This window comes from Nostoc sp. 'Lobaria pulmonaria (5183) cyanobiont', from assembly GCF_002949795.1.
GTDB lineage: Bacteria > Cyanobacteriota > Cyanobacteriia > Cyanobacteriales > Nostocaceae > Nostoc.
In genome coordinates this window covers 4,132,949-4,190,619 of the sequence record NZ_CP026692.1, presented here as the reverse complement: position 1 = coordinate 4,190,619, position 57,671 = coordinate 4,132,949, and the positions used below count along the sequence as shown (strand labels likewise).

The following is a 57,671-nucleotide window of genomic DNA, read 5'->3' as shown; positions in this document are numbered from 1 at the left end:
TGGCTCTCTGTAAATGGGGAACTATTTAACGTGTCTGCTTGATAGGAATCTCAATCACAAACTCTGTACCCTTACCAGGTGCAGAAATACACTTAATTTTTCCTTGATGTTTTTCCACTATAATCTCGTAACTAATAGATAATCCTAAGCCAGTACCTTTACCTATAGGTTTAGTAGTAAAGAAAGGGTCAAATAATCTAGTTTGATCTTCTTCAGTTATTCCTAAACCGTTATCTTTTATACTAATAATTACGTACTCTTCATTTTTAAATTGAGTATGGATAATAATAGAATTAAGCTGTCTTTCAATATTTCCTTTTAAACGCTCTACTTCTCGTTGATGTAAAGCATCAATCGCGTTACTAAGGATATTCATAAATACCTGATTTAATCCTCCTGCATAACATTCAACAAGAGGCAAATTACCATAATCTTTGATAATTGCAATTTCCTGCTGTTTATGATTTTCTTTGAAACGATACTGTAAAATTAATAGAGTACTATTAATTCCTTCATGAATATCAACAAATTTCATTTCTGCTTCATCAAGACGTGAGAAGTTACGCAAAGTTAGCACAATTTCGCGAATACGTTCGGTACCAATTGCCATTGATGATAAAATTTTCGGCATATCATCAACAATAAACTCTAAATCTATCTCATTAATTAGAAGAGTTATTTCTGGGTTTTCACTATAACATTGTTGCTGATATAGTTTAATTAAAGTTAGTAATTGCTGACTATATTCTCTAATATACATCAGATTACCATAAATAAAATTAACTGGATTATTGATTTCATGAGCAACACCAGCAACTAGTTGACCTAATGAAGACATTTTTTCAGTTTGAATAAGTTGTACTTGAGTGTATTGCAATTCTTGCAGTGTATTTTGTAGCTGAATATTTTTATGTTTTAATTTTGCCGTTCTCTCCGTAACTTGCATTTCCAATCGACAGTTCGTTTCTTCTAAAGCGGCTTGAGCAATTTTTTTAGCTTTTAAGTATTGCTGTAATAAATGCAATACTAAAAGCCATGCCGGAATCAGCATTCCTAAACTTATAATAGACTCCGAAATTGCCCATAATATTTTTTGATAATATTGATCAACTTTTTGCTGCAATTCAAGTGAAATATTATACTTTCTTTTCATCACCCCATCAGCATAAATTTGCTTCTGAGTTTCATATTGGCGGTTAAAAAGTAATTGTTGTGCTGTCTCTTCTTGATTTTTATTAACTAAATCAAAAGATTGATATTCCATTGCTACTAGGCGTTGATTAGCAGCATCAATTTTCTTGGCATCCTCATTTTTATATGCTTTAGGAGCTAGTTTAATAGATTCTTTAATAGCAATGTCAAGCTTAGGTTCGAATTGGCGATATCGTTGTTCCCAAATAGTGTTTCCTGTAGCAGCATTCATGCGGGCTGACATAGTTAGTACTTCATCATAATAAGTAATTTTGTCGCTTAATATTTGGAGTTCAAATTCATTTTTAGTAATACTATTGAAGTCATAATATGCTTGCAAGTTGAGCCAAACTTGAGGAATGAATAAGAGCAGAGTAAGGAGTACTGTTATAGTTATTAGTTGAGAGGAAGCAAATCTCAGTTTATAAGGTAGGTGCATTTTAATACTATTATTTTAGATATATTTTAATTCTGTGTTGTCGCTATTAATACTCTTGTAAAAGTTTAGACTCATCAGTATTGATACCAAAAAAATCTCTTAAAAATCCTACATTTTCACTTTGGTAAAGCTCAAAATTAATTTCATTAATTTGTTTGATTTTAATTTTCCTGCCATAAAAAAATCCTAATTTAAAACTTATTAAGTCTAAACTTGAAAATTTATAAGGAACTGGATATATAAATTTAGCAAAGACTTGATAGATGAATAAATGTAGTTGATTAGTCTTTAAGTCATTACCCATTGTAAATCCTATTACAAAGGCTTCATCTTGAGAAGAAATCCCTCTACCTAAAAGTATGTGAATATAATCATGATGGAGCAGACTAATTTTTCCAGGTAATGCCACTATGCTATTAGGGTTCTCTAATAACCAAATGATAAAAGGAAATTTCGGCTCGCCATGTAACTTAAATACTAATGAATGTGCTTTTTTCAAATTCATTTGAGCTATATCTAGTTGAAAAGCTTTATCTAAATCAAAAGCCATATTCTGTATATTTATAATCAAACAACTAACTTATTAGTATTTGTTTTTCTTCTAATTTGTCTATATTTCTCAACAAAATTATTTTTATTTTTATAATTAAGTACAGTAAAAACAATTTTATATAAAATCACAGTATTATTACGGATGTTTGTGCTAAAGGCAAAGGCGTCTCAATGAAGAATCATCGATTGATATAAATTGCTGCAATAGATTGAGCGCGCTTTCGTTGATAGTCTGTTTCTCACAGTCCTGAATTCGATGAATGCGTTGCTCGATATCAGTAACGAATTAGATACCGGAAAGTGTCAAACTAAATATGAAGTTTATAGAAAAACTGCAAACTAAAACCATGACTCAGCAACCAACTGATTTAGACAATAAAGCTGTATTTGAGCAGTTGTGGGAGATTACAAAGGAACTCCGCCAAAAATTAGAGACTCGTTTTCAGTTACATCCAGATCCTTCTGTAGAAAATTTACAGCAATATAGCAGTCTTGATGGCAACATGAAAGGTTCGCTGACCGCTTTTTCTGGGGAAGAAATTGACTGGCTAGTGCATTCGTGGTTGGGAAACCCTGGAAAATCAAACTTTAGCACTATGCGCCTCACCACTTGGTTGAAGTCCCATATTCAGGTTCCTCATTTGGCCTTCGAGTTTGGCACACTTCCAAATATTTTCTTTTATATAGATTACATTCCTCGGACTGACCTTTTAACCGATTTGGCATCTCTCGATCGCTACTATGAACCAGTTAATGAAACATTCTTAAAGTTACAGTCAGATTCGCGGCTTAAGGTATTTACTAGCAAAAGTGCCTATATTCGCCTATTTCAATCGCCTGTTAGTCTTTGCTATACAGGCGCATCTACTTTTGAAACCTTGGAACTAACTCGCACACTTGCACACGAAACACTCGATCGCTGGTTAACTTGGGTAGATGCAGCTGAACCTGTGCCAGAAGATGCACGCAAAGCTTTAGCTATTCGTGATTTCGCGCTCCGCCGTATCAGTGCTGAACGCGATCCAGGTAATAAATTTGCGGCACAGATGTTTGGATCGGAATTGACAGATAGACTTGTGCGATCGCTCTGGGGTGGCGATCGCATTCTCTAAATTTGTCATTGGTCATTTGTTATGACTCTCAATTTTCCATGTCCACTAATTTAGAATCGGACTGCGCTTTCGCATCGCAAGTTACCTGTTATGCAATCAACCTTGACTCGCGATCGCCAATCACACTTTTACCCCGCTAATACTATGCTGGAAAGAGAAGTAGACCGCAAATACTTCCTGTAAACACAGCAAACCACCATTGAGTGCTTAACCAACCTGGGGATGATTTGAATTTGGGAATGGGAATTTGGGGATTAGGAAGTAATAACAAATGACAAATGACAAATGACAAATGACAAAACCAATAGAAGTCCGCAATCCCCGAACTGGCAAATTTGACTACGTAATTATCCCGCCGCCTCCAAGGCTGCTGGTACAGCAATGTAAGCGCACGCGCAGGGCACAAGTTCGCTGGCAGCAGTTGGGCTTAGAGGGGAGAATTGAAGCCTTACAACAGTGGAAGAATGCGATATTATCTGGACGCGATCGCCTCACGGAAGCTTTGGTAAATGATACAGGAAGATTGTCAACCTCGGTATTAGAAATAGATTCTTTCCTCTCCAGTATCGATCGCTGGTGTCGGTTAGCACCGGACTTGCTGCAAGAATCTGCAAAAAATACAGCCATTCCCTTTATTGCCTTGCAACAAACATCCGTTCCTTATCCCCTGGTTGGGGTAATTAGCCCGTGGAATTTTCCCCTGTCACTGTCTACTGTTGATACTATTCCGGCATTGTTGGCAGGTTGTGCTGTCATTGTCAAACCCAGTGAAATCACTCCCCGCTTCGTAGCACCACTGATTACAGCACTCAATACCGTTCCCAAACTGCACGAGGTATTAACTTTTGTGGAAGGAGCAGGCGCAACCGGATCTGTTTTGATTGAAAATGTAGATTTGGTATGCTTTACAGGCAGTGTAGCGACGGGGAGAAAAGTTGCACAGGCGGCTGCAAAACAGTTTATTCCAGCTTTTTTGGAATTAGGAGGAAAAGATCCTGCGATCGTTTTAGAATCAGCCAACTTAGAATTAGCAACCTCAGCAATATTGTGGGCTTCGGTCGCCAACACCGGACAGTCATACTTCTCAATTGAGCGAATTTACGTTGCAAACTCCATATTTGAAAAGTTTTACCATCAACTAGTAGCCAAAGCACATCGCCTTGAGCTAGCCTACCCCACAGTCGAAAGTGGAGAAATTGGCCCGATCATCGCCGAAAAACAGGCAGCCATTATTAGCGATCATCTCCTAGATGCAGTTGAAAAAGGAGCAGTAATTCATTGCGGCGGTGTAATAGAAGATTTTGGAGGGGGTTGGTGGTGTCGTCCGACAGTGCTTACCCAAGTTAATCATTCCATGAAAGTCATGACCGAAGCGACTTTTGGCCCGATTATGCCAGTCATGCCTTTTTCTACAGTAGGTGAAGCAGTCTCTTTAGCCAATGAATCAATCTATGGATTAAGTGCTGCTGTATTTGCCTCGGAAACAGAAGCTTTAGAAGTTGCTTACCAGATAGATGCAGGTGCTATTAGTATCAATGATGCTGGACTCACCGCCATCATGCATGAGGGAGAGAAAAACCCTTTCAAATTCTCCGGTTTGGGAGGATCGCGCATGGGTGCGGCGGCGCTGAAACGGTTCATGCGAAAAAAAGCTATTTTGATCAAAACTAACGCTACTAATGACCCTTGGTGGTTTGAGAATGGGGAGTGACCAATGCCATCATCACTATGCAACTCATTACCATAACCAATGGCGATCGCATTCTCATCCTGTTCAAAATATCTGTTTTACCAGAGGCGATCGCCTGTGCCACAGTTTCGTCCACGATAATCAAAGCACCTGGAAGAATTTTGATAGTTTTGGTTCAGAACACAAGTCTATTCGTTCACAACACAAGTCCATTCGTTCAGAAAACAAGTCTGTTCGTTCAGAAAACAAGTCCATTCGTTCAGAAAACAAGTCTGTTCGTTCAGAAAACAAGTCTGTTCGTTCAGAAAACAAGTCTGTTCGTTCAGAAAACAAGTCTGTTCGTTCAGAAAACAAGTCTATTCGTTCAGAACACAAGTCTATTCGTTCAGAACACAAGTTTTTGAGACACCCTAGAAAGATAAGTTTAGTCAAAGGTGTGCATTGATGTCACGCAAAAAAAATTCAAAGTATTAAGAAAACCTATAGGTCATCGTGTTGCCCCAAGGACGGTTTAACAATTCATTTCATATTGGGAAAACCCTACGTTACTATTGGAGCTAGAAGCCATTATTTTAAGAGCCACCGAACCTCCTTACAACGTCCAAATTCCAACCGAAGGGTAGTAAAGCGATGCAAGCAAAACTCCAAGAGCAACTTTCCCCCAATGACGCCGAAGTTATTTTAGGATGCTTACCTGAACGAATTCGCGCCGCTCTAATTGCTCGTGCTACTGAAATTGAATATCCAATCGAAGCAGTTATTGAGATGGCAATCGCAAGTTTTCTCGACACAGAGGCCTTGGGTTTTGCAGATTGCAAGCCAGGGCGTGGACAATAAAAGCGTAAACTGGCGAGCATAGCGGTCTAACAACCTAATTGGAGCGGACTGGCGAAAGATATTGGTGTAGATCGAGAGGTTACTTGCAGCAGATCAACGGAAGATTAGAAGCCGACGAGAAACGCGATCGCTTGGAAGAAAAACGGAATTTATTATGCTTCACATCAAGTTATAATTTCTGCTCTCACGACTGAAGTCTCAGCAGTGGGATGAATATAGAAGCCCAATTTTTCGCAGACTCTGCAGGCGGACTTTGTTTGTGTAGCCACAACTTCAGTCGTTAGGCTTTGATCTTAAATTTCAACTTAGTAAGGTACACGCATGGCCAAAGGTGACAAAATAAACTTTTCTACTCCTAGCGGTTTTCCAGAGTTTCTTCCTAGCGAAAAGCGTTTAGAATTATATTTATTAGATATCATCCGTAGAGTTTTTGAAAGCTATGGATTTACGCCCATCGAAACACCTGCCGTAGAACGTTTAGAAGTGCTGCAAGCTAAAGGAAATCAAGGCGACAATATCATTTATGGAATTGATCCCATCTTGCCACCAAATCGACAAGCCGAGAGAGATAAATCGGGCGAAACTGGTTCGGAAGCAAGAGCTTTAAAGTTCGATCAAACAGTTCCTTTAGCGGCGTATATTGCCCGTCACCTGAATGAATTAACCTTTCCCTTTGCTCGTTATCAAACGGATGTAGTTTTTCGGGGAGAACGGGCGAAAGATGGGCGTTTTCGTCAGTTTCGTCAGTGCGATATTGATGTAGTTGCTCGTCGTGAACTCAGCTTGCTCTATGATGCTCAGATGCCTGCAATTATCACTGAAATATTTGAAGCAATTAATATTGGTGATTTTCTGATTCGCATCAATAACCGAAAAGTTCTCACTGGTTTCTTTAAATCATTGGGTATTGCCGAAAATCAAATAAAATCGTGTATTGGTATTGTTGATACTCTAGAAAAGATTGGTGAAAGTAAAGTAAAACAAGATTTAGAGAAAGAAGGAATTTCAGCCGAACAGGCACAAGAAATTATTGAATTTATCAAAATAGACGGTTCGGTTGATGAAGTCTTAGATAAGCTCAAGCATCTTGCTCAAAATCTGCCAGAAACCGAACAATTGAGCTTAGGAGTTACCGAATTAGAAACGGTAATTGCTGGGGTGCGTAATCTCGGAGTTGCCGAAAACCGTTTCTGTATTGATTTATCCATTGCCCGTGGTCTTGATTACTATACCGGCACAGTTTACGAAACAACTCTATTAGGACATGAAGCTTTAGGTAGTATTTGTTCTGGCGGTAGATATGAAGAATTAGTCGGGGTATTTTTAGGTGAAAAAATGCCTGGTGTCGGCATTTCTATTGGCTTAACTCGTTTAATTAGTCGTTTATTAAAAGCTGGAATTCTAAGTACCTTAGCTCCTACACCAGCCCAAGTGATGGTAGTGAATATGCAAGAAGATTTAATGCCCACTTATTTAAAAGTTTCTCAACATCTGCGTCAGGCGGGAATTAATGTGATAACTAACTTTGATAAGCGTCCTTTGGGTAAACAATTTCAATTAGCAGACAAGCAAGGAATTCAATTTTGCGTAATTATTGGTTCTGAAGAAGCAGCAGCGCAAAAGTCATCACTCAAAGATTTGAAAACAGGTGAGCAAGTAGAAGTACTACTAGAAAATTTGGCTGAGGAAGTTAAAAAAAGGCTTACTTAATAGTTGACTGATAAAGTAGCAACTGTCTATTGCAATCTGCCTCATACACTCTACTTATTTGGAAGTCCTTTATGAGTTTGTCGGATGTCCCTGATCTCTGGGTTCCTCTAGCACTTTTAGGTTTAATTGTTATAGCTGCTGTATTTTTCAGCCGCAGCAGTTAATATTTAAAGTATTGAAGTTTGGTTGTTCAAGAAGAACCAGCTTGTGATTTACAGATTGCAAGGCAATGTCTACGACAAGCCGCTTCGCATCTACGCTACACTGTTGAAACCAGTAGCCGTTATTTCCCCAACATCAACGTGTCAGAAGTAGTCACGGAATCTCTAAAAATTGCCTACGAGCGTAATACTAGCGCCGCTATTCGGGAATTACGGCGGAAATTGGCGAGTGATAATTAAATATTTTGCGTTGGCGTAGCCCGCCGAAAATCTTCATCAATGGCGACTACTTGGTAGGATAAAGTACAGAATGTCATAACTTACTTTCAAGTAAATAGAAAAGGAATGCGTACATGGGAAAAGGGAGATTAGAAGCATTCAGCGATGGGGTGATTGCCATCATCATCACCATTATGGTGCTGGAAATCAAAGTACCGCATGGATTCGATTTAGCTGCCCTACGTCCACTAATCCCGGTATTTCTAAGCTATGTGTTGAGTTTTATTTATATCGGCATCTACTGGAACAATCACCATCACCTACTACAAGCAGTCCGACACGTTAATGGCCGTATCCTTTGGGCTAATCTGCATCTGCTGTTTTGGTTATCGCTAATTCCCTTCGTCACTGGCTGGATGGGCGAGAATCACTTTGCCGCCATGCCAGTTGCTTTTTATGGTGCGGTGTTGTTGTTGGCTGCGATCGCTTACTTTATCCTTACCCGCACCCTGATTTCTTCCCACGGCAAGGATTCGACTCTAGCGATCGCAGTCACTGGAAACTTTAAGGAAAAAATATCGCTGGTATTCTATGCTCTGGCAATTCCACTTGCCTTTGTGAACTCATGGTTTGCCTGTGCATTATACGCTTTAGTCGCGGTCATCTGGCTGATTCCTGACCGTCGAATTGAGAAGACTCTCACTTCCTAAACGAATAACGAATCACCTACAAGTGCAATACCTAAACACAAAAAATATCAAAACTGCAAAACCAGTTGCGGCATAAAACACACTACTAATTCCGCCAAAACCAAAGGCATAACCCATCAATAAGGGCCCTAATGTTTGTCCTAATCCATAGAATGTCCCATTTACCGATATAATCGTCGCTAAATATTCTCTTGGTGCTAAATTTGCTAAAAGTGTTTGGATGCTAGGAAAATTAATACCAAGTCCAATCCCAAAAATTGTACTCGGAATTAATAGTAACCAGATATTTGACACAAAGGGAACTATTAACATCGCTAAAGCATAAAAAACATAAGATGCACTAATTAAACTTGTGGCGGGAAATCTTCTCGCTAATCTACCTAACTGGGAGGCTGTGATGGTAATTGCTACGGAAACACTAGAAAGTAGCAATCCAATAATGGTGGGCGGCGCTTTGAAGGTATCGTTAATTAGCTGTGGTAAATATGTGACATAAGCGCCATAAAGGAAAACAAAGTTAGCAGCACTGGCAACAAAAAGTCCAAATAGCTGACGATTTTTCAGAACTCTTACGGCATTGCTCAAATACTCTTTGAGATTGCGATCGCCTTTTGGTTCGGGATTCTTAAGTGCAAACAATACCAACAACCCAAGAGGAATCGCTAATATGGGCAACATGAAGGGATAATACCAGCCCATTGTTGCTAATGCGCCACCGATTATTGGATAACTTGATGTGCCGATGCTGCTAATACTGGCATTGTAACCCATTGCCGTAGTCCGTCTGTCTCCGGTGTATAAATCGCCGATTAAGGTGATACTCAGAGAAAGCAAAGAAGCAGCACCAATTCCTTGCAACAAACGCAACCATAGCAATAAATTAAAATCGCGGGCGAAGGCGCAAGCAGTCCCAGCTATGCCAAATATAAACAGTGAAGGAATAATAATTTTTTTTCTGCCCAATCTATCGGCAACAATACCAATAATCGGCCCTAAAATCAGAGATGGTAATGTAAATGCTGTAATCAATAAACCTAAATTTTTCGGATTAATATTTAAATCTTTAACTAACTTGGGAAAAGCCGGAGTCACACTAGAAACTCCAATAACAGCAATTAGTACAACTGCACAAATAATCTGAAAATTTAGCTCTAGATAAACTGGTTTCTGTCGTGAAAATTGACTATTATCTTCTGGTAAATGCATGATAAGACCCTGTATATAAATAATTATGAAGGCGAAGCACCTCTTAAGACGCTTCGCGTTTATGTACTACAAAAGTGCCTAATTGATTGTCATAAGCTGCTACTTTTTCCTTAGGTGTAAGGGCCAAGCTGAACTGGTGTGAAAAGATTGATATTGGAATTCATGGCTTAAATTTCTATGGTAGATTAACGGCATTGGAGATTTAAAAGATAATTTTGTCGTGCAGCATTGCTTCCAGCAAAAAGCTCGAATGAATGGAAATAACAGTCTAATTTTTACCTACCTTAACAAGGGCTAGCAATACCCACTTACTGGCTGAGATTTGGAAACGGAATCACGTTCATGAGGACAGTTTCGATCGCCTCACGCGATTCCACCGTTGACACGGATGTTTTGCCCTGTGATCCACCTGGCTTCATCGCTAGCGAGAAATGCTACTACATCAGCGATTTCTTGCACTTCTCCCAGTTTGCCAAAAGCAGCCATTTGGGCTAAATGGTCTATCTGTTCTTGTGTTTTGCCTTCTCGAAACAATTCTGTATCGGTGGGACCAGGAGAAATAACATTAACTGCGATCGCTTTTGCACCCAATTCTTTAGCTAGTACCCGCGTGATTTGTTCAACAGCACCCTTGGTTCCTACATAGGCACTATAAGTTGGCAGCATCATCACCGTAGTTGATGAGGAAAAGTTAATAATCCGTCCCCCTTCTGCCATGTGTTGCGCGGCTTGTTGGCAAGTAAAATAAGTGCCTTTGACATTAATGGCAAAAATCGCGTCGAAATCTTCTTCACTCACCTCAGTAATTGGTTTATAGAAAGCGATTCCGGCATTGTTGACCAAAATATCGATTTTACCGAAGCGTTCAAGAGTTTGCTCAAATAACCTTTGGATGTCGGGCACTTTGCTAATATCAGCTTGGATAGCAACTGCCTCTACTCCCAACTTTTCAATTTCTGCAACAACTTCTTGTGCTTTGCCTGCATTACCCGCATAGTTAACGACAATAGATGCGCCGTTACCAGCTAATTTTAGTGCGATCGCTCGTCCAATTCCCCGCGATGCACCAGTGATAATTGCAACTTTCCCTGCTATTGATGCCATAGATTAATCTAGTTTTTTGGTTCACCAAAGTGATTATCTGCTGTTAAAGTACTATACCAAAGTTAAATTTAGCGATCGCTGCTAAAATTGTCGACTTGATTCCAGCCTAAATCCCGCCAGCGAATTTACAGCAATTTTCAGGCGGGAGAAATGAAAATACTTTGCAAAAGGTGAAGATACGTGCCCTCTTAGCGGTATCTTCACAGCAGATTAAGATTTGCTACGGCTTGGCGAATATTGTTGAATATGTTGAGCTAAATTCACTTTCTGAGTGTTCTTTGAGCTAAACACGATGCCTACGACAGTAAACTACACCTTACCGAACTTGACAGAATTTAAGTGCTGATGACACAGGTATTGTCTTGACCATAGTCTACAAACATCTTTTATAAATTGTCTGTCTTCGTTAACCAAAAGCTCATCTGGTCAATCAAATCTGCGTAGATGAAATTATTTTAAGAAGGGATTTTCTGAACCTATCTCGGATTGAATCTCAATCGGACATGTTGGGTCAGATAAGAGTGTTCCATTAAATAGACTTCTCCCTTGCTCCTTCTCTCTACTCCCCTTAATTAAAATTCTGGAACGATCGCAACACCATCCCTAAGATTGAGCAACCCTGAAATAATAACTTTATCTTCTGGCTGTAATCCTTCAATAACTTGGTAATTATTACCTTTAATCTCGCCTAGCTTCACTCGCCTTTGCCGAGCGACTTGTTGGGATACACCTTGGGGAGGTGTTTCTGTTTCAACTACATAAACAAAAGTGTCCCCGCCTACACGAGTCATTGCTGTTGTGGGAATTAAAACTCCGGGGCGCTGATTCCAGAACACTCTAGTCCTGACCAATTGATCTGCACGTAGCTGACCGTTAGTGTTATCAAAAAGTGCTTTAATCAGTATCGTTTGTGTTTCATTGCTGGCATTAGGTGCAATAAAAAATATCCTACTTCTACCAAGCTTTTGACCTTGTGTGTTCATCAGCTCTACTGGCATTCCCTTACGCAATTGGGACCCTTGCTGTAGTGGTACAGAGATATTCACTTCTAAAGGTCGATTTTGCTTGATATTAACTAATGGTGTCGAAGTATCAACTAAATTACCGACTTTCACAGGGATGTTGCCAACTATGCCACTAAAAGGAGCGGTAATTTTGTCAGACTGCGGCTGTTGTGTTTGAATATTTACATTAGATTGCTGCAAGGATTTTTCAGCCTGCAAAATGGTGGCTCGTTGTGCTTGAATCCTGGAATCGATTGCATCCAGACTAGTCTTAGCATTGGCAAGCCGATTAGCAAACTGATTGCTAGTCTGTCGAGACACGGCTCCTTGTTCAGCTAGGCTAATAAACTTTTCGTAGTTCTGCTGGTACAATTGCACATTCGCAACGTAGGATGGTCGTTCTGTTTCTAAAGATTTGAGTGTGGCGCGGGCATTTGCCAGTTGCACTAAAAATGCTTGAGGTACAGTATTATTCCTCGCGATCGCTGCCTGTGATGTAGAATCTACTTGGAGAATTGCAGCTCCTTCGACGATTGGATCTCCCGATTTGACAAGTATCTGGGTAACTTGACCTTGAATTCTCGGCTGGAGCGTGACTGAGCGCAGGGATTTTAGACTAGCAATAAAATCTGAACTTTCCTCAATGATGCCGCTTTGTACTGTTGATATTTTGACTCTTACCCCTTGAGGTTGAGCGTTAGCAGTTGAAGGTGCTGAATTTTGCGGAGTGAGTAAACGCCAAACTAGAGTTGCTCCGCCCCCTAAAAATAGGAGTGCGGCTAAACTCAACCAAAGCCACCGCCGTTTTCCAGAAGGTGGCTCAAATGACGTTTGTGGAGTTTTTTCTCCAAAATCAGTTTGAGGCTCAGGGGATGTCATGGCTTTTGAGGAACTTAAGGAACAAATTAACTAGAATTCAATCAAAATTTCATCTGTTGATCTGGAAATTACTGATTTAGCATGAGGTTTTGTGGCAAATCATGTGTTACCTCATTCAAATATACAGTTTTGATTATTCTGTCTAAATCTACCGAAAGGTGAATCCGCTCCTTAAATTTCTGACTTCAACTGTATCCTTCAAAAAGTCGGGGATTATTTTGTTCATAACTCCTGTACAGATTTCTATAGATACATTGACATAATTTTATCGGAATCACTTTTATCTACAGCAGATTTAAAGTTGGTGAGATACACAAGCTAAGTCTGTTACCCAGGTATAAAGCGTATTTTACTCCTGAGTTCTATTGTAAGTATAAAAATATACTAGTAATTTATTTGTTTCAGACATTGAAATTCAAACTAGCTACCACAATCAGCTCACCACGTTAAACTCATATTGTATTAAGTAGTAAGAATAACTGTTAAATATTGATGCAAAATCGGGTAATTTCTTGAATTTGCTTCGGAAAGTTTCAGATTATGTTTTCAACCATTAATAAATTTCAGGAGCAAACCAGGTGTTGACCTCAACCTTACTCGCTGCTGCAACCACACCTCTGCAATGGAGTCCTACAGTTGGACTGATTATGATTATTGCTAATATCATTGCCATTGCCTTTGGCAAATCTACCATCAAGTATCCCAACGCTGAACCAAAACTACCCTCAGCCAATTTCCTTGGTAATTTTGGTGTACCAGCCCTTTTAGCAACTACCGCCTTTGGTCATATCTTGGGAGTAGGTACTATTTTAGGGCTGCATAACCTGGGAAGAATTTAGGTTCTTACCCAAGTTAGCCTTTATTAGATAATTCTTTTGTCTCCAGCTTTGAGCCAGAGAACTAACTCTCTGGCTCTTTTTTCGCTAAATTTTCCTGAGAGATTGCCAGGATATTCTAGATATTTTTTGTTCGAGAGTGATTAAACAAGAAGTATTGGATTTAATTGATGAACCCGAAACGTGTTGAAGTGTGGCTAAAATAGAAATCACTACACAAGCAAAAACCTAACGAATTTAAATAAATTGAGATTTTCGCCATAACTTTATGAATATACTAAATAATCTGGCGCAACACATTGAGATGCTCTTACCCTGGATGCCTACGCACTACTAGAAGTAGCTATAGAAGCCAATTAAAAAGGCAAACCTATCTGGGTTGCAGATGATAACCAAAATCCTGAAACTGAAATTATTGGTATCTAAACAACATGACAGATATAACAGATTTATCAAAAATAATTGCCAGCAAAGGCGACAATCCGCTAGTTTTATCACCTGTAAACTTGCAGTCACAAGAAGACTTAGAACTTGAGCGAAAACTGCGAGAACTCAAGTTTAAACAAGAATTAAGAAAAGATTGGATTTTATTTATTGTCAGGGATGTAGTAATTTTTCCTGCCGCTATCCTTTTTATTCTTGCTGTCAGTGGTTATTCCCTATTTATTCAGATTCATGGGTGAGATACAGCAGAATTCGGAATTCTCAATTAAAACACGCTTTATATCTGGGTAACAGACTTAGCTTGTCTACCTCACCAACTTTAAATCTGCTGTATCTGGCTACAATTTTTAATCTACCGCAGAGGCGCAGAGTACATAGAAAAAAGAGAGATGATAAAGTTCAGAAATAGTTTGGAATTGTTGTAAATTATTTCTCTTGTCTTTGTATTTCTTTCCCTTTGCGCTTCTACGGTTATTTAAAAAATCCTACATCAGTAAACTTGCGTAACTAATTTTACAGACGACGAAGCCAACTTGCTACAAGTAGACTCATCTTTATATCCACACAAATTTTGCTGGATATAAGGATTACCGTGATTGGTAAATCTGCAAAAAAGTAAGTATCTGATGGAAATAATCTAAAAATATGGGGCTTTTAATATTTTCTGTTGCTTTAGTTGCCATTGTTGCTGTAATTATCATTAATGCCTACAACGATTTAATTAAGTATCGCAACCGTTACAAAAATGCTTATTCTCAAATCGATGTTCAATTACAGCGCCGCTATGATTTAATTCCCAACTTGGTGGAAACTGCTAAAGGGTATATGAAACATGAGCGAGAAACCTTAGAAGCAGTTATTGCCGCCCGAAATTTTGCAATTAATGCTAGCAGTCGTGCCGCCCAAAATCCTGGAGATCCCCAAGCGATGCAACAGTTGGGCAATACTGAAGGGATGCTGACGGGTGCGTTAAGTCGGTTGATGGTACTTTCAGAATCTTATCCAGAATTGAAAGCCGATCGCGCCATGACTCAGGTAATGGAAGAACTATCTTCCACCGAAAACCGGATTGCTTTTGCCCGTCAGGCTTTTAATGACGCAGTGACACTTTACAACACCAAAAGCGAATCTTTTCCTAGCAATCTTGTGGCAAATACATTTAACTTTACTATTGCAGAATTGCTCCCTGAAGCTACTCCAGAAATAAGAAATGCTCCACGCGTGTCTTTTTAGGTGTCTATGAATTTCTTTGAACATCAGGATCGGGCACGCCAAAATACGCAACAATTAATCGGGCTATTTTCCCTGTCGATCGCAGTCATGATTATGGCAATTTATATTGCCAGTTTATTTTTGTTTCGCATCGCTCCTCGTGTTTGGTGGCATCCAGGGTTATTTCTCTACGTGGCTGGGATTACAATAATTGCGATCGCAGTGGGAAGTTTGTACAAAATTGCCTGTCTCCGTCAAGGCGGAAGCGTAATTGCCCAAGAGTTAGGAGGAAGACTCCTGCTACCAGAGATGGCCGATGAACAAGGGCGACAACTATTAAATATTGTCGAAGAAATGGCGATCGCTTCTGGTATTTCTGTCCCACAAGTTTATCTCCTCGACAGAGAAACCAGCATTAATGCCTTTGCTGCCGGATTTTCGCCCAATGATGCTGTAATTGGAGTTACCCGTGGAACTTTGGAACACTTGAGCCGGGATGAGTTACAAGGAGTCATCGGCCACGAATTCAGTCATATTCTCAATGGAGATATGCGGCTAAATTTGCGTTTGGTGGGACTACTGCATGGGATTTTGTTCATTTATTTAACCGGGGAATTGCTGTTGCGTCTTCGCGGTAGCTTCCGCTTCGGAAAGGAAGACAAGGGTTTACCTATCTGGGCTTTTGGCTTGGCACTAATGGCAATTGGCGGTATCGGATTACTTTGTGGACGCTTGATTAAAGCCGCCGTCTCTCGCCAACGCGAATTTCTCGCTGATGCTTCAGCCGTACAGTTCACTCGCAACCCCAATGGACTTACCGGAGTCTTTCAAAAACTCCAACAGATGGATTCACGCTTGATTTCGCCCGGAGCAGAAGCCGCTAGCCACATGTTTTTTGGCAATGCCCTCAACCCCTCTTTCTGGGAAAATATGTTTTCTACTCACCCACCTCTAGCAGAACGTATCCGTCGTGTTAGAGGTTTGAACGTCAGCAATTTGCCAGCAATGCCATCTCGCAATCAAATGCGTTCCCCTTCCCAGGAATCGCTCACAATGGGCTTTGCTGGTGGTGACAGCGCCACACCAGGACACGTTGTAAACCAAGTTGGAAGCGTTACACCGGAGCATTTTGCCCATGCTCAAGCGCTGTTATCGCAGTTACCAGAATCCCTGCGTTTGGGTGCGCGGGAGCAGCAAAGTGCAATGGCGCTAGCTTTGGCGCTAGCGTTAGATACGGAAAGTCTCCAAATTCAAGAACGTCAAATTGCTTGGTTACGCGAGGTGCAGCCTGCTGATTTGGTAGACAAAACCCTACAATTAAGTAGCGAAATTAGCCAATTAGATTCCAGAATTCGCTTGCCACTCGTGGATTTGGCAGTACCCGTATTACGCCAAAATTCTGCCACAGAATGCCAAAGGCTGTGCAAATGCGTTCATGGTTTAGTTGTAGCCACCGGAAGTTTATCACTGTGGCATTTTGTGTTGCAGTTAATACTGTGGCATCGTCTTCAACCTAGTATAAATCCCACATCTACTACAACGGTAGAATTCACCTCCATCGAACAGATTTGGCCAGATAGTCTATTAGTACTGTCCGTAATTGCCCGTGTCGGACACTCCCAACCTGATGCGTCTACTGAAGACATCGCCTATGCTTTTCGTTCTGGAGTTTTTCGACTTCCCAAAGCTGGAGAGCAAGAAAAACCAGAAATACCATTAAGCTGTAATTTCACTGAACTGAAGAAAAGTATTGAGCGCCTGCGTCTTGCCACTCCTAAACTCAAACAGGCTATTGTTGATGCTTGTGCCCACACGGTACTATTAGATAATAAAGTTACTCCTTCAGAAGCAGATTTACTCAGAGCGATCGCCATGACGCTAGAGTGTCCCATACCCCCATTTTTAAACTCTCAGCCTAGTGTTTCAAAACAGAAACAACCTTCTCCAAAGCGAAGTTAATGTAATGACTGAGACACGATTATTTATAACTCAACAAATAAAGTCCGTTTTTGCGGACTTTTCCATTATTAAATGACCTTTTGCCAAAACAATAACCTGTTGCCTTGTGATTCTATTTACAGGCAATTAATTTGTTTTTTTATCCTAACTATTACATAGCAATCCGATTTGATTTGTGAGAATTGCAACCCGCAGATCCCCAATTTCTTAAATAAGTCGGGATCTTGTTTCTTACGAATAACTTTGGATTGCTATAGTATACAGCAGATTTCAAGTTTATGAGGTACACAAGCTAAGTCTGTTACCCAGGTATAAAGCGTGTTTTACTCCTCAATTCTGAATTCTGAATTCTGCTGTAAATAGTTATCCTGGCAAAAGAGTATCATATTGTACAAATATTTTTGACATCGCCTATAAGTATTAACTTACCAGAAAAAGTTTAGACAAAATGCCAGCATTCTAGAAATTTGATTGCTATATTAGATTAAATAACTATTCTGGCAAGGGTTTAAAAGCTGTGCGGGATGATTTACAGGACTTGGAAATTAGTCACAACGATCTGCAAAAGCTGACTAATTTACCTGTCAATGGGGAACTTTTAATCATTACAAATCCTCTCAAGAGATTAGCATATATATATATACAAAAACTTAAAAGCTCTGAAGGAGCGACAGTAGTTTTTATTGGATTTTCTACATTTATTTTTGTCTATATTTTATTTGATATACTTATTAAAATTTTTGTTACGTGGATAACAATTCCTTCATGGATATTATTAATTTTCTTAGGTTTTGGGGTTGGTGGTCTGACGCAAAGCATCTTATATTTTATCTGGAGAATTAGAAGTAAGATTGTAAAAGCTAATATGACAAAATCTCTGCAAATTCTCTTAAATGAGGTTAAGAGATATAATACTGTTATTAGAGTTATAGATATCAATGACCAAATAGAAGAAGCTGGGAATCCAGAAGTAATTATAAAGGAAAGAGAGCGTGCGATCGAAGCACTTAAACTCACCAAAGCTGATTTAGTTCGCGCTTTAAAGACAGAAAGGATTTTGAGAGAGAATAAGAATTTTATCTTGAGTAATACAGAACTATTTGTCAACAATTTAGCAACCTTAACAGCTATGCAAGTAACAGAGGAGGCTACTGAGCATGGAAGGTTACTTAATGAAGCATTACAAATTGCATTAGATGTACAATACGAGATGAAAAGATTACAGACTCAACGTTAAGATAATTCCTAACTCGTAATTCGTAATTCATAATTAAGTTTTGTAATGGTAATTTAGAAAGCACTCCTGAATTCACTCAGAATTCAGTAAGGAGTTGGAGAAAGCGTAGGTGCTGCCGATAAGTCCATAGACACTACTGGGTGAGTTGGCTTCCAATCTACTAGTAGGATATTTTTAATGGCTTTTTCCATAATCCTTTCCACGGTTGCGATCTCCGGTCTAACATAAAGAATATTCGTAAAGTGATCGCTTATCCGTATGGACTGGAAAGAAATTAGAGGAAACTGGGTAATCATTCCCCAAAATCCCATAGGTATCGTTCATTTTTTAGGCGGTGCATTTGTCGCCACTGCACCGCACATCACTTATCGCTGGTTACTCGAACAACTGGCAAGTAAAGGCTATGTTGTAATTGCTACGCCTTTTGTCAACACATTAGATCATACTGCGATCGCCAAATCCGTGCTGTTAAACTTTGACCGCACCCTCGAACGATTACATGATTCTGGGGCATTACGCAAGCTTTACTTCCCTATCTATGGCGTTGGACACAGTATGGGCTGTAAACTCCACTTGCTGATTGGTAGCCTTTTTAAAGTAGAACGTGCAGGCAATATTTTAATATCCTTCAACAACTACGCCGCTAAAGAAGCTATCCCTCTAGTAGAGCAGTTCAATTCTACTTTGAAAATCGAATTTACCCCCTCGCCCTTGGAAACTAACAAACTTGTCCAAGAACGTTACAATATCCGGCGCAATTTATTAATAAAATTTAGTAATGACACCATCGATCAATCGGCAGCTTTAACCAAAATATTACAAGAACGTTTTGATGAGATGGTGACAGCGCAAACGTTACCAGGAAATCATACAACACCTTTAGGCCAAGATATTAAATGGCAAACGGGAACATCTTTTACCCCCTTTGACGCTTTAGGGCAATGGTTCAAGCAAGAAGCATATCGCGATTTAAACCAGTTAAAAAGCAACATTCTTTTATGGCTAAATCCTTTGGGAGCGCCATAATATTTTATGACTGTTAAACAGTTGTAAATTCGATGAGTAAATAGAAATGAGTTATAGTGCTTCTGATTTGAGTCTAATAAAGACCAAACCCTCAACTCTTTACGCCTGTTGCTATAACGCAATGTACTCTCTCTTTTTAAGAGAGAGGAGTCAAAGTATATTGCATACATAGACGCGTGCGTAGCGGCTACTCTACGAGTTCTCCGTTCGCGCTAGCGTCTCCCCCGCCAAGGGAGAAGCACTACCCGCAGGGTACGATCAGCGCTATAGCAGCATCTCTGTATTGATACTACTAGCTTATTAGCTCATATCATATTTTTATTTTCTATTTTGACAAAAAATTATTAATGAGTGTTTTCAATAAATTTATATGTTTCAAATACTAATAATTGATGACGATTATTCAATAAAAATACTCCTGAAAAGGATGTTGGAAAAACAGGGTTATGAAGTAGTTACTGCCAGTAGCGGCGAGGAAGGAATAGAAAAAGCACTAGCTTATCGTCCAGCACTAATTATTTGTGATTGGATCATGCCGGGATTAAATGGTCTGGAAGTTTGCCACCGCATTAAAGCAGACACCAAATTTTCTACCACATTTTTTATTTTATTAACATCCTTAGATTCCGTTGCCGATTGCGTCAAAGGTCTAGATGCTGGTGCTGATGATTTTATTTCTAAACCTATTGAGCATAACGAATTACAAGCGAGGGTAAGAGCGGGATTACGCCTGCATCAATTAAGTAGAGATTTGCAGGCTCAAAAGTTGCTTTTAGAATCAGAAATGTCAGAAGCAGCAGAATATGTGCGATCGCTGCTACCTTTTTCTATGACTGAACCCTTCAATATAAATTTCCGATTCATTCCCTCACGACAACTTGGCGGTGACTGTTTTGATTACTATTGGCTCGATGATGACTATCTGGCAATTTACTTACTCGATACTGCTGGACATGGACTCAAAGCTACTCTTCCTTCTGTTTCAGTGCTGAATCTGCTGCGTTCTCGTGCGCTCAAAGGTCTCGATTACTATCAACCTAGTGATGTATTGAAGGCTTTAAATGACACTTTTCAGATGAATTATCAAAATGATAAATACTTTACGATTTGGTATGGAGTTTACAACCGAATCAATCGCCAGTTAATTTATGCTAGTGCAGGTCATCCACCAGCAGTTTTAGTAACTGGCACATCTCCAAGAAAGTCTGAAGTTAAACTATTGAAAACCCCTGGTATGCCAGTTGGCATGTTTCCAGAGGCAAAATATGTTGATGGGTTTTGCAATATCGAAAAATTCAGTACCCTTTATATTTTTAGTGATGGCGCTTATGAAATAACTAAATCAGACGGCACACTTTGGAGTTTGGATGCTTTTATTCAGCTACTAGTTAGCTTACAAGATACTGTTGATAGCCAACTCGAACGCGTACTCAGTTATTTAATCGCCCTGAACTCCAAAGATGCTTTTGATGATGATTTATCTATTTTGCAAATGAAGTTTGATTAATTACGTATTAGACACTAAAACCTGATTAAATGCATCTTGACTAGGAAAAATTTCAAATACTTTATCCATATTAGTCAGTTCAAATAATATCCTGACTTGCTCATTAATTGAGCAGAGAGCAAGCTTAGTATCTGCGGCTCGCAAGGTTTTAAAAGCTAATACTAAAGCTCCCAAACCTGAACTATCCATAAACGTTACATCTTTAAAATCAACTAACACAATTTTCGCACCACTTTCTATAATATCAGTGATTTTTTGTCGAAAGTCTTGTGAAGTTGTGGCGTTCAAATTACCACTGAGCTTAATAACTTTTACTTGTTCTATCATAATTATGATACTCTGACTCGTGTAAATAATGTTCTGATTTCGCTATTATAGAGCATTTAAAAATACTTGTAAAATAAAATTTAAGATTAAAGATTGAGTAATCATTGATAATTAATCAGGATATATAAAAATTATTTATAAAATTTTGAATCTAGTTTTTTATAATTTTTAAAAATCATTAGCTTAATTAAGTATAGTTTTCCAACTAGAAATAAATCAATTATAAATAAACCAGCTAAGTAAGTCGGTATGATAAACAACTGGTATATTTAGTTTTGTAAAAATGTTAGAATGACCAATTTATAAGCCGTTCGTTAATTTGATGTTTTATCATCTATATTGATTTTTTAACGCCGACTTACTTACATTTTATGGATTTAGATATATACTTACTTACATACAAGCTGAAGTTACTGCTTTTCAGATTATTTACCAAAGATTTTTGCAAAACTGAGATTCTCCAATAAATCTCATGAAAATAGCTGTCATTAAGCAATTCCAAATTTAACCAGTCGCAGCGCTCGTGTAGCTAAACTGAGTCTAGCAATAGCTTTTCCTACCTGAGTACTTATGATCGTAACTAGGATCTACATTTATTTATGTCCAATTACTTACATAATTGAAATAATTGACCTCTGGACTACCGCTCTAGAGCCAAAAATTTAGGTTTCAACAACGCCAAGCAAGCTAGAACCGACACCAAAGCTTTAAAAGAAGTTTTCTGAAGGCGATCGCCTCTGCTATTTTAGTATTCCCAATATCTGCCATTTCTCCACAGACAATACAAAAAGTAAAGAGTTATGAGATTTGTAACTCTAACTCCTCATTCCCTCAAACAGGACTCACTTTGGCTCTGTAAAGCAGCTTTCCACCTTGAAGATAGCCAGTGTAGCGGACTTTGACTGTTTCTGCAGGTTGTGCAGTTCCCTCCAGCAATTGGTGCAGTTGGGGATCGTAAGGTAATTCTGCTCCCACAGGTGCGATCGCTTCCACTCCCCACGCCTGTAAAAGCTTTTCCAGGGGTTTCTGCACCAACGGTACTATTTTGACTGCTGCTAGCTGGGGATTCTCCTGCGCTTTCTGTGCTGCTGTTGGCCATTGTAATAATAAAGACTCCAGCAGTTGCAAACTCGACTGCTGAAGTTCTTGTAGTAATATCTCTCGTTGCTGTTCTAATTGAAGTTGCGAGCGATCGTACTCTCTTCTTAAATCTGTAATTTCTTGTAACAATTCCTGAGTAGGCGCTGTTTTCTCTGGTAACAACTCTACGCTTGAAAAAGTTGCAATTAATTCATTCAATGGCATCTGTAGCACTGGCGAAATCTTAAGCAGCACATCTACCCGCATCTGCTTTAACTTTCCTTGGCGTAAGCGCAAAAGTTGACGCTCTGAGACACCAGCAGTGCGACTCAGCGCCTTAAAACTAGAAATACCTACCTGTTGCATTAAATTTTGCAACTTTTGGGTATGGGGCATAGGGCATTGGGCATTTGGCATGGGGCATTTGGCATGGGGAATAGGGAATTGGGCATTGACGATTAAGTTTTTTCTCTGTTCCCTATTCCCTATTCTTTATTCTTCCAGTAAACTTCTCAACATCCAAGCTGTCTTTTCGTGTACTTGCATCCGCTGAGTCAATAAATCGGCGGTAGGTTCGTCGTTAACTTCCTCTATCACGGGGAAAATAGACCGTGCAGTTCTGACTACGGCTTCTTGTCCTTCTACAAGTTCGCGAATCATCTCCACAGCTTTAGGAACTCCGAGAGTTTCTGGAATCGAACTCAGTTTTGCATATTCGCTGTAGGTTCCTGGTGCGGGATAGCCAAGCGCTCTAATTCTCTCGGCTATTAGATCAACTGCTAAGGCTAATTCTGTATACTGGGTCTCAAACATCAAATGCAATGTTTGAAACATCGGCCCCGTTACATTCCAATGAAAGTTATGAGTTTTCAGATACAGTGTATAAGTGTCAGCCAACAGGTGAGATAAACCATCGGCAATTTTAGCCCTACTCGCCTCGTCAATGCCGATATTTACATTTTTGACTGTTGCTTTCGATGACATAATTTTCTCCTAATTAGGTTATATGTAATGGGGGATTGGAAATTGGGCATTGGCCAAATAGGGCATTAGGAATACTCTAAGTCCCCATTTCCCATGCCCCATTCCCATTCTCTATGCCAAGTGCATCTTCAAAACGCTACGGGGTGCTTTACGGACTCTGGCTAAAACGGTTTCTTTGCCTAAACGCTGGCAAGCTTCATACCGATGGCAACCAGAAAAGCCATAATATTGTCCATCTACTTCTAGGACATCAATAGGTTCTTGCTGCCCAATCTCCGCAATCGATTCCATTAAGGCTTGTACTTTATTTGGATCGTTTGTACGCGGCAATGGCCGTTTTATCTGATTTAATGGAATTTCTTGGACTTTAACCATAAAGAGTTTATCCAACTAGTTCTGTTTTTTGTCTCTAATTAAATCATAGTCATTATGACTTCGTTTTGCAACTAGCATTTAGGGCAAAATTGGTAATGGTATCATTGGAGCATTCATGCGACAAAAAAACCGCACTACAAAGCAATTGGAAAATCAGCTCCAACGACGCATTAAGGGGCAGAAGACGCTTGAGTACTCGCTATCGCTTCCCTATCAGGTAGCCATGAAATTTTCGTTTTGGCGTTTTCCCCACACTGTGCTTACAATATTTTGTCTATTGGGACTGACTGCTGCATCAGGGCCTGAGAGCAACATCCAGGATATAGAACTGAAAATTGGGATTGTGCAGCGATTTGGCGATCAGCCTACAGCCAAGCTGCAACTGGAACCCATAAAAGGCGATCGCTTAAAGCTAAAATTTCAAGCGGGCAATAAGCAGCAAATCCTGTTTACTAAAAATCCTGTAAAGCTGGAAACAGTCATGCAAGCTTTACCCCAGTCAGCAGTCGAAGAAGTAGTAGTTTTGGGCACATATCGCACTTTTGAAACTGCGGAAGACAGTGCTAATAAATGGCGTTCTCAAGGAATGGAAGTGGAAATAGCCCAGCCAGAACGCTGGCAGGTTTGGGCAAAACGAGATGTTTACAGCACTCCTTTACTGCGACGCTTGCTATTGCAGAACATCCAAGCATCTACCCAAGAAAAAGTATATCTTGATACCAAAGTCTTGAAACAAGTGCCGCGAGTAAGTTGGGTGGTGAATGGTAATCGCTATAGCCCGGATGACTTGGAAATTAGCACTGATAAAAATTTGATTCGGGTAAATAAAACCGAAAAACCAGAGTTTGCTCGTCTTTATGCCGGTCGAATGAATTTGCAGCCAAATGCTTATGGCACATACACTCTAGTTAATCAAGTACCTTTAGAAACTTATTTGCGTGGGGTTGTGCCTTACGAAATAGGTACGGATGCACCAACAGCGGCACTAGAGGCTCAAGCAATTCTCGCCCGGACTTATGCCTTGAGAAATTTACGTAGGTTTGCCGCAGATAACTATCAGTTGTGTGCTGATACTCACTGCCAAGTTTATTATGGGTTGAAGGGAGCAGCTGGCAAAACAGACCAAGCGATCGCTTCAACTAGGGGTAAAGTACTAACTTATAAAAATGAACTCGTAGACGCCCTGTATTCTTCTACCACTGGTGGCGTTACCGCTTCCTTTAGCGATGTCTGGAATGGCGACGAGCGTCCCTATCTGCGCCCTGTACTCGATGCTCCGACTAATTTTTGGGACTTGTCTAAGCAGAGTTTAGCAGATGAAAAGAACTTCCAGAAATTTATTAATACGCAACAAGGATTTAATGAAAGCAAGTGGGATATGTTTCGTTGGCATAAGGAAACCCCTTTAAAGGATATTATCAAGGACTTGCAGAAATTTTTACAGGTGAAAAACAGTCCTTATGCCAAATTTAAGACAATTCAGGCTATGGCAGTAGTGAAGCGAAGCCAGAGTGGACGTATCCTTGAACTTGCAGTCAAAACCGATCGTAACACCTTTATTTTGCACAAAGACGAAGTTCGCAGTGCTTTTGCAGCCCCAGTAAGTACGCTTTTTTATATAGAACCACTGAACAAAGGCAAACCGGAACTCTGGGGATACGCTTTTATTGGTGGTGGATTAGGACATGGAGTCGGCTTGAGTCAAACTGGCGCTCAAAATTTAGCAAAACTAGGTTGGTCAAGTCCAAAAATTCTCCAATTTTACTATCCTGGTACTCAGATTCAAATTCTCAAAAAAGAGACTAAGCTTTAAGCTAATTGGCATTCAAGTTGCATCTTGAGCTAGAAGTCGGGAGTTAAGAAAAGGCAAAAAAATAAGCAGGAACACAACATTTACTGTGTTTCTGCTCAAAACAAAATTAGACTTTTTTTCAAAGTAGCTTTCACAGGTACGCACGGCATTACAAGGATATAAATTCTAGATGCCCTGCTTCTATTTTGTCAAAATTAGTAACTCTTGCAAGAGGTTTATGGTTGAGTCGCTTAACTTTTAGTAAAGTTCTTCTTCTTTGTGAGTTTCGATTGTTACGTCAGAGGTTGGGTAAGCAACACAAGTCAGTACATATCCTTTTTCTATTTGTTCATCATCTAAGAATGACTGGTCACTTTGATCGACAGTACCCTTGGTGATTTTACCTGCACAGGTCGAGCAAGCACCAGCGCGGCAAGAGTAGGGCAAGTCAAGACCAGCTTCTTCGGCAGCATCTAGAATATAGACATCATCATCAACGTCAAGTGTTTGGTTCAGACCTTCGGCTTCGTTGACTAGTGTCACTTTATAACTTGGCATTGAGTAATCCTCTCTTTTGCAAACGGCAGTATAAGTTATCTTAAGGCAAAGGTCACGGCTGTTCTGTAGAATTAGCCGCTGGTTTAAATTTGCTTCAATTCTGATACTACGAGAAAAATTAAACGATGTACCTGGAAATTGAACCCGATTAGTAATGAAATTTAGTTAGTTAATCCTGATAAGTTTTATTTATATTATTTTCGACTCAACTCAGCTTATGATTAGAAAAAATTATATTATCGAAAAGTAAATATGAGTAAGGTTAATGTTACCTGTATTTTGTAGGACTTACGTAGAAGAGGTTCGTAGGGCTGTTTCATTTTCTAATCTGATTAAATACGCCCGTTGGAAATGAAAGAAACATAACAGTACAGTAGAAATGTAATTTTTATTTTGCCAATTTTTTGCTGATTATATTGACAAATTTCTGACGTTATGGGAAAAAGGGGACTTTCTTTTGAAGTCTTCCTTTTTGAGTTAAAGGTAATTCTATCTAGCTTCAAATAAAGTCTGATTTATCCTTGAGGGGGTAAGAGGAATGTTGTAGAGTCTAAACTGGTGAACCCCATGAAGAGAGAGTCTCACCACTAGAAGCGTGGAAAGATCAAAAACAGAACAAATGAGGATCGTGTATAATTCAGAAGCAGCTTTGGAAAAAGCAAGAGTGCGTGTAGGTTTGGTAGGTACTGGGTATGCGGCAAAGTTTCGGGCTGAGGCATTGCTCCATGATGAGCGATCGCACATAGTCGCAGTTGTTGGTCATACAAGAGAAAAAACCGAAACCTTTGCCAGAGAGTACCAGATTAAAGTCTTGAGTACTTGGCAAGAGCTAGTAGAGCGTGAAGATATAGACCTAGTAACGATCTCCACTATTAATCGAGATCATGGTGCGATCGCTCGTGCAGCACTTGCCAATGGCAAACACGTAATTATAGAGTATCCCCTTTCGTTGGATGTAGTCGAAGCAGAGGAACTGATTGCTTTAGCCAAAGCACAAAAAAAACTCTTGCACGTGGAACATCTAGAACTTTTGGGTGGGTTGCATCAAGCTTTGAAGCAAAATTTAGCCAAAATTGGTGAAATTTTTTATGCTCGCTACAGCACGATCAATCCCCAAAATCCCGCACCTCGTAAATGGACTTATAACCACGAATTGTTCGGCTTTCCTTTAATTGGTGCCCTGTCTCGCCTACATCGCTTCATCGATTTATTTGGTACAGTATTTACTGTTAACTGTCACCAGCGATATTGGGAAATAGAACCGGAATACTACCAAACCTGTTTATGCACTAGTCAACTCTGCTTTGACAGTGGACTTTTAGCCCAAGTAGTGTACGGCAAAGGCGAAAGTATTTGGCAATCAGAACGCAAGTTTGAAGTTCACGGTGAAAAAGGTGGTTTAATTTTTGATGGCGACACCGGAATATTTGTCCAGCCAGGGGAAACAACATCTATAGAGGTTGGTTCTCGTCGGGGTTTGTTCGCCAAAGACACGAGTATGGTATTAGACCATCTTTTTGACGGGACTCCTTTGTACGTTACCCCAGAGGAGAGCTTGTATACCCTCAAGGTAGCTGATACTGCACAAAGAGCTGCACAGACAGGGTTAACTATGTTTATGAAAGATACTTTAGATAAAAGTTAATGAAAACCGAACTAATTGTTATTTTATCCCAGAGAGAATTAGACAAAATGCGTCAAGCTGGGCGTTTAGCTGCTCAACTTCTCCAGCATCTGGAACCGTTCGTGAAGCCAGGGGTTAGCACTCTCGAACTAAATGATGAAGCCGAACGTTGGACGCAAGCTAATGGAGCAAAAAGCGCACCCCTTGGCTATAAAGGTTATCCTAAATCGATTTGCACTAGTGTAAATGAGGTAATTTGTCATGGCATTCCCAACGCCAAGCAAATTCTTAAAGATGGTGACATCATTAATATTGATGTAACGCCGATTGTTGAAGGTTATCACGGCGATACATCCAAGACATTCTTTGTTGGTACACCTTCTCCAAAAACGAAAAAGCTGGTAGAGGTGACAGAAGAGTGTTTACGCCTGGGGATTGCTGAAGTTAAGCCTGGGGGACGGATTGGCGATATTGGTGCAGCTATTCAAGAGTATGCTGAAGGACAAGGCTTTTCTGTAGTGCGAGATTTTGTTGGACACGGCATCAGTAATATTTTCCACACTGCGCCGGATGTGCCCCACTATGGCACACGGGGTAAGGGCAAGCGCCTCAGATCAGGGATGGTTTTTACTATTGAGCCAATGATTAACGAAGGCACTTACGAAGTAGAGGTTCTGGGCGATAAGTGGACTGCGGTAACGCGCGATCGCAAACTTTCTGCTCAATGCGAGCATACCTTAGCTGTAACTGAAGATGGTGTTGAAATTCTCACCCTACCTGAAGGCGAGAATTACTGGGCTGTATGACAACATTATGATGAAAAATTCCTTTCATTTGGAAGGAACCAAAGCCACTAGTACCGCAAGGCGGAAGTCAAAAATCAAAAGTCAAAAGTCAAAAGTATTATGGAATGGTCTTTTTAGGGATTTTAAATGGTTGCTCTATTTAGACCGTGGCGTACTAGTTCCAATTCCTGAAAGACTTATATTTCGTTCGCTCAAGGATGTCGTAAAATCTCTTGTTTTTTTCTCATAGCTCTCTGTTATGGAGGTAGGATTATGACCCAAGCGTTGCCCAAATTACTCACCTTCAATGAATTTATTGAGTGGTATCCCAACGATGGGAAACACTATGAATTGCACAAAGGAGTAATTATTGAAATGCCCCCTCCAACCGGTTCGCATGAAAAAGTTGTAGGATTTATAGCCCATAAGCTAACTGTCGAGTTTGATCGCCTGAATCTTCCCTACACTATACCCAAAACCGCATTGGTCAAAACTCCTTCTGCCGAATCCGCTTATTCACCTGATGTGTTGCTGCTAAATCTTGAGAATCTCGACAATGAACCAGTTTTTCAAAAACAGTCAACAGTAAGCCAAGCAGCATCGGTTCCAATAGTTATTGAAGTTGTTTCAACCAACTGGCGAGATGATTACTACAATAAACTTAGGGATTATGAGGAAATGGGCATTCCCGAATATTGGATTGCTGATTATGCTGCATTGGGTGCAAGAAAGTTTATCGGCAATCCCAAACAGCCTACTATTTTTGTATGCGAATTAGTTGATGGCGAATATCAAATGACACCTTTTCAAGGCAACACAGCGATTTCATCACCTACCTTTCCCCAATTAAATTTAACTACACAGCAGATTTTTAATGCGGCTAACTAGTTTTTTATCTAGTACAGCGCGGCGGAAATAAACAACCCATTTCAAATCAACGAAACGTTTACGCTGTATTTCTTTTGACTTTTGACTTCCGCCTTGCGGTACTAATCTTATAACTATCTTCCCAACTTATTAGGAATACCTTCACAACCACCGGGAATAGTACCTCTAGTTTTTTCACCACCCCAAGCGCAACAGTAGTTACGTGCAAACTCAGACATCCGTTGCACATTCGTGAAATCGGCATTTTCCACCACTGCGCCAGTGTGTTCGCCGGTTTGATAATTTGGTGGTTGAGTACGACTACGGGGTGATGCTTTATCCACTACACCATAGAATAGGCGAATCCCGTTGATGTCGGCACCACCGAGATTAGCATTGTATAAAATTGTGCGGGAGAGGTTGGCTTTTACTAAATCACAACTGCTCAGATTAGCGCGGACAAGATTAGCTTCGCTGAGGTCAGTCCAACGTAAATCAGTACCAGAAAGGTCTGCTGAGGCTAGGGTTACACCTAAATCGATGACACGCACACCTTCTAGGCGGTCTTCTGCATATCCGCCACTACCGTCGAGAATGGCTCGACCTAATAGCCGATCGCGTTGTAAGGGTGACAGTAACTTGGAACGTGAGAGAAAGCGGAGAATTTTCGCTTTACCACTGCCATCTACACTACTTAAAATTGCCGCAGTGCGTCCTTCGGCGATCGCTCTTTCTTGGGGCCAATCTTCTAATAATCCTTCTTGATCTAATACTAAGTCTGAAACGCCTTGAAAATAGGAATCAATTGTCTGTTGCTGGGTAATAATGTTTTGCTGAACTGTTAGCAGGTTTTGCTGAATTGTCAAGTCTTTGGAAATGACATATTGTCGCCACGCCACGTAAACGGCGATGACGGCGATCAGAATTTGCCCCAAAGCACCAAACCAATCTGCTAGGGTTCCAGCAATGTCCCAGTTAATCTGGCGTCCTAAAACAAGCAAGCGATCGCCCACACCTGTAAACTTGATCAAGCCGATGATCGCTACTATTAGTCCCAAAAAGGCAACAAACAGGGTGCGTTCTTGGGGTGAAAACCACTCGTCTAAGGCTTTTTGCAACCAAGGCAATAATATCGCTAGGGATAAGAGCAAAGTTATTAGCGTTCCAATAATGCCGACAATCCAGTTATTGAGGATAACTCCAATGAAGGTGATGGCGATCGCAATTAAAGTAATTAGCAATGCCCTTGGCTTAACTAGGAATTGCTTGGTAGTAGGTTGGTTGAGATCAGAACGGGCTTGTTGTAGAGCAGTTGTATATTGCGGAGATTTCAAAGATGCGATCGCTGCTAGTGCTTGTTGTGTTGCTAGTACTTCTGAGCTTAGGTTTTTCTCAGTTGCGCTACCGTCAAAGTCATCCGGTTGCAAGTCATTTTCGGGGCCTGGTTCTGGGGTTGGTAGATTAGAGGAATTGGATTCAATCGTCATGTTTTCTATTTTGCCCCAGTAGATTAAGAACAACATCTGTTTTATCAGAAATTGCACTAAACTCAAGACTTGTATTCCATAAGACTGAGAACGCAAAGCTATACTTAGTACAGCATTTCATTAATTCGTAGCGAATTAAATTTGGCAATACCCGACAATGTGAATGCATCGGTTTGCATTGTGAATGCATTAGCTTGCATGGTTAATGCATCGGCTTGCATTGTGAATGCATCGGCTTGCATTGTGAATGCATCGGCTTGCATTGTGAATGCATCGGCTTGCATGGTGAATGCGTCAGCTTGCATTGTGAATGCGTCAGCTTGCATTAAAAACGCTACGCTTTTACGCAAAGCTTTACTAAGTTCAGATATAGCCTTTGCCCTAACTGGTTCCCAGAGGGCTGCCGACTCCGGTCAGTTTCAGTCGGAGTTTAAATCCCCTTATGTAATAGACCTCTTGCACGAATGCAAAACTAGCCCTCATCCCCCAACCCCTTCTCCCAAAATTGGGAGAAGGGGAGAGAATTTCAAAGTCCCTCTCTCAAGCTTGGGAGAGGGATTTAGGGTGAGGGCAAGGATTCATGCAAGAAGTCTAATGCCTTTAATGCAAGAATTTTGTTAGTCCATGTACTCCTACGTCGAAGCAAGCTACGCAGTGCGTCTCTTAGACAGCATCATTTTGAATTTTAAATTGTTAAGTTTAGTCTACAGCTTGAATTGTCAACATTTGAGGGGGTGTAGCATCAGGTGGGTAGAGAAAATCTACTTCTACCAGTCGCCGCTGTCCAGGAGATATTTTTAATTGAGCCAGCGGTTCTCCCATCTGTCCCCGTTGTTGAACTAAATGCCAATATTGAGTTCTGGGTAAGCCATTATCGTCATTGTAGCGAATACGAACTGTGCCTCGAAAAAAGACAGATGGTTCGGGTGGTGAAAAAAAGCGAAGCCCTGGTTTACTTAACTCATCTTCTTTGATAGGCGTTTGGAAAAGCACATTTATAGTTTGCGGCTTATCCGTATTGTTGAATAATGGTAGAGAGATGTTGTATTCAATGCCGTAGTTGCCGTGAGCTTCGTAAGCAGTACCAGGATAACGCGCTACTAGTTTAGCAGTTTGGTTTTGTCCAGTACCCATTTTGCCTGCCAAAAGGGTACTTAAACCGTAGGAAAAAGCTTGTCCTGATTCGGGAATTGTCAGGTATGAATTATTAGAGTCGGTAACTTGTGCTTGCCAACGAGAGCCAACAGCTACCCCCGCTACCCGTCCGTAAATTTCTTTTGCCCCTCTAAGCTTATCTGGAGGACTGGGAGCCGGTTCACGCGGCCCAGCAAAATCACCATTTTCTAATAAATTCTCCCATTCTTCTAAAGTGGGCGCTCGTTCACTACGATCGGGATTGGGTTTGGCAAACATGGCCAAGTTCGCCAGATAAACTGGATTATCACTATACAAACGTAACAAAGTAGAACGTCCATTCAATGGCGGCGTTAAAGTCCGCACTGGAATTGGATGATTCATTAACATCCGACTTTGTTTTGGTGGAATTACCAACTGCGCTGGCCATCCTGACTGCCGTTTGACTCGTAGCAGATCATTCATCACGCGATCGCCCGGCCCAGCATAAATATTTCCCGAATTATTTGACTGCATGGGGGGAAGTTTGATAAAAGGTGCATCAGGTTGACTGAGATAACTAGCTGCTTGCAATATATTGACAGTTGCAGAGCGATCGCTGGGATTGTAAACAATCACCCCCAAATAAAGAGTCCGCAAATCATTTGGCGTCTCAATTGCTCTAGCAATATGGTGAGAAAATAAATCAAACCGTCCCTGAAATGGAAAGTTCAGGTGTGCGCTGGGCACTCTTTTGCCTTGAGGAGGAAATGTAGACAGCAGAATTCCTTCACTCTTAACTACTTCTGGGTTATTACTGTTAAATACTGGTACTTCGTCAAGATGTCCTGTTAAAGGTCTTGTTTGTTGGGGAACGAAGATTTCTTGTGGTGCAGGAGAAGGCGATGTTTGAGCCAAAAACAAATAGGAAATAAAATTAAGCATTTATTCAAAAAGCAATTTATCGCTGAAGTTAAGAGTACAGCATACCTAAATCTATGCCTCTCCCGAAGCGTGACAAGTTAGAGGAGGCTGTTTGTAAAATAAAGTTGCAAGTAACACCCACCAAAGTGACCAACAGATGTAGAATTAGCGTCTGTGCTAATTTTTACAAGAAAAATGAAAAGGTTTAGGCAACTGGTATTCGCTTGTGGTGCGATCGCTGCTTTGATCAGTACGAGTCTCAAGGTTCAAGCAACGTCCAAGCGGCTGATTACCCTAGACGATATGTCTGCTCTCCACCAAGTCAGCGAACCGCAAATTTCTAGCGATGGAGCTTGGATAGCCTATACGGTCAAGAGTACCGATATCAATAATGATTCTGTCAACAACCATATTTATATGACTTCGTGGGATGGCTCCCGCACCCTAAAATTAACTAACAGCAAAGATAGCGAAAGTTCTCCTCGTTTCAGTCCTGATGGAAAGTATCTGACCTTTCTCTCCAGTCGTCAGTCCGACAGTGAAGGCAATCAAATTTGGCTGCTGAATCTTGTCGGTGGAGAAGCAGAAAAGATTTCAGATTTTCCAGGAGGCGTTTCTGATTTCGTTTGGTCGCCCGATGGCAAACAACTGGCTGTAATCGCCGACGATCCACCCCAAAAAACTTACAACGAACAAAAGACGGCACAGCCAATTGTCATTGATCGGTTTCAATTTCAGGAAGACGGCGTTGGATATCTCGGAAAAAGTCGTGAACACCTTTACGTGTTTGACTTAGCAACCCACAAAGCAGATATTCTAACGCCAGGTGAGTTTAATGAGTATTTGCCCAGCTGGTCTCCAGATGGAAAGGAGATTGCTTTTGTCAGCAAGCGCGGTGCTGATTTTGATCGGCATAACAATTGGGATGTTTACACAATCAACGCCCAACCAGGAGCAAAAGTACATCAAATAACTACCAATGAAGTCCCCGATTGCGATCCATCCTGGGGTAGCCGACCTGTTTGGAGTCCAGATGGGAAGTTAATAGCCTATCTGCAAGGAGGCCCTCAAAAGCTAATTGAGTACGCTGTTTACCATCTTGCCGTTATTCCATCGGAAGGAGGTATTCCACGCCTGTTAACAGCAAAACTTGATCGCAATGTTGTTAAGCCACGCTTTACATCTGATGGCAAATCAATTCTGTTTTTGCTGGAAGACGATGGCAATGTTCACCTAGCAAAAGTACCAGTAACAGGCGGTAAAATAGAGCGATTGCTAGCTGGACGCAGAAATATCAGCGCTTTTGACTTAGGGGGTGACGACAAGATTGCCTTGTTATCCTCAATGCCGCAGCAGCCAAGTGAGGTTTTTGCCCTCAAAGGCACTGAACTGCGTTCAATCTCGCACCAAAACCAGGAATTGCTTGTCCAACTTCTATTAGGAACGACGCAAGAAATTAGTTTCAAGAGTAAAGATGGCACCCAAATCCACGGTTTTTTAGTCAAACCACCGAATTTTCAACCAGGAAAGAAATACCCAACACTCCTTCAGCTTCATGGTGGTCCAGTCGGGCAGTACACAAACCAGTTTATGTTTAACTGGCAGCTGTTTGCAGCAAAAGGTTATGTTGTCGTTGCAGTTAATCCACGGGGTAGTTCGGGACGGGGTGAAGCATTCTCGAAGGCTATTTACGCTGACTGGGGAAATAAAGATGTTCAAGATGTCCTTGCTGCTGTTGACTACGTTGAAGCACAAGGAATAGCCGATCCATCTCGGTTGGGAATAGGTGGATGGAGCTACGGTGGTATGTTAACAAACTATACTATCGCTCAAGATACCCGTTTCAAAGCTGCGGTAAGTGGAGCTAGCATTTCCAATATTTTGGCAGGATACGGTACTGACGAGTATGTTTATGACTATGAACAGGAACTGGGCGTGCCGTGGAAAAACCTCAAGACTTGGCTACGAGTTTCTTTTCCGTTCCTGCACGCCGACCGAATTGTGACACCAACACTATTTCTGGGTGGCGATCGCGATGCTGAGGTTCCGTTGCACAACTCTGAGCAGATGTATGAAGCACTCAAAAGTTTAGGGGTTGATACTCAATTGATTATTTATCCTGAGCAATCCCACGATATTAGCAAGCCAACTTACCAGCGCGATCGCCTACAACGCTATCTTAATTGGTATAGCAAGCATGGATTGTGAGTATAAATAAATACTTTTGACTAACTTCACAAATTAACAAGTGGTATGTCTCATTAAATATGATGAGTTTGTAGTAAGCACTTCAGCGCTTAAAAATCTAGGACTAAAGTCCTTACTACGAAATTGTTTACCCATCAATTTCAACTTGACATTCTTTCCAACGGGCAAAATCGGGTAATTTATTTGTTGGAAGTCCTACTCAATTAAGGTGCAAGGGCATTACCCCGAATTAGACTACCAATAGTTTTGGCAGTAATTTTCAGTTGGGTGATGGGATTAGCTGGGACAACCGTCTTATACAGATAGCTATCGAATGTTAGCCGTTGTACATCGAGGTCATCGCACATTTCCACAAATGCCTCGCGGGTAGCGTCAGAACGATAGAATACAGTTTGCAGAATGTCCAGCACCTTGTAAGTGAGTCCGTATCTTTTATCCCAACGCTTCAGGTAAACCTTCAGGTCGCCTTCTGTAGGAATCCGGCTACCACCATTAGATGTTTCCACAATGGTTTCGGCACACATCCGCCCAGATTTAGCAGCAAAATAAATACCTTCACCAGAGGATTTGGTAACATAACCAGCAGCATCTCCCACCAATGCGATGCGACCAACGACACGACGAGGACGGGGATGTTCAGGAATGGGGTGCGCTTCGACTTTGATGATTTTACCGCCTGCTAGCTTCTCGGAAGCACGGGCACGGATACCAGCTTGTAACTGTTTGATGCTGGCTTTATTGATGTGCATTGTACCAGTACCGACAGCTACGTGGTCATATTTGGGGAAAACCCAAGCGTAGAAATCGGTAGAAACGTCATCACCGACATACATTTCGGCGAGGTCGTTATAGTAGGCCATTTTGTCTTCGGGTAAGCGAATTCGCTCTTGGAAAGCGATCGCATAATTGTAATCCCCAGCGTCCATTTCTTTAGCAACGCGAGAATTAGCCCCATCCGCCCCAATAATTAGATCCACTTTCAGAGTTTTGGCTATACCCTGTGATATACCATCTGTGTGGTCAATGTAATGAATAGTATAAGGATCGGTATTGTTTCCTGGTATATCGAGTTTATGAACAGTGGCATTAATTAAATTTGCACCTACTTTTGCCGCGCGATCGCGCAAAAAGCCATCCAACACTTCCCGGCGGCACATTCCTATATATTCATCTTCATTTACCAGATTGATATCAACCTCGCGATTGGAAGGCGAAATCATTTTCATCTTCCGTACCCGGCGATCGATAATCTCTGGTGGTAAGTCAAATTCACTCACCATACATAGGGGAATTGCGCCCCCACAAGGCTTTGCATTGTCTAGCTTCCGCTCAAACAGGTAGGTTTCAATCCCAGAGGCTGCCAGTGTTTCTGCGGCAGATGAACCAGCAGGGCCTGACCCAATAACAGCAACCCGTAGTGTCAAAGGTCTTTCTCCCAATCTTCACATTTACCGAGAGCATACTACCACGGTCTTTCTGGTGATTTGGCGCTTTACCTTCAGGTTTCTGCTTAAATGCAATATTCCTTAATGTTTCGATACGAATTAGAGTTGGGCATTGGGCATTGAGTGTTGGGAAGAATGAAGAATATAGGACTTACGCATCGTACATAAGTACTATACGCAATTTGGTATTTCAGCCGTGCTGATTGCAGTTTCCTAGATTGCAATGGTGCTGACTGTAGCTTCCTCAATTGCGGCAGTTGCAATAGCTAAATCTTGTTCATCCAGAAATAACAATGTATGGTATATGTAAGACACAGTAATCCTACCAAGGATCTGTAGATTTAGTTGCAGAGGTACAGCAGCAGTGGGTATAGTAGTTGAGAACGTCTCCAAACAATTCGGAAGTTTCAAGGCAGTCGATCGGGTCAGCCTGGAAATTAAGAGTGGTTCGTTAGTTGCGTTGCTCGGGCCATCGGGATCGGGTAAATCTACGCTATTACGGTTAATTTCAGGTTTAGAAATGCCAGATAGCGGCAAAATCCTGCTTACCGGTAAGGACGCTACATACCAAAGCGTGCAACAGCGAAATATTGGGTTTGTGTTTCAACACTATGCCCTATTCAAGCATCTGACTGTTAGGCAGAATATTGCCTTTGGCTTAGAAATTCGCAAGGCACAGCCAAAGAAAATTAAGGGGCGAGTAGAACAGTTACTGGAATTGGTGCAATTGAGTGGATTAGGCGATCGCTATCCATCACAACTTTCGGGTGGTCAAAGACAACGGGTAGCTTTAGCAAGGGCATTGGCAGTAGAACCGGAAGTTTTATTGCTAGATGAACCTTTTGGGGCACTTGATGCTAAAGTCCGCAAAGATTTACGGGCATGGTTACGCCGCCTCCATGATGAAGTTCATGTTACCACAGTTTTCGTCACCCACGACCAAGAGGAAGCAATGGAAGTTTCCGATGAGGTTGTGGTGATGAATAAAGGACGTGTGGAACAGGTGGGGACACCAGCAGAAATTTACGATAATCCCGCCACTGCATTTGTGATGAGTTTCATCGGCCCGGTGAATGTGTTACCCAGCACCTCGAAGATTTTTCAAAGCAGCGGGTTTGATGCGCCACACCCACAAGTCTTTTTGCGTCCGCAAGATGTGATTTTAGAAAAGGCTGCTAACGGTACCACTACACCTGCAACAGTAAGCCGATTGATACATTTGGGTTGGGAAATTCAGGTGGAATTAACTTTCGATGATGGACAAGTATTGACGGCGCATTTAACACGCGATCGCTTTAATGACTTAGAGTTAGAACCTCTACAGCGAGTGTATGTGAAGCCAAAGGATGCAAAGTCCTTTCCAGTGTCTTATTCAATTTGAAAAGGGCAGAGGGCAGGAGTCGATATTAGCTAATCCTAAGTTATTCATAAATAATGAGATGCCCGATTTCTCAAAGAAGTCGGGCATCTAAGCCTGGCAATTTTTACCAATCACATAGGATTGCTGTATATCTGATCTAATTAGTTGCCTTTGGTTACAGCATCTCCAGGGCCAGCAGTGACAATCACCAGATTTTCTGGCTTAATTAAATTTTCAATTGCCTGTTGCATATTAGCCATAGTAACTGCTTGAATCCGCTGGGGAAACTCTCGGATTTCTGACCGTGAAAGCCCTAAAACAGCATTATCCAAAATGATACTTGATACATTACTAGGATTAGCTAAATCCACAGGGTAGCTATTGGTAATTGAGCGTTTTGCTGCGTTGAATTCAGCTTCAGTAACTCCTTGCTCGCGTAACTGTTTTAGTAAAGCAAGAGTACTGGCGATCGCTTTTTGGGCATCTCCAGGAGCAGTTTGCATTTGAATCAAGAACGGCCCGGGATTGATTCCGGCGGCAAAACCACTATATATACCATAGGTTAGACCTTGGCGATCGCGCACTTCCGTACCGAGGCGGCTGGCTAAGGTATCACCACCCAAAATTTGATTTAGCACTAGTGCCGCATAATAACGCGGATCTTTCCGAGAGATGCCATTGTAGCCGATGTATGTCACAGCCTCAGCTTTACCAGGAATTACTTTGTTTACACGTGTCAAAGTTTGCGGAAATGGTACGGTTTGGATTTTGAGAACAGGTGGCTTACCTGTGGCTTGCCATTTACCAAACACCTGATTTAGCAAAGCTTTTACCTTAACTCGATCGAAGTCTCCAACTATTGCGATCGTTGTGGTATCCGGTCGGTAGTGTGTCTGGTAGAAGCCAAGCAAATCATCACGAGTAATGGTCTTTAAACTCTCGCCTGTGGGAAAGCTGTGGAACGGATGATTTTCAGGATAAATTGCTTGCTGGAATACTTGTCGTCCTAGTCCTCTAGGGTCATCTAGCTGGACTTTCAGGCTTGTCAGTGCCCTTTGGCGACTCAGTTCTAACTGATCGGCTGGAAAAGTGGCGTTTTCTAACACATCTGCTAGAGTTTGAATCAATATTGGCAGATTTGCTGAAAGTCCCTCACCGCTAACATTAGTTCCCTCGCGGCTAGCACTGAAGCTCAAACCGGCTCCCAGGTCTTCTAAGGTTTTTGCTAGGGTCAGAGCATTTTTAGTCTGCGTCCCATTCATTAAGTTATTTGCAGTTATATTCGCTAATCCAGCTTTTTGATTGCCGTCAAATTCACTACCAGCGTCAATTTGTCCACTCAGATTAATGGTGGGAAGGTTGCGATCGCTTAACAGCAGAACCTTCAAACCATTCTTTAAGGTAAACTCTTCTGGTAGTGATTGTTTATTAGAATCTGTCTCTGATGTGGCAGGTGGTAAATATTTTGCTAGTTCTGCTGGATCTACAGGCTTACCAGGGCTGAAATTTTCCACCGTGCGTCCAGAGCCAGCGTTAGAACTCCCTGGTTTACCATCTGGTTGAGTCGGCTCAAAGAAGCCGATGGTTTGTTGAGCCGGATTGAGGTAAGTTTTCGCTGCTTTCTGGACTTGAGCAGGGGTAACTTTAGCGATCGCAGCTAGATACCCTTCAATAAAATGATAATCCCCTGCGATCGTTTGATTATACCCCAGTTGATTAGCCTGACTAGTGATATCTTGGTTTCCCAAAATATACGAGGCTTGCAGTTGCGTCTTCGCGCGCTTTAACTCTTCTGAGGTGACAGGCTGCTGTTGCAATTTTGTTAAAGATTCCTGGAGTACCTGGGCAATTTTCCCCAACTCTTGACCAGGAGCCGCCGTAGCATCAATTTCATACCAACCCGGTTCGATGAGTTCAGCAGCACCACCACTCACTGAACTTGCGAGTCCAGATTCCACCAAAGCCTGATAAAGCCTAGAGCTACGCCCACCTGTGAGAATAGCATCCATCAAATCAATTGCCGGAACATCAGGATGTTTGATATCTGGCAGAGGATACACCGCTTGCAATAGTGCTGCACTTCCAGGTTGCTTGAGGAGTATTGGCGCTTTTTTAGCAACAGGGGTAGATGGGGAAGCGTCGGCAATGGAAGAAGATGCCGAGGAATTATCAATTGCTCTGCTGGCATTATGGAGTGGCGTATTCTTTTTTGCTCGTTGCGATAACTTACCAAAAGTTTCTTTCACAACTTTGAGTGCGGGTTCTGTGGCAAAATCCCCGGTAATCACCAATGTGGCATTTTCTGGGCTGTAGTAGGTTTGGTAATAATTCCGTACCTGCTCCAGCGTGAATTTTTCTACATCGGCTTTTGTGCCTCCCACCGATAAGCCATAGGCTCGATTGGGGAAAGCAGCTCGCATCACTTCCCGACTCAGGCGATAGCCTGGTGAATTTTCGTACCCTTGTAACTCGGAGATCACCACCCGCTTTTCACTGGTGAGTTGTTCAGTCCCAATTAAGGAGTTTTTCATGCGATCGGCTTCCAGTGTCAGCAGTGCTTCTAATTTGTCTCGCTGCACTGTGCCAAAGTAAGCTGTTTCGTCATAACTAGTAAAAGCATTGAACTGGCTACCCAAAGCACTAAACAACCGTCCAAACTGTACTGGACGGTCATTTGTGCCTTTGAACATCAAATGTTCTAGCTGGTGAGAAATGCCATTCTCTCCCTTCACCTCGTTGCGCGAACCAACTTTATACCAAACTTGCACACTCACCACTGGAGCGGTATGAACTTCTTTAGTTAGTACCGTTAAGCCGTTGTCTAATACCGTTTTTTGCACTCCTTGGGTGAATGAGAGAGCAGAGACAGGTGTGACTGCTGTTGGTATTGCAGCATTAGTGAAATTGCCTGAGGGGGGCACGATAGTTAAAAGCAGGCTGAGGAAAAATCCTAGAAGCATGTACGATCGCCGTTTCATAAGCAATACAAAATTTCCAATTTTAAAATAAAACCCCAAAGGGTATTTCAAAATCTAAATCTAACTCAAGTTGCTAGTACACTGTGGCGGAATGTTTGCCTACCTTTAACAAGTCGCTCAAGCAATTTGTTTGGTTAATTGAGATGGTAGCTGGATTTACGCCATTAAATCTACTGAGAGTAATCAGGTTTGCAGATAAAATTTTTACGTTATATTAGAAATTATTGTAAGTATATTAACAACTTTTACAATGTGTTCCATTTGACACAATTTTCGGAATATTCTTTTTTTAAATTGGTTTGATGCCTGTTGTCATCCCATTACCACAGGTATCTCCGTCAAATTAGCAACAACTTTTTGAGATATGCAAACAACAAACTTAATTGGATCGTTTACATTAGGTATGCTGTTAACAGCAATACCTGTATTATCAGCTCAAGCCTCAGAAGCAGTACCAAACTTATACCAATTTCAAGGTAAGAATGTCAGCATTAGTTACTCAACCACAAGCTTTACTGGCAAGCCCCTTTTTACCTATAAAGATAAGCAACAGACATTAAACTTTCAAGGTACCGATCAGATCCGTAGTGTAGAAACAGAAATTGGTACACTAGTAACTGTAACTATCCGTAAGACAGTAGATACTGGCAATACCGTATTTACTTTGATTTTACCCCGTGTAAACCTTGGAAAAAGCAACTCAGCGCCAGTTGAAACTAAGGGAATCACAACAACAAATCTCTTTTCTGTAATTCCTAAATTCAACCAGGGGCAAAGACAAACCTATACGACAATCCATTTAACTGGTACAGCACAATCTGTCGCGTTTTAACTACACAAGAAGGATAAAGATATTAAACTTTTTGCTTAGATGGAGCAAAGCATTAAAGGTGAAAGTAAATAATTGTTTACCTTCACCCTTTGCCAAGGTTAATATTGCGTCATTTATGAAAGAGAGAATAATTTAAATCAAGTAACTATTATTTTTATTTAGCATCGAAGTAGAGTTTACGAATAATTTTAAGATGTTTTTTAAAATAGGTAATTTAGGCGATGCCTACGGCGGTAAACTACGCTCTCTCCCCTCTTCTCTACAATTACCGTTTAATTTGTTTAGGAAACTTAGGAACTAACAAAGATTGTCCTAATTCACCTTGCTGATTATAGAATTTAATTTGACCTTGTTCATTACATAACCATACTTCAATAGCTTGAGCTTCTAAGTATAAATTTCTTTTAAATTCCATTTCTTCCAAAGTGTTACCAGTTGATTTGACTTCTATACAAATTTCTGGTGCAATAGACGCTGATACTTCATCTTCAATTCGAGAAAATCGTTCTTCTGAACACCAGACAACATCAGCAACTTTCACACCGTCTGATGTGTTGATAGCACATTCTGGCATTACTTCTCCTGTATTCAATAAAGATTCCAATAAACGTTGGATTCTTCCTTGATAAAAAGAATGTTTAATTTTGACTGGACTCATGACGATTTGACCCCATTTATTTAATTCAATTTTGAAGGGTAAATCTTGTAATTGTTTGTGTTCACAAACTTCTTCCCATCTCATAGTTAATATCTGCCTAGAGTGATTGATTGAATTTTAACTCATCTATAGGACTCCGATTTGATTTTTCAAAACATACTGAGGCTGAAAAGCCCGTTTTACCAGCATTTCAGATAAAATCCTGTTCAGAAATCAGACAGGAGTCCTATATCAATATTAAAGACTCACCCTCTGATTCGCAGTCTTAGAGAGAATACAGGACGACGTGACTAAAGTATTGTGTATAGACTAGGACTTATGCACTGTACAAAAGAATCATGTTGTATATCAATGTAAATACGTAGTTTCAGGTTTTTATTAATCATGATTATTGAACAAAATCAGCATCGGCTCCTTTGGCGTTTCCAAAAATCACTTTGGGGTGTATTACTCATTAGCATAACTTTGATTCCATTTAGTCTTTTCCTTTGTTTGCTTGGGTTAGTACTCCAACGTGCTGATTATCCTGGAATCATCGCTGTAGTAAGTGGATGTGTAATACTTGGAATTGTTCTATATACAATAATTAATGATACAGAGATTACTACTTACACTTTTGATAAAGTAAAAAATTCTCTTCTCTGGGAAAGACGAAATCGATTCAAAATTGTACACACAAAATCTGTTGAGTTTCCCTGTCATCTTATTTCAGGTATTGAAATAGAAGATGTCAGTGGTTCTGAAGGGGGAATAGCTTTCTATCCGAGATTAATTTTGGCATCAATCTCCTGGCGCTTTATTCTAAAGTCTAATGGTAGCCATGAGAGTGCTGTAAGTCTTGCCAAAACAATTGCACAGTTTTTAGATATCCCCTATTTTGCTAGCAAATCGGAAGCACCCACTTCAACGCTTGATATGAAAATTATGGCAAACCGAGAACCAGGGCAATCTTCTTGGCAATACCTAGAGAATGAAGTTGAGCTTTTGCGGCAACAGTTAGACGATCATCCTCACGATCCAGACATTCATCAAGACTTGGGGATTTCGTTGTACTATCTGAATAGATGGATACATCGAAAGGAAGCAATTACGCATCTGCAACAAGCGGAAAGATTATTTGAGTCTACAGAGGATAGCGATCGCGCCGCTATTGCAAGGGTAATGGCAGCACTTGTAAGTTGGAACTACTGAGTATTGGGAAAAATTTTTTGTGGAAATTTATTATTGATTTAGTTAGTTTAGCTTCGTAAGGTAGGCAATACCTACCTTACAAAGTTGCTAAACTTCTACATTCAAAGTCCGCACCAAAAAAGCCCATTTGTCTGCGGCTTCTTCGATAATTTTAGCTGTGGGTTTACCTGCGCCATGTCCTGCTTTAGTCTCAATTCTAATTAGCGTTGGCGCATCACCTGCGTGAGCCTCTTGTAAAGCTGCGGCAAATTTGAAACTATGAGCAGGGACAACGCGATCGTCATGATCGGCTGTGGTAATTAAGGTTGCTGGGTAAGCTGTATCTGGTGTGATATTATGTAATGGCGAATAAGCATACAGCGCTGGAAACTCTTCTAGATTATCTGCTGAACCATATTCGGAAGTCCAAGCCCAACCGATGGTAAATTTATGGAACCGCAACATATCCATAACGCCGACTGCTGGTAAAGCTGCACCAAACAAATCTGGACGTTGCGTTATACAAGCACCCACTAATAAACCGCCGTTACTACCACCTGCGATCGCTAGCTTCTCAGTTTTAGTATAGTTGTTAGCAATCAACCACTCAGCAGCGCTAATAAAGTCATCAAAGACATTCTGCTTTTTATCTTTTATTCCTGCTTGATGCCATTCTTCGCCGTATTCTCCACCGCCGCGGATATTAGGCATAGCATAGATACCACCCATCTCCATCCACACCAACAGACTCACAGAAAAGCCAGGTGTCATTGAGGCATTAAAACCACCATAAGCATAGAGATAAGTAGGGTTATTTCCATCTAATTTAATACCCTTTTTGTGCGTAATAAACATTGGTACTCTAGTACCATCTTGGCTGTGATAAAAGACTTGTTTTGTCTGGTAATCATCAGGATTAAAATCTACCTGCGGCTGGCGGAAAACCTCACTTTTTCCTGTCACCATGTCGTAGCGGTAAATAGTGCCTGGTATGGTAAAGCTGGTAAAACTATAAAAAGTTTCAGTATCATAACGCTTGCCCCCAAAGCCTCCAGCTGAACCGAGTCCGGGTAGTTCTATCTCTCGAATAAACGCACCTTTGAGGTCAAAAATTTTGATTTGACTGTGAGCATCTTTGAGGTAATCAGCAACGAACTGATTGTTAAGTATACCAACACTTTCTAAAGTTTCTGCTGATTGGGGAATGATTTCTTGCCAATTTTCGGGTGCAGGGTTTTTCGTATCAATTGCAATAACCCTTCCCCTTGGTGCATTTAAATCTGTACGAAAATAAAAGACACTATCATCATTATCTATAAAGCTATAATCTGCCTCAAATTGGTTAATTAGTTCTACAACTTCCGCATTAGGGTTAGTTAAATCTTTGGAAAAAACCAAATTTTTAGAGTCAGTACCTAGCCAAATTGAAATTATTAGATAACGTCCATCTTCAGTTACGCCACCACTAAATCCCCATTCCTTTTGGTCAGGACGATGGTAAATTAGTACGTCTTCTGATTGAGGTTTACCTAGTTGATGATAGTAAAGCTTTTGATAATAGTTGACATCTTCTAATCGAGTTTTTTCATTTGGTTCATCGTAGCGACTGTAGAAAAAACCTTGATGATCGTGTGTCCAAGATGCGCCAGAAAATTTAATCCACTTCAGATGGTCTTGGAGGTCTTCACCAGTTTCAACATCGCGGACTTTCCACTCTTGCCAATCAGAACCAGAGGAGGATAAACCATAAGCTAAAAGTTTACCATCCTCGCTAATCGACAATCCCGAAAGAGCAACAGTGCCATCTTCTGAGAGTTTATTGGGATCGAGTAAAACTTTGGGTTGGTCGTCGAGGGTTTTCAAGGTGTAAAGGACACTTTGATTTTGCAGCCCGTCATTTTTGAAATAAAAGTAGCGTTCGGTGGAACCGTCTGGTAGAGATTCGCCTTCTTTAAAAGGGATACCATATTTTTCATAATCCCAAAGTTTGGTAAGGCGCTGTTTAATTTTTTCCCTAGCAGAAATTTCACTCAGGTAGCCAAACGTAACTTGATTTTGTGCCTCAATCCAAGTTCTTGTTTCTTCAGAGTCAGGATCTTCTAACCAACGGTAAGGGTCTGCAACTAAAGTACCGTGGTAATTATCAGCTTGATTACTCTTATGGCTGATTGGGTAAGTGAGATTTTCAGAAGAAGGCATAGTCTTAGGTCAAAGTGCTTCTTTACATACTACAAAGATAGACCCAAGACTTGGGGTATACACTCTAATTGTTCTCAAAGAGAAAGCCCCGGCTTCTGGCGGGGCCAATACGTGCTGTTGATCTCTATAGAACAATTGTACTATAAAACTAGTATCAGCTTTAACGAAATTAGAAGCGTGTAAAGTTTTCCCTAAAATCTAAGTCTTTTGGTTGGTTTAGCTAACGAGTTTCTCTCCTTTGAGCATTCGCGCTGCGGCTTCAAGTAGAGCTTCTTCGAGATAAGGCTTGGTAAAGTAGCCACTAGCACCGAGTTGAGCTGCAATTTGTCTGTGTTTGTCTGCACCCCGCGAGGTGAGCATAGCGATCGGTAAGTGGTTGAGGTTGGAGTCTTTCTGGATGCGAGAGAGTAATTCCAGACCATCGCAACGGGGCATTTCGATGTCGCAAAATACGATATCGCAAGGCAGACCAGAGCGGAGTTTATCCCAAGCTTCCTGACCGTCACGCGCCTGTTCTACGCGATAACCTGCCTTATTAAACGTTAGGGATAGCAACTCTCGCACTGTAATCGAGTCATCAACAATCAGCACTGTCGGGTCAATCTTTGTAGGAGAGGTATCTGGGGGAGTGGTTTTCTGCTGCCAAGAACTGCCACCAATTTGTGTAGAAATTCGTCCCTGGAAGATGTCAATTATTTCTAGTACGTCAGCAATGGGCATAATCCGACCATCGCCCAAGACTGTAGCACCAGCTACACCAATGGGTTTAGGTGCTGGCCCTTCAAATTGCTTAATTACAATTTCTTGTTCGCTCAATACCAGGTCAATCTGTAGAGCAATCAGGGTATTTGCCGATCGCACCACAACCACAGAAACCATATCATCATCTCTGGTGCCGCCATAGACATTACCACGACTGATTTGGCGATTGAAGGTTAAAAGTTCCCTCAGAGGTCGGAATGGTAGCACCGTATCGCGCCAGGAAATAAATGATTGCCCATTGGCATCGTACTGAATATTTTTGACTGGTATATCTAGCGTATCTTCTACACCGTCCATCGGGAAGGCAATTCTGGCGCGATCGGAGACGCAGCAGAGAGCTTTACAAATACTCAGAGTCAGTGGTAAACGAATGGTGAAGGTGGTTCCCTTACCGATCGCAGAATCGGTGTTCACTGTTCCCCGAATTTCGCTAATTTCGGAGCGCACTACGTCCATACCCACACCACGACCAGAAATTTCATCTGCCTGGTCTTTGATCGTAAAACCAGACTGGAACAGCAGATCGTAGACTTCTAGACGAGACATAGCTTTTGCCTGCGCTTCTGTAATCATGCCAATCTTTACCGCCTTAGCCTTAACTCTTGCGGAATCGATACCTGCGCCATCATCGCCTACGGAAATGATCGTTTGGTTGCCTTGGTGGAAGGCACGGATAGTAATGATTCCTACAGGTGGTTTACTAGCAGCTTGCCTCTCTTCTGGCGTTTCAATACCGTGAGCGATCGCATTATTCAGCATATGAGTCAGTGGATCGGTAAGATGATCCAAAATCATCTTGTCAATTAAGGTATCGCCACCTACGATCACCAACTCTACTTGTTTGCCACACTTAATGGCGTTGTCGCGCACTCCTCGCCGCCAGCGATCGATAGTTTGAGCAAAAGGTACCATTCGCGCTCTAGTTAATCCCTCTTGTAACTGGGTGGTTACTTGGCGGAACTGCCTTGCGACTCGTTCGGTTTCTTCGGTAACAAAATCAATGTCACTAGCCGACTCACGCACTCGTACAATCCGCTCAATCATCTGCTGTGAGAGTGTATGGAAGGGGGTAAAACGATCCATTTCTAGCTCGCTAAAACCCCTGTCGGCATTGGAATCAGAGGCTTGTAACCCGGGGTCTTTCTTTTTGCGTCCAGCTAACAGAGACGCTTCCAGTAGCGATCGCTCATACAACTCCTGCATCCTTGCGCCCACATCTGAGAGTTGTTGTACCTGAATCAGCAAGTTATCCAATGACTGTCGCAGTCGTTCATGATCCTGCTCTAAGGTATTGCGGTTTACCACCAACTCCCCAACTAAATTACTCATATCGTCCAGTTGCTTAACTGGAACCTTCATCGTTTCTTCAAATCTCGCAGCCCGACGAGTAGAGGGGCCAGTAGTTTTGTTAGTGTTCGATTTTACTACTGTAGAATGGGATATTGTTTGATTCGCTTCTGCCAGCAACTTCTCTAAGTCACCAAATTCATCTTTTATGGCTGGTGATGAAATAGCGTTTTTAGCTAAGACTGGTTGAGTGTTGAAGGGCTGGCGTTGGCCTAACCCGTCGTAGACATCGCTATTGTTATCTGTACTTAGCAATTCTTCCAGGGCAGCAAAATCTACTTCTGGTATCTTCTTAGCTTTGGAGATGGGTGCTACGTCCTCTCCTAATAATGCTGCCAAGTCTGCAAATTCATCTTCTTGAGCAACTATTTCAGTGGTTTCTGTAAACAATAAATTATTTTCAACAACTGTGTTTTCTCTTAGCTCAAAGGTAGTTTTTAAATTACTATTTTCCTCATTTTCTAAAACCTCTGGGTTTGTCTGGGCTGAATCTGAAGTTTTTCTCAAACTGATAGTTTGTGATAGTTCATCCACAGTATTCTCTGTGGTGTCCATCTGAATATAGGTCAATTCATCTGTTGTGACATCCTCAGAGTCGAACAAATCATCTAGCTGTGCTGGAGAAAATTCTGAATCTGAATTCTCCCCAAAACTGATAGTTTGTGATAGTTCATCCACAGTATTCTCTGTGGTGTCCATCTGAATATAGGTCAATTCCTTTGTCGCGACGACTTCAAACAGCAGTTGTGGATTTTCATCTAAAGAGCTAAACAAATCACCTGGCTGTTCTTCGGGTGATGCTGAATCTGAACTTTCCCCAAAGTTGACGGTTTTTGATAGTTCATCCACAGTATTCGCTGTGGTATCCATCTGAATATAGGTCAATTCATTTGTTATGACATCCTCAGAGCCGAACAAATCATCTAGCTGTGCTGGAGAAAATTCTGAATCTGAATTCTCCCCAAAACTGATAGTTTCTGATAGTTCATCCACAGTATTCTCTGTGGTGTCCATCTGAATATAAGTCAATTCATTTGTCGCGACGACTTCAAACAGCAGTTGTGGATTTTCATCGAAAGAGCCAAACAAATCACCTGGCTGTTCTTCGGGTGATGCTGAATCTGAATTTTCCCTAAAACTGATAGTTTCTGATAGTTCATCCACAGTATTCTCTGTGGTGTCCATCTGAATATAGGTCAATTCATTTGTCGCGACGACTTCAAACAGCAGTTGTGGATTTTCATCGAAAGAGTCAAACAAATTATCTAGATGTGCTTGGGATGATTCTGAATCTGAATTTTCCCTAAAACTGACGGTTTCTGATAGTTCATCTACAGTATTCTCTGTGGTATCTATCTGAATATAAGTCAATTCATTTGTCGCGACGACTTCAAACAGCAGTTGTGGATTTTCATCGAAAGAGTCAAACAAATTATCTAGATGTGCTTGGGATGATTCTGAATCTGAATTTTCCCTAAAACTGACGGTTTCTGATAGTTCATCTACAGTATTCTCTGTGGTATCTATCTGAATATAGGTCAATTCATTTGTAGCAACTTCAAACAAAAGTTGTGGATTCTCATCAAAAGAGCCTAATGAATTAACTTCCAGATCAACAGCAGATATATCTGGGGTCTGATTAGTAAATTCTGGAACAAAATCTAAATATTCTGGTTGTTGTGGTCTGAGAACTTCTTCCCCAGGATGCTGCGCGAACAAAGGCGTTTCAGGCGTGGAGGTATCGTTGATTATAGGAGAAATAGTTAAGCTACTTGATGTTAATTCATCAAATAAATTATCTCCAGAATCTGATGATAATATCAAATCTAGCTGTTCTTCATGCTGGAAATTGATATCAAAATCTTCTTCTATATCAAAACTGGCTATAGGAGAAGGTATTGACTGCTGATTATCAGCAAAAATGTCATCAGCCGCCGCAGTAAACAAACTTTCGTCTAACGCCCTTTCCAGATTCTGCTCAATTAAGGAATCGAATTCGTCCTTTTCCTCTGTGGTTTCCTGATTCCAGAAGTTGCTCAGATCATTTTCTGATTGAGAAAACTCAGGTTCTGTTGCTGGAGGTGTATCAAATAAATCACTGATTTCTGGTTCACTTGTCGCTAGTTGTGTCTGTTCTTCTATTCCAGCAAACAAGTTGTCCAAAGACAAGTCTGTTGGCTGGGGTAATTCTATGTAGTCACTAGGGGTAATTTCTTCTACCCAATTTGCATTTTTAGTTTCTAAGAATAAGTTATCAAAATTGTTTTGTTGGTTGATAGATAGTTCCACACTGGCGAATGGCTCAGTTTCTGCTTGAGTGACTTCACCTGTTGGCAATACTTCTTCATCATCTAATTGCAGTTTCAAGAAATCTTCAACGGCACTATTTTGGACAATCTCACCAGGAGTCTGGTTTGTATCACTAGGAATATCAATAAAATCTTGTAAAATTTCTGAAGAAGATGAGTCTAAATTTATATCAAGTTCGTTAATATCGCTCAACTCTAGAGGCGTAGCAGATGTTTGTTTATTTTGCGGTTCTGAATTATCTTTTTCTAGGAAATGGGTACCAAATAACAGGGATAAATCTTCTGTTGTGGCTGTGGTTATTGGGTGTAGCGCGTTGTTTATATCTTCATTAAAAGAGAGTAAGTCAGATAAATCGTTATGAGCGTCTTCAGCCTCAGTGCAGCTTAAATCAATTCCAAAGTCATCGGTAGCAACAATATCTAAGGTTTCTTCTTGATGCCAGCTGTCATCTAGTTCGGGAGTCTCACCGTCAAATAAATCGGCAAGGGTATTTAACTCAGCTATTCCCACCTCTGGACCATTGGGGTCAAGATTGTTACTGATTGGATGTGCTTCGTCATGTGTGGTGAAAGTAAAACTAGTGTTTCTACTTTCGTTTAGTGGTGTTCCTTGTAACTGAAGGTAGGGGCGTTCGTCGGAGACGTTGGCGTAGCTATCGCTATTATCCTTGTCTAGATTCAGTTCTTCAGTTTTCTGGGCTAACGGCTCGGTGTTACCAGATAGAATTGACTCTGATTCTGTGAAAGCCGCAGACTGTTCATCAAACAAATCAGGGGTAACTTCTAATAACTCAATTTCTGCAAAGCTCAAAAGTGCTTCTAGTTGCTGACTAATTGCAATTTCGGCTTCTCTACCTTGCAGGACTAATTCTTGAGCTTGTTTGATTTCGGTAATGACAATTTTAGCTAAAGTCAGATAAGTATTTTCGGGATTGCCGATCGCACTGGCTGCTGCTTGACACAAACCACACCACTTGGACAAATTCCAAGTTTCACCAAGTTTGACTAACTGGTGACAGCATTGCTGGAGGTTTTGCCGAGTTGAGGGTGTTGTCGTTTGCTTAAATAATTGCAACATTTCCCGTAGTGTTTGCAGCACTTGGGCTTGGAACTCGCTCCAGTTATTACTTTCTTTAGCAGTGACTGGCGATCGCGCAGCGTTAGCGAGTCCGCGAGCGTCTAGCGTCTCTTGAGGTGCTACCGAGTCTATAGATTCCTGATGGGTGTTTTCTGCCAGATCGGGAATATCTCGCCGCAGGAAAAGTTCTGTAAGTGTGGAGACATTCTCTACAGAGGTTGTAAGTTTTGTTGCGTCAGGACTGCTGGCTGCTCCACTCTTTCCTTGTTCTACAAGTAGTTCCAGATGCTGATACAGCCATTGAAAGACTGGCTCAGTTTCTGACATCAAAGTATTAGCTGCATCTTCGGAAAGACCATAAGGCCCGCTCAAATGCTCTAACAGCGATTTTAGGGTATCAGATACACCAAGAAATAAAGACTCTAACTTTTGGTCAATCTGAACCGGATTATCTTTGAGAACTTTAAAACAATCTTCCAGACGGTGGGAGGTATGCTGGATGCTAGTCAATCCAAGCATCGCCGCTCCTCCTTTGATGGAGTGAGCCGCCCGGAAGACCTCACTGATCATTTCCGGGTCGTTCAGGGTACCCTCTAAATTCAGTAAGCCCTGCTCAATGGTATTCAGGTGATCCCTGGCTTCTTCAATAAAGTAACCCAAAATCCGCTGTTGTTGTTCCGGCAGCATAGTTTTTTAGTCAAGAGTCATTAGTCATTAGTTATTAGTCATTAGTCATTGGTCATTGGTCATTAGCAAATAACAAAGACAAAGGACAAATGACAATTTATCTGGTTTCCATAGTTTCCACTCGGAAACGTTCAACGGAGGCGATCAAGTCACGGGATACACCTACTAAGTGTTGTAAGGCGCCTGAAACTCGCTGCGCTTCTTGGGAAGTTTCTTGGGCGGTTAGCTCTACTGATTGCATTACATGAGCGACGGCACGGGAAGTTTCCGTTTGTTCCACAGTGTCGCTGGTAATAGAGCGCACAAGAATATCGATGCGATTCGCCACTTGAATAATGTTCTCGAGCGATCGCTTGGCATCTTCTGCCAATTTTGTACCTTTAATTACTTGTTGTGTGCCTTCTTCCATCGCGGTCATTACCGAGCCTGTTTCGCTTTGGATTTGCATCACAATTTGTTCAATTTCCTTCAGGGATTTAGCAGATTTATCTGCTAACTGGCGCACTTCATCTGCAACGATCGCAAACCCACGTCCAGCTTCTCCGGCTCTTGCCGCCTCAATACTAGCATTGAGTGCTAACAAGTTTGTTCTGGAAGCAATTTGAGAAATCAACGCCACAATTTTAGAAATTTCTTGGGAAGATTCCGCCAACCGCTTTACTTTCCGGGTAGTTTCGGCAACGGTTTCTCGAATTTCTAAAATCCCCGCCACGGTATTTTCTACTGCTTCGCCACCTTTAAGAGCGATCGTACTAGCATCACGAGCAACGGTTTCAGCTTCCCGCGCCGCCTCTGCTACCCGCTGAATCGAGTCGGTCATCACCTGTACAGAATTCAGCGTCACCGCTAACTCTTCTGCTTGCCTCAAAGCATCACCAGATAAAGCTCTGGCAAAGGTTTCGGAGTTGGTTGCACCTTTTGTCACATCCTTCGCCGCCACTTTTACCTGTTGAACGATATCCCGCAGGTTTTGAATTGTCAGGTTAAAGGCGTCAGCTACGGCTCCCAGTACGTCGGCTGTCACTTCCGCTTGGACTGTTAAATCGCCTCTAGCAGCTCCTTCCACATCATCCAAGAGCCGAATCACTTGACGTTGCAGATTTTCTTTGGCTTCCTCTTGTTCATCGGCTTTGCGTTGGGCTTCACTTGTGGTTGTGAAAATTACCCGCGCCATTTCATTAAAGCCAGTAGCTAAATGCCCCAATTCATCTTCGGAAAACACTGTGGCTTGAGCGTTCAGATTTCCTTGACGTACAGCCTCAAACTGAGCTTGCAGGTCATCAGTTGTGCGCCGAATTTGTTTAAGCGCCAGATTTCCCATGAACCCTGCGGTCGCAAAACCTGCAATCCCTGCGGCTAGTGACATTGCCCAACCTGTGTTTCGTACTGATTCTCGCTGTTGGGGTGGCGAAAATGTGGTGGCGACAAAGCTAACTGTGGCTACAACCAGCGCTGAGACAATGCCTACACTTCCAGCAATTAGCCATTGTTTCCGTTCGATGGAGGCATTTTCTAATGGTGCTAACCATCCTTGCTCAATGCTGACATTGGGTTCTAGTTTCGAGATATCTGTTTGGCTAAAGACTGGAACGGCTTCATGGGAACCAGTCATTGAGAACAGTTCCTCTTCGCGATCGCTAGGAGGTGCATTACTTAAAAAAGCCTCCGCGCTTTGAAGACGTCCAGTATCACTAGTTTCTACTGGAGCAGAATGGATTGCTGCATCACCGAAGTTAGAATCTCCTTCGATCAGGTCAAACCCTGGAATATTGCCTAAATCGTCAAATTCCTCAAAGTCATCTAAAAACTCGATATTGCTCTTAGAATTTTCTCCATTCAGTATATTGCTTGAGTCTTCATAAGAGTTTAAACCATCTGAGCCAAAGGCAGACTCAAATGCTTCCATATCAAAATTCTCATCGTCATCAAACTTATTTTGACTGATGAATTCACCTGACTTAGACTGCTTTTCTTTTCGAGGTAAATTGCTATTAAAAGATGAATCATTCTCCGGCAAATTCGACTGAAAAGCTGATTCTACTTCCAAGTTTTTTGGTGCTAACCAACTATGTGCTCCGGTTTCAGATAAATTATCTTGACTACTGCCGTATTCCAACCTATTTGTTGTTGGTGAATCATTTCTCAGTTCTTCTGAAACAATCAGTAAAGTTTCGTCTCCAAAAGGAGATTTTTTATATTCTAAATTTCCAATCCTCTCCTCTGGAAACTTTGGCTCACTCAACAATAAATCAGGAGAGTTATTCTCGCTATTACCAGTTTGTAAATTAGAAGACGAAGAGTTATTATTGTCAATATTTGAATTTACGTGAGGAGAATTTATCCCATTATCTAAAAATTGACTATTTGCTAATGATTCTTCCCGAATCTCTTCTGAGATCCCTTCCTGCCAAAAAGCAGGCAACTCTAATTCTGTGTTATCCTCCCAGTTTTTATTTGATTGTTTCTGTGATTCTTCATTGACGGCAAAAGGATCATCACCAAAAGGTGTAGAAGAATATAATATTTTTTCTGTTCCAATACTATCTTCTGTGGGTATATCAAATGGACTTTTTGAAGATATATCTTCAACGCCATTTACACTTTCTTGATGCTCTCCAAAAAAGTTCAAATCAAGGTTATCGCTGTCAAACTCTTGATTAGCACCCAAATTTTCTAATTCTGGTTCGCTATATGCCAGTACATCCGATATCTCTGAAGAATTTATTTCCTCTTGACTTTTTGATGGATCGATCTGCCCACCGAATGACTGTAAATATTGATTGATATTGTCAATTCCATTCTTGGCAAAACCAATAATTTCTCGATCGTTAGTCAAGCCTAATACTTGTTGATATTCTTCTTTTGCTACATCGTACTGCTGTAAAACATAGTAGATGTGACCCCGCAACAAATGGGTATTGGGGTCATCTGGTAAATTTTGCACCACTTGGTCAACTAAAGTGGCCGCAACCTCATAATTTCTTTGAACATAGGCGGTCATCGCCTGTTGATATGTTGGCTCGTAATTATCAATACTTGCTGCCATTTCCTCCTCCAATTTCATCCTGCCCACCTAGCACTCCGTACAATTGCCATTTGATCGAGCAGTCGTAGACACTGGTTGCTTTTAGTACCTAATGGCCACTCTCCACGTAAAAAGGGAGCCATAGTATCTGGAACACTAGTTGGTGGCATAAGATTCTGGACATCCAACCAGTCCATGCCACCGATTTCCTCTACTGCTAAACCGACTATTGTGTCTTGCTCTTCAATAGCAATCACCGAAATTTCAGCTCTATCCGTGTTTAACACACTTGCTTCCCCAAGAAATTGACCCAAATCGGCCACCCAAATAACTCGACCTCGTAAATTTAGAGTACCCAAAAGTAAAGGAGAAGCATTAGGAATCGGGGTGATTCTATCAGGACTTAGTTCAATTACCTCCCGGATGCCAGTTGCTTGTAGTGCAAACTCCTGATGCGAGGGAATGTAAAACCTCAAATGTAACTCACCTTCAGGACTTTCTACTTGTAATTCTGGTCGAAAGTGGTCTTGACCGCTGCCACTTAAAAAGTCCGGTTTGCTGACCATGTTGTTTTTATCCTTATCCTCGCAGCAGTTGTTTGACTGTTCCTACCAACTCAGTTGGTTGAAACGGTTTGGCTATGTAAGCGTCTGCACCTTGCTTCATGCCCCAATAGCGATCGAATTCTTCACCTTTAGAAGAACACATAACCACTGGGACATTTTGGGTTTTTGGATCGGATTTTAACCGCCGACAAACTTCGTAGCCGTTCATTCGGGGCATGACAATATCTAATACCACTAAATCTGGAGGTGCTATTTGAATTGCCTCTAATGCTTCTAATCCGTCACTAGCGTGGGTAACTGTTAGGCCAGTTGCTTTCAGGAGGTCTGTAATCATCTCCCTTTGCGCGATACTGTCTTCCACAATCAGAACTGTGCTCATAAGTGTCTATTTGCCTCCTGATTTAGACGTTCCTAATTGGAACATTCCCTGATTCCTCCGCAAGTATTAACTGTATAAATTAATTTTAGGTTCTCACTATTTTCCTGGATGTTGACGTTTCACTGAGTTAGCTGACTCTGTGATAACATCTTTTTACTCATCTTTTAGTAGATCAACAAATCTTCGATCTCTTTAATATGCTCCATAGATGAGAGAAATAATCAATGCCCCATGCCCAATGCCCAATGCGCCATGCCCTATTTTCATTGATTGTTGATATATTTCTCTACGAGCATGAGTAACTCAGTGTCTGTAAACGGTTTTGTTAAATAATCTGTTGCCCCAACCATCGTAGCTTTGACTCGATCCATAAACCCATCTTTCCCAGTAAGCATGATAATCGGTGTGAGCCGAAATGCTGTTGAATGTCGTAGCATGGCGCAAACCTCGTACCCTTCCAATTCCGACATGGCAATGTCGCATAAAATTAAATCAGGTTTGAGTTGAAAAACCAGACTCAGTGCCTCTAAGGGATTGGTAAGAGCGATCGCTTCATAACCTTCTGGTTGTAAGATGGAATTTATAGTCTCACCGATGGCGATCGCATCGTCAATACATACTATCCGCCCCATCGGTTTTCCCTTCAATTCCCAGCTATCCGTGTGTGTCTCTGGTTGATTAGTCTCTGAATATACTAGCTGTAGCCAACTTTGTTGTACATAAGGATATATTGCCTTAGCGACTGTCAAAATGTCTCGGTTGAGATTGCGAGCCAGTTGTCGCAAGGATGTTTTACCATCAGCCCAATGTTGGAGCTTATTCACGGTTGCTTCTGGTAAAGAAGATTGTAGCTGAACTTTGTCAGATAGCATTGGCAATTGTTCTGGAGACTGAATGTGTGGATAGAGTTGCTTCCACTCTTGCAGCTGCTTGGTAATTTTTGTCACAAATGGAGCAATCTCAAAAGTGTTTAATTGCGGGGCAAGTGCCGCACCCTGATGGAAAATGAAGTTACCTTGGCGTAAACTCAGCAGATCAAAGAGAGTTTCATGCACCAAACCGTAAATGATCCTACCAGCTATTTTTGGGTTGATGATATTCCGCTCCAAGAGTGCCCAAAGATAGGCATACTCTGGCGCATCGGTTGGTGGTAGAGAGACAATTTGTTTGTCGGTGAGTCGCATCTCAACTCCATAATGACGTAAATAATCGCTAATTCTGGATAAACTACTCTCACCTTCTTGGCAATAGATAATTTGACCATTAAGGAAAAAAACGAACCAAGACTGTTGTTTAGGGCAATAAATGCTCGCTCCATCTCCACCCAGTTTGTTGTTCTGGTGAGAGCTATAAGCTTCTACCCATAGTTGCCCAGTTCGCTGTCCCAATTCAATCAATTGCAGAATACTGCAAATATCAATTTCATTTAAATTTCCCTGCATTTAGCTAAAAAGTACTCCTTAGTATTGCTGAATTCTGAATCGTGAATTATGACTTCTTCTTTAAGTACTGATTATGGAGTATTGAAAAGATTTTTACTCTGTTCTGATTTTCATTAGGGAATACATTAAACTATAAACCTTCATCTTTCGTAATACACTTTGACAAAGCTAGTGTTAACACGGAAGTCATCATCACTGTCATCAGTACAAAATATAAAGGCGCGACCAGATCGCTTCTATAAGTATCAAGACGTAACATCTTGCGTCTATAGTTT

At 41.2% G+C, this 57,671-nt stretch carries 44 protein-coding genes; 22 read left to right on the top strand and 22 right to left on the bottom strand.

Features of this window, described 5'->3' with window-relative positions; translation table 11 throughout:
• Nucleotides 1–25 precede the first annotated feature (25 nt).
• Both NLP_RS18465 and NLP_RS18460 read right to left on the bottom strand, forming a co-directional pair.
• A complete protein-coding gene (locus NLP_RS18465) occupies nucleotides 26–1,630 on the bottom strand; it encodes a sensor histidine kinase (protein WP_104907662.1) in 1,605 nt (534 codons plus the stop codon).
• Nucleotides 1,631–1,676: 46 nt separating this feature from the next.
• Entirely contained in the window at nucleotides 1,677–2,180 is a 504-nt protein-coding gene (locus tag NLP_RS18460) for a hypothetical protein (RefSeq protein WP_104907661.1), read from the bottom strand.
• A gap of 349 nt (nucleotides 2,181–2,529) precedes the next feature.
• On the opposite strand from NLP_RS18460, the gene NLP_RS18455 reads away from it, so the two are divergent.
• The 7 genes from NLP_RS18455 (at nucleotide 2,530) to NLP_RS18425 (ending at nucleotide 8,621) form a co-directional block, all read left to right on the top strand.
• Entirely contained in the window at nucleotides 2,530–3,294 is a 765-nt protein-coding gene (locus tag NLP_RS18455) for a red chlorophyll catabolite reductase (protein ID WP_104909926.1), read from the top strand.
• A gap of 292 nt (nucleotides 3,295–3,586) precedes the next feature.
• Nucleotides 3,587–5,005: an aldehyde dehydrogenase family protein gene (locus NLP_RS18450; RefSeq protein ID WP_104907660.1), complete on the top strand. Its 1,419-nt coding sequence runs from the start codon at nucleotides 3,587–3,589 to the stop codon at nucleotides 5,003–5,005.
• Nucleotides 4,995–5,429 (top strand): hypothetical protein, encoded by a 435-nt coding sequence (locus NLP_RS18445; protein WP_158680450.1) that lies wholly within the window; start codon nucleotides 4,995–4,997, stop codon nucleotides 5,427–5,429. The genes NLP_RS18450 and NLP_RS18445 overlap by 11 nt, the downstream gene beginning before the upstream one ends.
• 185 nt (nucleotides 5,430–5,614) lie before the next feature.
• Nucleotides 5,615–5,821, top strand: coding sequence for a hypothetical protein (locus NLP_RS18440; RefSeq protein ID WP_104907658.1), 207 nt, complete (start codon nucleotides 5,615–5,617; stop codon nucleotides 5,819–5,821).
• Nucleotides 5,822–6,142: 321 nt separating this feature from the next.
• Entirely contained in the window at nucleotides 6,143–7,531 is a 1,389-nt protein-coding gene (gene hisS / locus NLP_RS18435; protein WP_104907657.1) for a histidine--tRNA ligase, read from the top strand.
• 182 nt (nucleotides 7,532–7,713) lie between these two features.
• Nucleotides 7,714–7,932 (top strand): hypothetical protein, encoded by a 219-nt coding sequence (locus NLP_RS18430; protein WP_104907656.1) that lies wholly within the window; start codon nucleotides 7,714–7,716, stop codon nucleotides 7,930–7,932.
• Nucleotides 7,933–8,045: 113 nt separating this feature from the next.
• A complete protein-coding gene (locus NLP_RS18425; protein ID WP_104907655.1) occupies nucleotides 8,046–8,621 on the top strand; it encodes a TMEM175 family protein in 576 nt (191 codons plus the stop codon).
• Nucleotides 8,622–8,633: 12 nt separating this feature from the next.
• Here the strand turns inward: NLP_RS18425 and NLP_RS18420 are convergent, their stop codons facing one another.
• The 3 genes from NLP_RS18420 to NLP_RS18410 form a co-directional block, all read right to left on the bottom strand.
• Nucleotides 8,634–9,827: an MFS transporter gene (locus NLP_RS18420; protein WP_104907654.1), complete on the bottom strand. Its 1,194-nt coding sequence runs from the start codon at nucleotides 9,825–9,827 to the stop codon at nucleotides 8,634–8,636.
• A 363-nt stretch (nucleotides 9,828–10,190) separates the two neighbouring features.
• A complete protein-coding gene (locus NLP_RS18415) occupies nucleotides 10,191–10,931 on the bottom strand; it encodes an SDR family oxidoreductase (RefSeq protein WP_104907653.1) in 741 nt (246 codons plus the stop codon).
• Between the two features lie 572 nt (nucleotides 10,932–11,503).
• The gene (locus NLP_RS18410) at nucleotides 11,504–12,814 is read right to left on the bottom strand and encodes an efflux RND transporter periplasmic adaptor subunit (protein ID WP_104907652.1); all 1,311 of its coding nucleotides are present in this window, start codon (nucleotides 12,812–12,814) and stop codon (nucleotides 11,504–11,506) included.
• 578 nt (nucleotides 12,815–13,392) lie between these two features.
• Here NLP_RS18410 and psaK point away from each other — a divergent pair.
• The 7 genes from psaK (at nucleotide 13,393) to NLP_RS18375 (ending at nucleotide 21,035) form a co-directional block, all read left to right on the top strand.
• Nucleotides 13,393–13,653: a photosystem I reaction center subunit PsaK gene (psaK, locus tag NLP_RS18405; RefSeq protein WP_104907651.1), complete on the top strand. Its 261-nt coding sequence runs from the start codon at nucleotides 13,393–13,395 to the stop codon at nucleotides 13,651–13,653.
• Between the two features lie 428 nt (nucleotides 13,654–14,081).
• On the top strand, nucleotides 14,082–14,333 hold the full coding sequence (locus tag NLP_RS18400) for a hypothetical protein (protein WP_104907650.1): 252 nt from the start codon (nucleotides 14,082–14,084) through the stop codon (nucleotides 14,331–14,333).
• Nucleotides 14,334–14,739: 406 nt separating this feature from the next.
• Nucleotides 14,740–15,327: a LemA family protein gene (locus tag NLP_RS18395; protein ID WP_104907649.1), complete on the top strand. Its 588-nt coding sequence runs from the start codon at nucleotides 14,740–14,742 to the stop codon at nucleotides 15,325–15,327.
• A 6-nt stretch (nucleotides 15,328–15,333) separates the two neighbouring features.
• Nucleotides 15,334–17,265: a M48 family metallopeptidase gene (locus tag NLP_RS18390; protein ID WP_104907648.1), complete on the top strand. Its 1,932-nt coding sequence runs from the start codon at nucleotides 15,334–15,336 to the stop codon at nucleotides 17,263–17,265.
• Nucleotides 17,266–17,782: 517 nt separating this feature from the next.
• Nucleotides 17,783–18,502, top strand: a complete 720-nt coding sequence (locus NLP_RS18385) for a hypothetical protein (protein WP_104907647.1) — start codon at nucleotides 17,783–17,785, stop codon at nucleotides 18,500–18,502.
• 258 nt (nucleotides 18,503–18,760) lie between these two features.
• Nucleotides 18,761–19,528, top strand: coding sequence for a DUF1350 family protein (locus NLP_RS18380; protein WP_104907646.1), 768 nt, complete (start codon nucleotides 18,761–18,763; stop codon nucleotides 19,526–19,528).
• A gap of 370 nt (nucleotides 19,529–19,898) precedes the next feature.
• On the top strand, nucleotides 19,899–21,035 hold the full coding sequence (locus NLP_RS18375; protein WP_104907645.1) for a PP2C family protein-serine/threonine phosphatase: 1,137 nt from the start codon (nucleotides 19,899–19,901) through the stop codon (nucleotides 21,033–21,035).
• Here the strand turns inward: NLP_RS18375 and NLP_RS18370 are convergent, their stop codons facing one another.
• From NLP_RS18370 to NLP_RS18355, 4 genes are all read right to left on the bottom strand, one after another.
• Nucleotides 21,036–21,362 (bottom strand): STAS domain-containing protein, encoded by a 327-nt coding sequence (locus NLP_RS18370; protein ID WP_104907644.1) that lies wholly within the window; start codon nucleotides 21,360–21,362, stop codon nucleotides 21,036–21,038.
• 831 nt (nucleotides 21,363–22,193) lie between these two features.
• Nucleotides 22,194–22,859, bottom strand: a complete 666-nt coding sequence (gene grpE, locus NLP_RS18365; protein WP_199784644.1) for a nucleotide exchange factor GrpE — start codon at nucleotides 22,857–22,859, stop codon at nucleotides 22,194–22,196.
• 75 nt (nucleotides 22,860–22,934) lie between these two features.
• Nucleotides 22,935–23,426 carry a Dps family protein gene (locus NLP_RS18360; RefSeq protein WP_104907643.1) on the bottom strand — a complete coding sequence of 164 codons (492 nt, stop codon included), beginning with the start codon at nucleotides 23,424–23,426 and terminating at the stop codon, nucleotides 22,935–22,937.
• A gap of 111 nt (nucleotides 23,427–23,537) precedes the next feature.
• Nucleotides 23,538–23,801, bottom strand: a complete 264-nt coding sequence (locus NLP_RS18355; RefSeq protein WP_104907642.1) for a ParB N-terminal domain-containing protein — start codon at nucleotides 23,799–23,801, stop codon at nucleotides 23,538–23,540.
• A 115-nt stretch (nucleotides 23,802–23,916) separates the two neighbouring features.
• Between NLP_RS18355 and NLP_RS18350 the strand changes: the two genes are divergently transcribed.
• Nucleotides 23,917–25,614: a SpoIID/LytB domain-containing protein gene (locus tag NLP_RS18350; protein ID WP_104907641.1), complete on the top strand. Its 1,698-nt coding sequence runs from the start codon at nucleotides 23,917–23,919 to the stop codon at nucleotides 25,612–25,614.
• 237 nt (nucleotides 25,615–25,851) lie between these two features.
• Here NLP_RS18350 and NLP_RS18345 read toward each other — a convergent pair whose 3' ends face one another.
• Entirely contained in the window at nucleotides 25,852–26,151 is a 300-nt protein-coding gene (locus NLP_RS18345) for a ferredoxin (protein WP_104907640.1), read from the bottom strand.
• Between the two features lie 619 nt (nucleotides 26,152–26,770).
• On the opposite strand from NLP_RS18345, the gene NLP_RS18340 reads away from it, so the two are divergent.
• The 3 genes from NLP_RS18340 (at nucleotide 26,771) to NLP_RS18325 (ending at nucleotide 29,448) form a co-directional block, all read left to right on the top strand.
• Complete coding sequence (locus NLP_RS18340) at nucleotides 26,771–27,796, top strand: Gfo/Idh/MocA family protein (protein WP_104909924.1); 1,026 nt, start codon at nucleotides 26,771–26,773, stop codon at nucleotides 27,794–27,796.
• Nucleotides 27,796–28,581: a type I methionyl aminopeptidase gene (gene map, locus NLP_RS18335; RefSeq protein WP_104907639.1), complete on the top strand. Its 786-nt coding sequence runs from the start codon at nucleotides 27,796–27,798 to the stop codon at nucleotides 28,579–28,581. Before NLP_RS18340 ends, map begins: the two co-directional genes overlap by 1 nt.
• A 252-nt stretch (nucleotides 28,582–28,833) precedes the next feature.
• Nucleotides 28,834–29,448: a Uma2 family endonuclease gene (locus NLP_RS18325; protein ID WP_104907637.1), complete on the top strand. Its 615-nt coding sequence runs from the start codon at nucleotides 28,834–28,836 to the stop codon at nucleotides 29,446–29,448.
• A 113-nt stretch (nucleotides 29,449–29,561) separates the two neighbouring features.
• On the opposite strand, the gene NLP_RS18320 is transcribed toward NLP_RS18325, so the two are convergent.
• The 3 genes from NLP_RS18320 to NLP_RS18305 all read right to left on the bottom strand — a co-directional run bounded on the left by NLP_RS18320 (nucleotide 29,562) and on the right by NLP_RS18305 (nucleotide 32,972).
• Nucleotides 29,562–30,914 carry a pentapeptide repeat-containing protein gene (locus NLP_RS18320; protein ID WP_104907636.1) on the bottom strand — a complete coding sequence of 451 codons (1,353 nt, stop codon included), beginning with the start codon at nucleotides 30,912–30,914 and terminating at the stop codon, nucleotides 29,562–29,564.
• Nucleotides 30,915–31,018: 104 nt separating this feature from the next.
• Nucleotides 31,019–31,240 carry a hypothetical protein gene (locus tag NLP_RS18315; protein ID WP_104907635.1) on the bottom strand — a complete coding sequence of 74 codons (222 nt, stop codon included), beginning with the start codon at nucleotides 31,238–31,240 and terminating at the stop codon, nucleotides 31,019–31,021.
• Nucleotides 31,241–31,613: 373 nt separating this feature from the next.
• Complete coding sequence (locus tag NLP_RS18305; protein WP_104907633.1) at nucleotides 31,614–32,972, bottom strand: DUF3370 domain-containing protein; 1,359 nt, start codon at nucleotides 32,970–32,972, stop codon at nucleotides 31,614–31,616.
• A 174-nt stretch (nucleotides 32,973–33,146) separates the two neighbouring features.
• On the opposite strand from NLP_RS18305, the gene NLP_RS18300 reads away from it, so the two are divergent.
• Complete coding sequence (locus NLP_RS18300) at nucleotides 33,147–35,159, top strand: alpha/beta hydrolase family protein (RefSeq protein WP_199784643.1); 2,013 nt, start codon at nucleotides 33,147–33,149, stop codon at nucleotides 35,157–35,159.
• Between the two features lie 203 nt (nucleotides 35,160–35,362).
• Here the strand turns inward: NLP_RS18300 and chlP are convergent, their stop codons facing one another.
• The gene (gene chlP, locus NLP_RS18295; protein WP_104907632.1) at nucleotides 35,363–36,583 is read right to left on the bottom strand and encodes a geranylgeranyl reductase; all 1,221 of its coding nucleotides are present in this window, start codon (nucleotides 36,581–36,583) and stop codon (nucleotides 35,363–35,365) included.
• Nucleotides 36,584–36,968: 385 nt separating this feature from the next.
• Here chlP and NLP_RS18290 point away from each other — a divergent pair, with 385 nt between their 5' ends.
• On the top strand, nucleotides 36,969–37,985 hold the full coding sequence (locus NLP_RS18290; protein ID WP_104907631.1) for a sulfate/molybdate ABC transporter ATP-binding protein: 1,017 nt from the start codon (nucleotides 36,969–36,971) through the stop codon (nucleotides 37,983–37,985).
• Between the two features lie 140 nt (nucleotides 37,986–38,125).
• Here NLP_RS18290 and NLP_RS18285 read toward each other — a convergent pair whose 3' ends face one another.
• Nucleotides 38,126–40,942 (bottom strand): M16 family metallopeptidase, encoded by a 2,817-nt coding sequence (locus NLP_RS18285; RefSeq protein ID WP_104907630.1) that lies wholly within the window; start codon nucleotides 40,940–40,942, stop codon nucleotides 38,126–38,128.
• 364 nt (nucleotides 40,943–41,306) lie between these two features.
• Here NLP_RS18285 and NLP_RS18280 point away from each other — a divergent pair, with 364 nt between their 5' ends.
• Nucleotides 41,307–41,774: a hypothetical protein gene (locus tag NLP_RS18280; protein ID WP_199784642.1), complete on the top strand. Its 468-nt coding sequence runs from the start codon at nucleotides 41,307–41,309 to the stop codon at nucleotides 41,772–41,774.
• A gap of 265 nt (nucleotides 41,775–42,039) precedes the next feature.
• On the opposite strand, the gene NLP_RS18275 is transcribed toward NLP_RS18280, so the two are convergent.
• Nucleotides 42,040–42,516, bottom strand: a complete 477-nt coding sequence (locus tag NLP_RS18275; protein WP_104907629.1) for a Uma2 family endonuclease — start codon at nucleotides 42,514–42,516, stop codon at nucleotides 42,040–42,042.
• Between the two features lie 300 nt (nucleotides 42,517–42,816).
• On the opposite strand from NLP_RS18275, the gene NLP_RS18270 reads away from it, so the two are divergent.
• The gene (locus NLP_RS18270) at nucleotides 42,817–43,623 is read left to right on the top strand and encodes a hypothetical protein (protein ID WP_104907628.1); all 807 of its coding nucleotides are present in this window, start codon (nucleotides 42,817–42,819) and stop codon (nucleotides 43,621–43,623) included.
• 87 nt (nucleotides 43,624–43,710) lie between these two features.
• Here the strand turns inward: NLP_RS18270 and NLP_RS18265 are convergent, their stop codons facing one another.
• The 6 genes from NLP_RS18265 to NLP_RS18240 all read right to left on the bottom strand — a co-directional run bounded on the left by NLP_RS18265 (nucleotide 43,711) and on the right by NLP_RS18240 (nucleotide 57,396).
• Complete coding sequence (locus tag NLP_RS18265) at nucleotides 43,711–45,801, bottom strand: prolyl oligopeptidase family serine peptidase (RefSeq protein ID WP_104907627.1); 2,091 nt, start codon at nucleotides 45,799–45,801, stop codon at nucleotides 43,711–43,713.
• A gap of 216 nt (nucleotides 45,802–46,017) precedes the next feature.
• Nucleotides 46,018–51,984, bottom strand: a complete 5,967-nt coding sequence (locus NLP_RS18260; protein WP_104907626.1) for a hybrid sensor histidine kinase/response regulator — start codon at nucleotides 51,982–51,984, stop codon at nucleotides 46,018–46,020.
• A gap of 97 nt (nucleotides 51,985–52,081) precedes the next feature.
• Nucleotides 52,082–55,030, bottom strand: coding sequence for a methyl-accepting chemotaxis protein (locus NLP_RS18255; protein ID WP_104909921.1), 2,949 nt, complete (start codon nucleotides 55,028–55,030; stop codon nucleotides 52,082–52,084).
• A gap of 14 nt (nucleotides 55,031–55,044) precedes the next feature.
• Nucleotides 55,045–55,575, bottom strand: coding sequence for a chemotaxis protein CheW (locus NLP_RS18250; protein ID WP_104907625.1), 531 nt, complete (start codon nucleotides 55,573–55,575; stop codon nucleotides 55,045–55,047).
• Between the two features lie 13 nt (nucleotides 55,576–55,588).
• A complete protein-coding gene (locus tag NLP_RS18245; RefSeq protein WP_069073698.1) occupies nucleotides 55,589–55,954 on the bottom strand; it encodes a response regulator transcription factor in 366 nt (121 codons plus the stop codon).
• 263 nt (nucleotides 55,955–56,217) lie between these two features.
• Nucleotides 56,218–57,396: a response regulator gene (locus tag NLP_RS18240; RefSeq protein WP_104907624.1), complete on the bottom strand. Its 1,179-nt coding sequence runs from the start codon at nucleotides 57,394–57,396 to the stop codon at nucleotides 56,218–56,220.
• Nucleotides 57,397–57,671 lie beyond the last annotated feature (275 nt).

Excerpts from the sequence above, each read along its gene's own strand:
- NLP_RS18250 (WP_104907625.1), bottom strand. The coding sequence starts at position 55,575 with ATGGTCAGCAAACCGGACTTTTTAAGTGGCAGCGGTCAAGACCACTTT.
- NLP_RS18395 (WP_104907649.1), top strand. The coding sequence starts at position 14,740 with ATGGGGCTTTTAATATTTTCTGTTGCTTTAGTTGCCATTGTTGCTGTA.
- NLP_RS18245 (WP_069073698.1), bottom strand. The coding sequence starts at position 55,954 with ATGAGCACAGTTCTGATTGTGGAAGACAGTATCGCGCAAAGGGAGATG.
- NLP_RS18450 (WP_104907660.1), top strand. The coding sequence starts at position 3,587 with ATGACAAAACCAATAGAAGTCCGCAATCCCCGAACTGGCAAATTTGAC.
- NLP_RS18305 (WP_104907633.1), bottom strand. The coding sequence starts at position 32,972 with ATGCTTAATTTTATTTCCTATTTGTTTTTGGCTCAAACATCGCCTTCT.
- NLP_RS18280 (WP_199784642.1), top strand. The coding sequence starts at position 41,307 with ATGCAAACAACAAACTTAATTGGATCGTTTACATTAGGTATGCTGTTA.
- NLP_RS18345 (WP_104907640.1), bottom strand. The coding sequence starts at position 26,151 with ATGCCAAGTTATAAAGTGACACTAGTCAACGAAGCCGAAGGTCTGAAC.
- NLP_RS18465 (WP_104907662.1), bottom strand. The coding sequence starts at position 1,630 with ATGCACCTACCTTATAAACTGAGATTTGCTTCCTCTCAACTAATAACT.
- NLP_RS18440 (WP_104907658.1), top strand. The coding sequence starts at position 5,615 with ATGCAAGCAAAACTCCAAGAGCAACTTTCCCCCAATGACGCCGAAGTT.
- grpE (WP_199784644.1), bottom strand. The coding sequence starts at position 22,859 with ATGCCAAATGCCCAATGCCCTATGCCCCATACCCAAAAGTTGCAAAAT.
- NLP_RS18460 (WP_104907661.1), bottom strand. The coding sequence starts at position 2,180 with ATGGCTTTTGATTTAGATAAAGCTTTTCAACTAGATATAGCTCAAATG.
- NLP_RS18445 (WP_158680450.1), top strand. The coding sequence starts at position 4,995 with ATGGGGAGTGACCAATGCCATCATCACTATGCAACTCATTACCATAAC.
- NLP_RS18370 (WP_104907644.1), bottom strand. The coding sequence starts at position 21,362 with ATGATAGAACAAGTAAAAGTTATTAAGCTCAGTGGTAATTTGAACGCC.
- NLP_RS18420 (WP_104907654.1), bottom strand. The coding sequence starts at position 9,827 with ATGCATTTACCAGAAGATAATAGTCAATTTTCACGACAGAAACCAGTT.
- NLP_RS18455 (WP_104909926.1), top strand. The coding sequence starts at position 2,530 with ATGACTCAGCAACCAACTGATTTAGACAATAAAGCTGTATTTGAGCAG.
- NLP_RS18350 (WP_104907641.1), top strand. The coding sequence starts at position 23,917 with ATGCGACAAAAAAACCGCACTACAAAGCAATTGGAAAATCAGCTCCAA.
- NLP_RS18355 (WP_104907642.1), bottom strand. The coding sequence starts at position 23,801 with ATGGTTAAAGTCCAAGAAATTCCATTAAATCAGATAAAACGGCCATTG.
- NLP_RS18320 (WP_104907636.1), bottom strand. The coding sequence starts at position 30,914 with ATGACGATTGAATCCAATTCCTCTAATCTACCAACCCCAGAACCAGGC.
- NLP_RS18315 (WP_104907635.1), bottom strand. The coding sequence starts at position 31,240 with ATGCAAGCTGACGCATTCACAATGCAAGCTGACGCATTCACCATGCAA.
- NLP_RS18425 (WP_104907655.1), top strand. The coding sequence starts at position 8,046 with ATGGGAAAAGGGAGATTAGAAGCATTCAGCGATGGGGTGATTGCCATC.
- NLP_RS18360 (WP_104907643.1), bottom strand. The coding sequence starts at position 23,426 with ATGTCATCGAAAGCAACAGTCAAAAATGTAAATATCGGCATTGACGAG.
- NLP_RS18270 (WP_104907628.1), top strand. The coding sequence starts at position 42,817 with ATGATTATTGAACAAAATCAGCATCGGCTCCTTTGGCGTTTCCAAAAA.
- NLP_RS18265 (WP_104907627.1), bottom strand. The coding sequence starts at position 45,801 with ATGCCTTCTTCTGAAAATCTCACTTACCCAATCAGCCATAAGAGTAAT.
- NLP_RS18285 (WP_104907630.1), bottom strand. The coding sequence starts at position 40,942 with ATGAAACGGCGATCGTACATGCTTCTAGGATTTTTCCTCAGCCTGCTT.
- NLP_RS18410 (WP_104907652.1), bottom strand. The coding sequence starts at position 12,814 with ATGACATCCCCTGAGCCTCAAACTGATTTTGGAGAAAAAACTCCACAA.
- NLP_RS18300 (WP_199784643.1), top strand. The coding sequence starts at position 33,147 with ATGAAAAGGTTTAGGCAACTGGTATTCGCTTGTGGTGCGATCGCTGCT.
- NLP_RS18380 (WP_104907646.1), top strand. The coding sequence starts at position 18,761 with ATGGACTGGAAAGAAATTAGAGGAAACTGGGTAATCATTCCCCAAAAT.
- NLP_RS18260 (WP_104907626.1), bottom strand. The coding sequence starts at position 51,984 with ATGCTGCCGGAACAACAACAGCGGATTTTGGGTTACTTTATTGAAGAA.
- NLP_RS18240 (WP_104907624.1), bottom strand. The coding sequence starts at position 57,396 with ATGCAGGGAAATTTAAATGAAATTGATATTTGCAGTATTCTGCAATTG.
- NLP_RS18340 (WP_104909924.1), top strand. The coding sequence starts at position 26,771 with ATGAGGATCGTGTATAATTCAGAAGCAGCTTTGGAAAAAGCAAGAGTG.
- NLP_RS18325 (WP_104907637.1), top strand. The coding sequence starts at position 28,834 with ATGACCCAAGCGTTGCCCAAATTACTCACCTTCAATGAATTTATTGAG.
- hisS (WP_104907657.1), top strand. The coding sequence starts at position 6,143 with ATGGCCAAAGGTGACAAAATAAACTTTTCTACTCCTAGCGGTTTTCCA.
- NLP_RS18375 (WP_104907645.1), top strand. The coding sequence starts at position 19,899 with ATGTTTCAAATACTAATAATTGATGACGATTATTCAATAAAAATACTC.
- NLP_RS18275 (WP_104907629.1), bottom strand. The coding sequence starts at position 42,516 with ATGAGATGGGAAGAAGTTTGTGAACACAAACAATTACAAGATTTACCC.
- NLP_RS18415 (WP_104907653.1), bottom strand. The coding sequence starts at position 10,931 with ATGGCATCAATAGCAGGGAAAGTTGCAATTATCACTGGTGCATCGCGG.
- NLP_RS18255 (WP_104909921.1), bottom strand. The coding sequence starts at position 55,030 with ATGGCAGCAAGTATTGATAATTACGAGCCAACATATCAACAGGCGATG.
- map (WP_104907639.1), top strand. The coding sequence starts at position 27,796 with ATGAAAACCGAACTAATTGTTATTTTATCCCAGAGAGAATTAGACAAA.
- NLP_RS18400 (WP_104907650.1), top strand. The coding sequence starts at position 14,082 with ATGACAGATATAACAGATTTATCAAAAATAATTGCCAGCAAAGGCGAC.
- NLP_RS18390 (WP_104907648.1), top strand. The coding sequence starts at position 15,334 with ATGAATTTCTTTGAACATCAGGATCGGGCACGCCAAAATACGCAACAA.